The organism is Nocardia sp. NPDC051832 (genome assembly GCF_040681285.1).
GTDB lineage: Bacteria > Actinomycetota > Actinomycetes > Mycobacteriales > Mycobacteriaceae > Nocardia.
The window spans coordinates 1,366,010-1,423,418 of the sequence record NZ_JBFAYL010000003.1; the positions used below are offsets into that span (position 1 = coordinate 1,366,010).

Annotated in this window: 54 protein-coding genes (1 of these 54 only partly in view); 28 read left to right on the forward strand and 26 right to left on the reverse strand. The window is 67.9% G+C overall.

Annotated elements, in window-relative coordinates; all coding sequences use genetic code 11:
- From AB0M14_RS24025 to AB0M14_RS24060, 8 genes are all read right to left on the reverse strand, one after another.
- On the reverse strand, positions 1–639 hold the 5' portion of the coding sequence (locus tag AB0M14_RS24025; protein WP_364998491.1) for a cation diffusion facilitator family transporter. 282 nt of this gene lie to the left of the window's left edge; the window shows 639 of its 921 coding nt (coding positions 1–639); its start codon is at positions 637–639; its stop codon lies beyond the left edge, outside the window.
- Positions 640–691: 52 nt separating this feature from the next.
- Complete coding sequence (locus AB0M14_RS24030; protein WP_364998494.1) at positions 692–1,612, reverse strand: cation diffusion facilitator family transporter; 921 nt, start codon at positions 1,610–1,612, stop codon at positions 692–694.
- A gap of 74 nt (positions 1,613–1,686) precedes the next feature.
- Positions 1,687–2,913 carry a mannose-6-phosphate isomerase, class I gene (gene manA, locus AB0M14_RS24035; RefSeq protein WP_364998496.1) on the reverse strand — a complete coding sequence of 409 codons (1,227 nt, stop codon included), beginning with the start codon at positions 2,911–2,913 and terminating at the stop codon, positions 1,687–1,689.
- Positions 2,913–4,130 carry a tobH protein gene (locus AB0M14_RS24040; RefSeq protein WP_364998498.1) on the reverse strand — a complete coding sequence of 406 codons (1,218 nt, stop codon included), beginning with the start codon at positions 4,128–4,130 and terminating at the stop codon, positions 2,913–2,915. The genes manA and AB0M14_RS24040 overlap by 1 nt, the downstream gene beginning before the upstream one ends.
- A gap of 49 nt (positions 4,131–4,179) precedes the next feature.
- On the reverse strand, positions 4,180–5,556 hold the full coding sequence (locus tag AB0M14_RS24045) for a phosphomannomutase/phosphoglucomutase (RefSeq protein WP_364998500.1): 1,377 nt from the start codon (positions 5,554–5,556) through the stop codon (positions 4,180–4,182).
- Positions 5,557–5,650: 94 nt separating this feature from the next.
- Positions 5,651–6,049: a DUF3499 domain-containing protein gene (locus AB0M14_RS24050; RefSeq protein WP_364998502.1), complete on the reverse strand. Its 399-nt coding sequence runs from the start codon at positions 6,047–6,049 to the stop codon at positions 5,651–5,653.
- A 66-nt stretch (positions 6,050–6,115) separates the two neighbouring features.
- Positions 6,116–6,589 (reverse strand): metallopeptidase family protein, encoded by a 474-nt coding sequence (locus tag AB0M14_RS24055; RefSeq protein ID WP_356975950.1) that lies wholly within the window; start codon positions 6,587–6,589, stop codon positions 6,116–6,118.
- Positions 6,590–6,688: 99 nt separating this feature from the next.
- The gene (locus AB0M14_RS24060; protein ID WP_194815746.1) at positions 6,689–6,922 is read right to left on the reverse strand and encodes a WhiB family transcriptional regulator; all 234 of its coding nucleotides are present in this window, start codon (positions 6,920–6,922) and stop codon (positions 6,689–6,691) included.
- A gap of 537 nt (positions 6,923–7,459) precedes the next feature.
- On the opposite strand from AB0M14_RS24060, the gene cofD reads away from it, so the two are divergent.
- The 5 genes from cofD (at position 7,460) to ahcY (ending at position 13,770) form a co-directional block, all read left to right on the forward strand.
- Positions 7,460–8,428, forward strand: coding sequence for a 2-phospho-L-lactate transferase (cofD, locus tag AB0M14_RS24065; RefSeq protein ID WP_364999045.1), 969 nt, complete (start codon positions 7,460–7,462; stop codon positions 8,426–8,428).
- On the forward strand, positions 8,425–9,771 hold the full coding sequence (locus AB0M14_RS24070; protein ID WP_364998504.1) for a coenzyme F420-0:L-glutamate ligase: 1,347 nt from the start codon (positions 8,425–8,427) through the stop codon (positions 9,769–9,771). Before cofD ends, AB0M14_RS24070 begins: the two co-directional genes overlap by 4 nt.
- 31 nt (positions 9,772–9,802) lie before the next feature.
- Positions 9,803–10,321 carry an NUDIX domain-containing protein gene (locus AB0M14_RS24075; protein ID WP_364998506.1) on the forward strand — a complete coding sequence of 173 codons (519 nt, stop codon included), beginning with the start codon at positions 9,803–9,805 and terminating at the stop codon, positions 10,319–10,321.
- 325 nt (positions 10,322–10,646) lie between these two features.
- Complete coding sequence (locus tag AB0M14_RS24080; RefSeq protein ID WP_364998508.1) at positions 10,647–11,774, forward strand: alkane 1-monooxygenase; 1,128 nt, start codon at positions 10,647–10,649, stop codon at positions 11,772–11,774.
- 529 nt (positions 11,775–12,303) lie between these two features.
- The gene (gene ahcY / locus AB0M14_RS24085) at positions 12,304–13,770 is read left to right on the forward strand and encodes an adenosylhomocysteinase (protein ID WP_364998510.1); all 1,467 of its coding nucleotides are present in this window, start codon (positions 12,304–12,306) and stop codon (positions 13,768–13,770) included.
- Positions 13,771–14,151: 381 nt separating this feature from the next.
- Here ahcY and AB0M14_RS24090 read toward each other — a convergent pair whose 3' ends face one another.
- Positions 14,152–15,228, reverse strand: a complete 1,077-nt coding sequence (locus AB0M14_RS24090) for a glycerophosphodiester phosphodiesterase (protein WP_364998512.1) — start codon at positions 15,226–15,228, stop codon at positions 14,152–14,154.
- A 116-nt stretch (positions 15,229–15,344) separates the two neighbouring features.
- Here AB0M14_RS24090 and AB0M14_RS24095 point away from each other — a divergent pair, with 116 nt between their 5' ends.
- From AB0M14_RS24095 to raiA, 6 genes are all read left to right on the forward strand, one after another.
- A complete protein-coding gene (locus AB0M14_RS24095; RefSeq protein WP_364998513.1) occupies positions 15,345–15,992 on the forward strand; it encodes a dTMP kinase in 648 nt (215 codons plus the stop codon).
- 69 nt (positions 15,993–16,061) lie between these two features.
- Complete coding sequence (mtrA, locus tag AB0M14_RS24100; RefSeq protein WP_364999047.1) at positions 16,062–16,748, forward strand: MtrAB system response regulator MtrA; 687 nt, start codon at positions 16,062–16,064, stop codon at positions 16,746–16,748.
- 101 nt (positions 16,749–16,849) lie between these two features.
- Entirely contained in the window at positions 16,850–18,583 is a 1,734-nt protein-coding gene (gene mtrB, locus AB0M14_RS24105; RefSeq protein WP_364999048.1) for an MtrAB system histidine kinase MtrB, read from the forward strand.
- A complete protein-coding gene (gene lpqB, locus AB0M14_RS24110; RefSeq protein WP_364998514.1) occupies positions 18,580–20,394 on the forward strand; it encodes an MtrAB system accessory lipoprotein LpqB in 1,815 nt (604 codons plus the stop codon). Before mtrB ends, lpqB begins: the two co-directional genes overlap by 4 nt.
- A gap of 31 nt (positions 20,395–20,425) precedes the next feature.
- Positions 20,426–21,067 carry a ComF family protein gene (locus AB0M14_RS24115; RefSeq protein ID WP_364998515.1) on the forward strand — a complete coding sequence of 214 codons (642 nt, stop codon included), beginning with the start codon at positions 20,426–20,428 and terminating at the stop codon, positions 21,065–21,067.
- Between the two features lie 282 nt (positions 21,068–21,349).
- Entirely contained in the window at positions 21,350–22,030 is a 681-nt protein-coding gene (gene raiA, locus AB0M14_RS24120; RefSeq protein WP_364999050.1) for a ribosome-associated translation inhibitor RaiA, read from the forward strand.
- A 61-nt stretch (positions 22,031–22,091) separates the two neighbouring features.
- On the opposite strand, the gene AB0M14_RS24125 is transcribed toward raiA, so the two are convergent.
- The 3 genes from AB0M14_RS24125 to AB0M14_RS24135 form a co-directional block, all read right to left on the reverse strand.
- Positions 22,092–22,532, reverse strand: a complete 441-nt coding sequence (locus AB0M14_RS24125; protein ID WP_364998516.1) for a hypothetical protein — start codon at positions 22,530–22,532, stop codon at positions 22,092–22,094.
- A gap of 153 nt (positions 22,533–22,685) precedes the next feature.
- Positions 22,686–23,114, reverse strand: coding sequence for a hypothetical protein (locus tag AB0M14_RS24130; RefSeq protein WP_364998517.1), 429 nt, complete (start codon positions 23,112–23,114; stop codon positions 22,686–22,688).
- A gap of 7 nt (positions 23,115–23,121) precedes the next feature.
- Positions 23,122–23,805, reverse strand: coding sequence for a helix-turn-helix transcriptional regulator (locus tag AB0M14_RS24135; RefSeq protein ID WP_364998518.1), 684 nt, complete (start codon positions 23,803–23,805; stop codon positions 23,122–23,124).
- Positions 23,806–24,173: 368 nt separating this feature from the next.
- Between AB0M14_RS24135 and AB0M14_RS24140 the strand changes: the two genes are divergently transcribed.
- On the forward strand, positions 24,174–25,466 hold the full coding sequence (locus tag AB0M14_RS24140) for an acetyl-CoA C-acyltransferase (RefSeq protein ID WP_364998519.1): 1,293 nt from the start codon (positions 24,174–24,176) through the stop codon (positions 25,464–25,466).
- Between the two features lie 73 nt (positions 25,467–25,539).
- On the opposite strand, the gene secA is transcribed toward AB0M14_RS24140, so the two are convergent.
- The gene (gene secA, locus AB0M14_RS24145) at positions 25,540–28,377 is read right to left on the reverse strand and encodes a preprotein translocase subunit SecA (protein ID WP_364998520.1); all 2,838 of its coding nucleotides are present in this window, start codon (positions 28,375–28,377) and stop codon (positions 25,540–25,542) included.
- 322 nt (positions 28,378–28,699) lie between these two features.
- Here secA and AB0M14_RS24150 point away from each other — a divergent pair, with 322 nt between their 5' ends.
- The 9 genes from AB0M14_RS24150 (at position 28,700) to bluB (ending at position 41,387) form a co-directional block, all read left to right on the forward strand.
- Positions 28,700–30,100 carry a wax ester/triacylglycerol synthase family O-acyltransferase gene (locus tag AB0M14_RS24150; RefSeq protein WP_364998521.1) on the forward strand — a complete coding sequence of 467 codons (1,401 nt, stop codon included), beginning with the start codon at positions 28,700–28,702 and terminating at the stop codon, positions 30,098–30,100.
- A gap of 7 nt (positions 30,101–30,107) precedes the next feature.
- On the forward strand, positions 30,108–30,644 hold the full coding sequence (locus AB0M14_RS24155) for a hypothetical protein (RefSeq protein WP_364999052.1): 537 nt from the start codon (positions 30,108–30,110) through the stop codon (positions 30,642–30,644).
- Positions 30,645–30,750: 106 nt separating this feature from the next.
- Complete coding sequence (locus tag AB0M14_RS24160) at positions 30,751–31,887, forward strand: ferredoxin reductase (RefSeq protein WP_364998522.1); 1,137 nt, start codon at positions 30,751–30,753, stop codon at positions 31,885–31,887.
- A gap of 128 nt (positions 31,888–32,015) precedes the next feature.
- Positions 32,016–33,416: a fatty acid desaturase gene (locus tag AB0M14_RS24165; protein WP_364998523.1), complete on the forward strand. Its 1,401-nt coding sequence runs from the start codon at positions 32,016–32,018 to the stop codon at positions 33,414–33,416.
- 84 nt (positions 33,417–33,500) lie between these two features.
- The gene (locus AB0M14_RS24170; protein ID WP_364998524.1) at positions 33,501–34,748 is read left to right on the forward strand and encodes a fatty acid desaturase; all 1,248 of its coding nucleotides are present in this window, start codon (positions 33,501–33,503) and stop codon (positions 34,746–34,748) included.
- Between the two features lie 112 nt (positions 34,749–34,860).
- Positions 34,861–39,009 carry an AAA family ATPase gene (locus tag AB0M14_RS24175; protein WP_364998525.1) on the forward strand — a complete coding sequence of 1,383 codons (4,149 nt, stop codon included), beginning with the start codon at positions 34,861–34,863 and terminating at the stop codon, positions 39,007–39,009.
- A complete protein-coding gene (locus AB0M14_RS24180; protein ID WP_364998526.1) occupies positions 39,006–39,734 on the forward strand; it encodes a hypothetical protein in 729 nt (242 codons plus the stop codon). Before AB0M14_RS24175 ends, AB0M14_RS24180 begins: the two co-directional genes overlap by 4 nt.
- A 301-nt stretch (positions 39,735–40,035) precedes the next feature.
- Positions 40,036–40,749: a hypothetical protein gene (locus AB0M14_RS24185; RefSeq protein WP_364998527.1), complete on the forward strand. Its 714-nt coding sequence runs from the start codon at positions 40,036–40,038 to the stop codon at positions 40,747–40,749.
- An 8-nt stretch (positions 40,750–40,757) separates the two neighbouring features.
- Positions 40,758–41,387 carry a 5,6-dimethylbenzimidazole synthase gene (gene bluB, locus AB0M14_RS24190; RefSeq protein WP_364998528.1) on the forward strand — a complete coding sequence of 210 codons (630 nt, stop codon included), beginning with the start codon at positions 40,758–40,760 and terminating at the stop codon, positions 41,385–41,387.
- Between the two features lie 12 nt (positions 41,388–41,399).
- On the opposite strand, the gene AB0M14_RS24195 is transcribed toward bluB, so the two are convergent.
- Complete coding sequence (locus tag AB0M14_RS24195) at positions 41,400–41,846, reverse strand: PIN domain-containing protein (RefSeq protein ID WP_364998529.1); 447 nt, start codon at positions 41,844–41,846, stop codon at positions 41,400–41,402.
- Between the two features lie 23 nt (positions 41,847–41,869).
- A complete protein-coding gene (locus AB0M14_RS24200) occupies positions 41,870–42,106 on the reverse strand; it encodes a CopG family transcriptional regulator (protein ID WP_364998530.1) in 237 nt (78 codons plus the stop codon).
- An 88-nt stretch (positions 42,107–42,194) separates the two neighbouring features.
- Here AB0M14_RS24200 and AB0M14_RS24205 point away from each other — a divergent pair, with 88 nt between their 5' ends.
- Positions 42,195–42,572, forward strand: coding sequence for a nuclear transport factor 2 family protein (locus tag AB0M14_RS24205; RefSeq protein ID WP_364998531.1), 378 nt, complete (start codon positions 42,195–42,197; stop codon positions 42,570–42,572).
- Here AB0M14_RS24205 and rsgA read toward each other — a convergent pair.
- From rsgA to AB0M14_RS24220, 3 genes are all read right to left on the reverse strand, one after another.
- On the reverse strand, positions 42,569–43,621 hold the full coding sequence (gene rsgA / locus AB0M14_RS24210) for a ribosome small subunit-dependent GTPase A (RefSeq protein ID WP_364998532.1): 1,053 nt from the start codon (positions 43,619–43,621) through the stop codon (positions 42,569–42,571). The two genes, AB0M14_RS24205 and rsgA, sit on opposite strands and share 4 nt — an antisense overlap.
- Positions 43,582–44,880, reverse strand: a complete 1,299-nt coding sequence (gene aroA / locus AB0M14_RS24215; RefSeq protein WP_364998533.1) for a 3-phosphoshikimate 1-carboxyvinyltransferase — start codon at positions 44,878–44,880, stop codon at positions 43,582–43,584. Before aroA ends, rsgA begins: the two co-directional genes overlap by 40 nt.
- 85 nt (positions 44,881–44,965) lie before the next feature.
- On the reverse strand, positions 44,966–46,465 hold the full coding sequence (locus tag AB0M14_RS24220) for an aldehyde dehydrogenase family protein (protein ID WP_364998534.1): 1,500 nt from the start codon (positions 46,463–46,465) through the stop codon (positions 44,966–44,968).
- A 128-nt stretch (positions 46,466–46,593) separates the two neighbouring features.
- On the opposite strand from AB0M14_RS24220, the gene AB0M14_RS24225 reads away from it, so the two are divergent.
- Positions 46,594–47,355, forward strand: a complete 762-nt coding sequence (locus tag AB0M14_RS24225; protein WP_364998535.1) for an SOS response-associated peptidase — start codon at positions 46,594–46,596, stop codon at positions 47,353–47,355.
- A 62-nt stretch (positions 47,356–47,417) separates the two neighbouring features.
- On the opposite strand, the gene AB0M14_RS24230 is transcribed toward AB0M14_RS24225, so the two are convergent.
- Together AB0M14_RS24230 and ybaK are read right to left on the reverse strand one after the other, a co-directional pair.
- Positions 47,418–47,711 (reverse strand): hypothetical protein, encoded by a 294-nt coding sequence (locus tag AB0M14_RS24230; RefSeq protein ID WP_364998536.1) that lies wholly within the window; start codon positions 47,709–47,711, stop codon positions 47,418–47,420.
- 106 nt (positions 47,712–47,817) lie between these two features.
- Positions 47,818–48,309: a Cys-tRNA(Pro) deacylase gene (gene ybaK, locus AB0M14_RS24235; RefSeq protein WP_364998537.1), complete on the reverse strand. Its 492-nt coding sequence runs from the start codon at positions 48,307–48,309 to the stop codon at positions 47,818–47,820.
- Positions 48,310–48,522: 213 nt separating this feature from the next.
- Between ybaK and AB0M14_RS24240 the strand changes: the two genes are divergently transcribed.
- The 4 genes from AB0M14_RS24240 (at position 48,523) to AB0M14_RS24255 (ending at position 51,423) form a co-directional block, all read left to right on the forward strand.
- Positions 48,523–49,158, forward strand: coding sequence for a sigma-70 family RNA polymerase sigma factor (locus AB0M14_RS24240; RefSeq protein ID WP_364998538.1), 636 nt, complete (start codon positions 48,523–48,525; stop codon positions 49,156–49,158).
- A gap of 8 nt (positions 49,159–49,166) precedes the next feature.
- Positions 49,167–49,430, forward strand: a complete 264-nt coding sequence (gene rsrA, locus AB0M14_RS24245) for a mycothiol system anti-sigma-R factor (protein WP_364999053.1) — start codon at positions 49,167–49,169, stop codon at positions 49,428–49,430.
- Between the two features lie 245 nt (positions 49,431–49,675).
- Positions 49,676–49,891 (forward strand): biotin/lipoyl-binding carrier protein, encoded by a 216-nt coding sequence (locus AB0M14_RS24250; protein ID WP_364998539.1) that lies wholly within the window; start codon positions 49,676–49,678, stop codon positions 49,889–49,891.
- Positions 49,892–49,908: 17 nt separating this feature from the next.
- Positions 49,909–51,423, forward strand: a complete 1,515-nt coding sequence (locus AB0M14_RS24255) for a histidine kinase N-terminal domain-containing protein (protein ID WP_364998540.1) — start codon at positions 49,909–49,911, stop codon at positions 51,421–51,423.
- Between the two features lie 145 nt (positions 51,424–51,568).
- Here AB0M14_RS24255 and AB0M14_RS24260 read toward each other — a convergent pair whose 3' ends face one another.
- Both AB0M14_RS24260 and AB0M14_RS24265 read right to left on the reverse strand, forming a co-directional pair.
- Positions 51,569–51,823, reverse strand: coding sequence for a WhiB family transcriptional regulator (locus AB0M14_RS24260; protein ID WP_011211115.1), 255 nt, complete (start codon positions 51,821–51,823; stop codon positions 51,569–51,571).
- A 253-nt stretch (positions 51,824–52,076) separates the two neighbouring features.
- On the reverse strand, positions 52,077–53,021 hold the full coding sequence (locus AB0M14_RS24265; protein WP_364998541.1) for a diacylglycerol kinase family protein: 945 nt from the start codon (positions 53,019–53,021) through the stop codon (positions 52,077–52,079).
- A gap of 88 nt (positions 53,022–53,109) precedes the next feature.
- Here AB0M14_RS24265 and AB0M14_RS24270 point away from each other — a divergent pair, with 88 nt between their 5' ends.
- The gene (locus AB0M14_RS24270; RefSeq protein ID WP_364999055.1) at positions 53,110–53,550 is read left to right on the forward strand and encodes a hypothetical protein; all 441 of its coding nucleotides are present in this window, start codon (positions 53,110–53,112) and stop codon (positions 53,548–53,550) included.
- A gap of 13 nt (positions 53,551–53,563) precedes the next feature.
- Here the strand turns inward: AB0M14_RS24270 and AB0M14_RS24275 are convergent, their stop codons facing one another.
- From AB0M14_RS24275 to AB0M14_RS24290, 4 genes are all read right to left on the reverse strand, one after another.
- Positions 53,564–54,223, reverse strand: coding sequence for an endonuclease V (locus AB0M14_RS24275; RefSeq protein ID WP_364998542.1), 660 nt, complete (start codon positions 54,221–54,223; stop codon positions 53,564–53,566).
- 47 nt (positions 54,224–54,270) lie between these two features.
- On the reverse strand, positions 54,271–54,816 hold the full coding sequence (locus AB0M14_RS24280; protein ID WP_364998543.1) for a GNAT family N-acetyltransferase: 546 nt from the start codon (positions 54,814–54,816) through the stop codon (positions 54,271–54,273).
- Positions 54,813–55,424 (reverse strand): acid phosphatase, encoded by a 612-nt coding sequence (locus AB0M14_RS24285; RefSeq protein WP_364998544.1) that lies wholly within the window; start codon positions 55,422–55,424, stop codon positions 54,813–54,815. Before AB0M14_RS24285 ends, AB0M14_RS24280 begins: the two co-directional genes overlap by 4 nt.
- 99 nt (positions 55,425–55,523) lie before the next feature.
- Positions 55,524–56,765 (reverse strand): PQQ-binding-like beta-propeller repeat protein, encoded by a 1,242-nt coding sequence (locus AB0M14_RS24290; RefSeq protein WP_364998545.1) that lies wholly within the window; start codon positions 56,763–56,765, stop codon positions 55,524–55,526.
- Between the last annotated feature and the right edge of the window lie 644 nt (positions 56,766–57,409).

The following is a 57,409-nucleotide window of genomic DNA, read 5'->3' on the forward strand; positions in this document are numbered from 1 at the left end:
CTTCATTTCCACGATCAGGATGACGGCGATACCGCCGAGCAGCACGCCGATGGCCAGGGTGCCGATGCCGTCCCAGACCGGGTTGCCGGTCAGCATGGTCAAGCCGACGCCGGCGAAGGCGAAGGTCAGGCCGATCAGGGCGCCGCTGTCCTCCAGCAGCACCACGGGGAGTTCGGGATTGCGGGAGTCGCGGATGAACTGCCACCAGCTGCCGCGGCCCTTGAGCGTGCGGGATTCCCGCATGCCGGTGCGCAGGCTGAAGCTTTCCAGGCCCAGCGCGACCACCAGGATCACGATCGCGACGAGCGGCTTCTCCAGGTGCTCCGGATCGCGAATCTTGTTGATTCCGTCGTGGATCGCCGTGAGCGAGCCGAGGGTGAACAGCACCAGCGCCACTACGAACGCGTAGAAGTAGCGGTTGCGCCCATACCCGAAGGGGTGCTTCGCGTCGGGCTCGTGTTCGGAGCGTTTCTGCCCGACCAGCAGCAGCGCCTGGTTGCCGGTGTCGGCGACCGAGTGGATCGCCTCGGCCATCATCGACGACGAGCCGGTGATCAGGGCGCCGGCGAACTTGGCCACGGTGATCCCGGCGTTCGCGCCGAGCGCCGCGAAGATCGCTGTCTTGCTGCCGCCTGACATGCCGCCAAACTACCGGCGGCCGGGGTGCACCGGCCGCCGACACACCTGCGGGCTAGACGTGATCGGTGCGGTACAGATCCGGTTCCAGGTAGATCATCCGCGCGGCCGGGACCGCGCCGCGCACGCGGGCTTCGGCCGCGTCGATGGCCGTGGCGATATCGGCGATCTCCAGACCCGGCGCGATGGCGACCTTGGCGGCGACCAGAATTTCCTCCGGGCCGATGTACTGCGTCTTGACGTGGATCAGCTTGGTGATCTTGTCGCCGTCGACCAGGTTCTCCTTGATCAGCTTGTCCTCGGCGGCGGTCGCGCCCTCACCGATCAGCAGGCTGTGCATCTCGATGATCAGGATGATCGCGATGACACCGAGCAGCAGACCGATCCCGAGGGTGCCGATGCCGTCCCAGATCGGATCGCCGGTCAGCATGGTCAGGCCGACGCCGCCGAGCGCCAGCAGCAGGCCGACCAGCGCGCCCAGGTCTTCCAGCAGCACGACCGGCAGCTCGGGGCTGCGTGAGGTGCGGATGAACCGCCACCAGCTCGCGTTGCCCTTGAACGGGCGGGATTCCGTGATCGCGGTCCGGAAGCTGTAGGTCTCCAGGCCGATGGCGATCACCAGGATCACGATCGCGACGATCGCCGTGGACAGGGGCTCCGGATGCTGAATCTTGTGGATGCCCTCGTAGATCGCGTAGATCGAGCCGATGGTGAACAGCACCAGGGCGACCACGAAGGAGTAGAAGTACCGGCTGCGGCCGTAGCCGAACTGGTGCAGCTCGTCGGCTTCCTTTTCGGCTTTGCGCTGTCCGAGCAGCAGCAGACCCTGGTTGGAGGTGTCGGCCACCGAGTGCACCGCCTCGGCCAGCATCGAGGCCGAACCGGTGATCGCCGCACCGATGAACTTCGCGATCGCGATACCCGCGTTGGCTGTCAACGCGGCGAGAATCGCCTTCTTGCCACCACCAGCAGACATATCTGGATTGCCCCTCTCGTCTCACCCGATCCCGGATAACTTAGCTTGTCCGCGGGAAAAACGACCGAGGTGCGTCAGTACGACGTCGAGTCGCCGCCGACGCACGCGCAGAAGACCTGGGCCTCGCCGTCGACCGCGCAGGCGCGAATCTCCTTGTCGGAGGCCGATATCCAGGCCGCGGATCCCCGTTCGAGCAGCAGTTCCGCGCCGTCCTGGCGCAGCAGAACCGTGCCGGCCGTGCACAGCACGATGCCGGGTCCGGCGGCCGTCAACGGCACCTCGGCTCCGGTACGCAGGTCGACGCGGCGCAGCGCGAATTCCGGTGCGGGCGTGCGGTAGCGCAGCGACCCGTCGGGCGCGTACTCCGGCAGCACCACCGGCAGGTCGATCGGCTCGAAATCCAAGACCCGCAACAGTTCCGGCACGTCGACGTGCTTCGGGGTCAGGCCGCCGCGCAGCACGTTGTCGGAGTTGGCCATGATCTCCACGCCGACCCCGCGCAGGTAGGCGTGCAGGTTTCCGGCCGCCAGGAACAGGCCCTGCCCGGGTTCCAAGGTGAGCCGGTTCAGCAGCAGCGCGGCGAGCACCCCGGCGTCACCGGGGTAGGCCTCGGCGAGTTCCAGCGCGGTCTGCACCTCGGGGAGGAAGGCGCGTTCGCCCCGGCCGTGCAGGTAGCGCACGCAGCCGTCGAGCACCGCCGGCAGCAGCGATTCGAGCACGTTCTGCGGCAGGGTGATCCAGGTCGTGAACAGCGTCCGCAAGCCGGCCGAATCCGGTTGCGCGGCCAGCAGATCCGCGTACGGCATGAGGCCGGGCACGTCGAGCGCGCGCAGCAGCGCGACGGTGCGGCGCGGATCGCGGAACCCGGCGAGGGCCTCGAACCGGTCCAGCGCTACCACCAGTTCCGGCTTGTGGTTGTCGTCGCGGTAGTTGCGCATCGGCGAATCCAGCGGCACCCGCGCGCGGTTTTCCCGCTCCCAGCCCGCCTTGGCCTGCTCCATGCTCGGATGCGCCTGGAGCGACAGCGGTTCCTCGGCCGCCAGGATCTTCAGCAGAAACGGCAGCTTGCCGCCGAATTCCGGTGCGGCCGAACCGAGTTCCCGGCCCGGGTCGGCGGCCAGGAAGTCCAGCAGCGAGCGGGTGCCGTGCCCGAGCCGCACCTGGGCCGGATCGGCCGGATGCGCGCCGAACCACAGCTCGGCCTCCGGATGCGCCGACGGGACCGGTCGGCCGCACAGTTGCGCCAGCGCGGTGCGCGAACCCCAGGCGTAGGAACGCAGTGCACCAACGAGTTCGTGCACTAGTAGCGTCCCCCGTCGAAGTGCTCGTCGTCACCGCCGGCCGAGGCGCCGCCGACCAGCCGCAGATAGGCCGCGGCCATCTCCAAGCGCAGTGCGAGCACGGCGAGTTGTTCGAGTTCGGTGCCGTGGCCCGAGCTGCCGGGCTGTGCCGCGGCCGGGTCGTCGATCTTGGCCGCGGTCGGGACGCTCGGATCGGCCAGCGTGGCCTGTAGCAGGTCGACGTCGGCGCTGACCAGGTCGGCGTCCACCAGACCGGAACCGCCGCCGAAGACCGCGATCCGGCGCCGCGCGGCGGACTGATCCGGGTCGGCGCTGAGCACGAACACCCGGACCCGCTCCACCGGCGCGGGACCGTCGAGCTCCTCGTCGTGGAACAGCGGATCGAAATCGGGGGTGCTGCTGCCGGCGGCCGCGGCGATCCGCGGCTGCGCGGCGACGGCTTCGGCCAGATCCACCCCGGAAGCCACCCGGCCCGCGGCCTGTAACAGCACCTCGGCGCCGTGCTCGGCCAGTTCGGCCGCGGCGGGGGAATCACCGGCCAGCACGATCCCGCGCTGCTGCATCCGCGCGGCGAGGGTCTTGGCCGGATTGTGGAAGACATCGCTGTGCGGGCCGTCGCGCAACGCCTCGGCGTCCAGCACGTCGGCGAGCGCGGTGAGGTCGGGCACGGCGTTGGCGGTGCGGGTCGGATCGACCAGGCGCAGCACGGCGATGCCGGCGGCCAGGAAGCGCAGCATGCGGTTGTGCGCGAGCACCTGGACCCGCGGCTCCAGGATCGCGGCCCGGCCGGCCGCGGCGGCGCGCAGCGGGCCCTCCAACGGCGCGGCGACGATCACCTCGGCGCCGCGGTGCACGGCCCGGTCCACCGAATCGATCAGGCGCGGATCGCCCGCGTCGTCACCGGCGACCAGCACCACGTCGAGGGGGCCGACCCAGGGCGGCAGCGTGGCCGCGGACACGATGGGCAGACTGGCGCGATCGCCGAGCGCGGCGATCAACAGGTTCGCGGCGCGCGCGGCCCGGCCGGCGCCGCAGACCAGCACCACGCTGCGGGGTCGCAAGCCGGTGAGGCGAGCGAGCACATCCTCACCGACGGCTGCCGCGGTCGCCCGTACCTGTGCGCCGCCGGAAGCGGCCGAGCGCAGGGCCCCGCCGGTATCGGCGGCCTCGAGCGAAGCGGCATCGTCGAGGTCGAGCACCGGTGTTCCAGCGATCATCGGGCGTCCCACCTCCCCTCATCGCGCTGCTGTGATTCCACTATTCCAGTCAGGAGCGGACGATGCTCAGAATCTCCGTCACAAGTGCGTCTACTTCTTCCGGCGAACGGGCTTCCACGTTGAGCCTGAGCAACGGTTCGGTATTCGACGCGCGCAAGTTGAACCAGGCGTCCTCGGGGAGCTGGACCGTCACGCCGTCGAGCCGGTCCACCGATTTCGCACGATCTCCGAAAGCTTCCAGCACAGCCAACGTCCGCTCCTTCGCGTCCGCCACTGTGGAGTTGATCTCCCCGGAAGCCGCATACGTTTCATAGGAGGCCATGAGCTCGGAGATCGGCCGATCCGATTCCCCGAGCGCGGCCAGCACGTGCAGCGCCGCGAGCATCCCGGAGTCGGCGCCCCAGAAGTCGCGGAAGTAGTAGTGCGCGGAGTGCTCGCCACCGAAAACCGCACCGGTGGCGGCCATTTCCTGCTTGATGAACGAGTGCCCGACGCGGGTGCGCACCGGGGTGCCGCCCAGGCTGGTGACCAGCTCGGGCACCGCGTGCGAGGTGATCAGGTTGTGGATGATCACCGCACCGGGTTCCTTGGTCAGCTCCCGCTCGGCGACCAGGGCCGTGATCGCCGAGGGCGACACCGGGTCGCCCTTCTCGTCGACGACGAAGCAGCGGTCGGCGTCGCCGTCGAACGCCAGTCCGATGTCGGCGCCGGACTGGCGCACCAGATCCTGCAGATCGACCAGATTCTTGGGATCGAGCGGGTTGGCCTCGTGATTGGGGAACGAGCCGTCCAGCTCGAAGTACAGCGGCACGACCTTCAGCTGCGCCAGCGTGCCGAGCACCTCGGGGACGGTGTGCCCGCCCATGCCGTTGCCGGCGTCCACCGCGATGGTGAGCGGACGGATGCCGTCCAGCTCGACCAGGCTGCGCAGGTAGGTCGCGTAGGCGGCAAGCAGGTCGACCTCGGTGGCGGTGCCGCGGGCGCCGTCGTAGCCGGGCACACCTTCGGTGACCTCGGCCGCGATGGTGGCCAGGCCGGTGTCCTGGCCGACCGGCAGCGCGTTGGCCCGGCACAGCTTGATGCCGTTGTATTTGGCCGGATTGTGGCTGGCGGTGAACATCGCGCCGGGGCAGCCCAGGTCGCCGGAGGCGAAATAGAGCTGATCGGTCGAGGCCAGGCCGATGTGCACCACGTCGAGGCCCTGATCGAGGACGCCGTCGGCGAAGGCCGCGGCCAGGCCGGGGGAGGATTCGCGCATATCGTGGCCGATGACCACGCGGGTAGCGCCCTCGGCGCGCATCAGGCGCGCGAAAGCGGCGCCGACATCGCCGACGAATTGCGCGTCGATCTGTTCTCCGACAACACCGCGGACGTCGTAGGCCTTGATGACCGCGTTCACGGACTCGGCAGAGCGGGCGACTGTCATGCGCACCACCCTAGTGTGCACAGGCACACCGGAACTCAGCTGGGCGGCATTGGGCACAGCGACACGGAGTTGGCTGGGGCGCAGCGGCGTGGATCTAACCGGGCGGGTCCGGCAGGACACGTAGGTGACCGCGGCGGCCCGTACGGGCGGCCCGCGGGGGCGGGGGACTGGCGTAGTCGCGGTAGCCGCGAGCGTCCACCTCGGCCTCGGGCGGGCGGCGGCGCAGACCGGCCTCGCGCACCGCCTCGGCCAGCGCGGTCAGATCGTCGTCATCCGGTGTGCTGGAAGAGAATCCGCCTTCGTGGCGGACCAGCTCCCACCCCTTGGGGGCGGTGATCCGGGACCCGTGGGTTTCACACAGATCCCAAGAGTGCGGTTCGGCGACGGTGGCCAAGGGGCCGACGACGGCCGTGGAGTCGGAGTACACATAGGTGAGCGTCGCGACGGCCGGGTTCTTGCAGCCTGGTCGGCAACAACGACGCATGGGGATCACGCCGAGAAGAGTAACCCCCCTGGCGCTTTCGCGGGCTCAGACACGCTCTAGATCACTCGATCGGTGCTATTCCGGATCGATGATCTCGGGGTCGACGCCGAGATAGGTGGCGATCTGCTGCACCAGCACCTCGCGCAGCAGATCGACCAGGTCGTCGGGGTCGCCGGCGCGTAATTCCAGCGGCTTACGGAACAGCACGACCCGGGCCCGGGTGGCGGCGCCGTGCCGATCGACCCCGGCCGGGATCAGCCGGGACAGCGGCACCGGTCCGTCGGCTACCACCTCGTCCGGCCAGGTGACCGAATCCGGATGTAGCGGACGGATTTTCGGCACGTCGTCGACGGCGATATCGAGTTTGGTGAGCCGGTCGTGCCAGCGACTGTCCAGGGGCGCGAACGCCTCCAGGACGAGCCGGTCGAACTGCTGGCCGCGGGTACGCCAGGCCGGCACGGTCGGGGGGAGCATGGGCCCGCGCACCCCACGGCCGCGGCGGATCACCGACCGGGCGGTCGGGGGTCGTCGGTTGCGGGAGCGTGCCATGCAGAGAAACTTACTGGGGTACCCGGGCAAACTCGCGCCGACCTCACTGGGTGAGGTCGGCGCGGGTTGTCGCTCTCGGCGAAACGGGTATCGCGGGGACTATCCGATGCCGCGTTTGAGGCGGCGGCGCTCCCGTTCGGAGAGACCGCCCCAGATACCGAAGCGTTCGTCGTGGGCGAGTGCGTACTCCAGGCACTCGTCACGAACCTCGCAGCCCATGCAGATCCGTTTCGCCTCGCGGGTCGAGCCGCCCTTCTCGGGGAAGAACGCCTCCGGATCGGTCTGCGCGCACAGGGCACGCTCTTGCCACTGTTCTTCGATGGTTTCGAACATCTCGTCGAAGCCCGTGACGATCAGGCTCAACCGGGGTGCCGGGGCGACCTCGGGGTGTTGCGAGACATCGTCACCTGCCTCGATCTCCGACCCGATGTCTGCGCAGACGCCACGTGCTGCGCCTGCTGTGGAATCGGTTGGCGAGACCATATCGTCGGCCATCGCTCCGCCTCCTCACTGTGTGTTAGCGCAGAATGATTCTTTCCGTCGGACCAACACGCACACCGACGGCACTACCCCGCGACGTTGTCCCGCGGACATCCCCGAGCTCGTCACCCCAGTACGAACATGCGTTCGAAAAGCCGTCCGCGCCTTGAGGTCTCGCGCGAACCCGGAATGACATGACTGTGATTAGACACGCCGGACGTGTCGATGGTCAAGCCGCCGACGCTATTCCGTTACTATCCGTCGCCGTTTTCCGTCCTGATCTTGGTGTACGCCATAGCAAATGGCGAGCAAATACGTTGTTGCGGTCGGGCGCGTCGGTTACGCCTAGGCTGTGTCGATGTGACTGCACAACTAGCGGACGGCGCCGCGGTGCGCGCGCCCAAGATCGCCGTCCTGGTCGGCGGGGTAGGTGGCGCGCGCTTCCTGCAGGGCGTCCGGGAACTGCTGCCCGAAGCCGATGTTTCGGCGATCGTCAACGTCGGCGACGACGTCTGGATGCACGGTCTCCGCATCTGCCCCGACCTCGATACCTGCATGTACACCCTGGGTGCGGGCATTGATACGGAGCGCGGCTGGGGCCGGGTGGGTGAAACCTGGCATGCCAAGGAGGAGCTGGCGAAATACAACGCGCAGCCGGATTGGTTCGGTCTGGGCGATCGCGATATCGCCACGCACTTGATTCGCACGGAAATGCTGCGTGCCGGATACCCGCTTTCGGCGGTCACCGAAGCGCTCTGCAATCGCTGGCAGCCCGGTGTCAAACTCATCCCGGCAACCGACGATCGATGTGAAACACATGTGGTTGTGAGCGATCCGGAGAACCCTGGCGAACGCCGCGCGATCCATTTCCAGGAGTGGTGGGTGCGCTATCGCGCCAACCTGGAAACGCACGGATTTGCCACAATCGGGGCAGACGAAGCAAAACCGGCCCCGAATGTGACGGAGATCATAGCCGGGGCGGATGCGGTCCTTTTGGCACCTTCCAACCCGGTCGTCAGCATCGGTTCCATCCTCGCCGTGCCCGGGATCCGGGGCGCGTTGCGCACCACCGAGGCCAAGGTGATCGGGGTGTCCGGGGTGATCGACGGCAAGCCGCTGCGCGGCATGGCCGACGAGTGCCTGTCGGTGATCGGCGTGGACACCACCGCCGAGGCGATCGGCCGCCACTACGGCGCCCGCTCGGCCACCGGCATCCTGGACGGCTGGCTGATCCACACCACCGACACCGCCGACGTACCCGGCGTCGAGGTGCGCAGCGTACCGCTGCTCATGACCGATCCGCCGACAACCGCTGAAATCGTCCGGGAGGCACTGGATTTGGCCGAGGTGAAGTGGTGACCCCGATCGTCGATCACGCCGCGACCGAACTGACGATTCTGCCGATCACCGGGCTGCCCGAGTTCCGGCCCGGCGACGACCTGGCCGCGCACATCGCCGCCTGCGCGCCGTGGCTGGCCGACGGCGACATCCTCGTGGTCACCAGCAAGATCGTGGCCAAGGCCGAGGGCCGCATTGTCGCCGCGCCGCTGGATCCCGAGGAACGCGACACCGCGCGCCGGGCGCTGGTCGATCAGGAAGCGGTGCGGGTGCTCGCGCGCAAGGGCCGCACCCTGATCACCGAGAACAAGCTCGGCATCGTGCAGGCGGCCTCCGGCGTCGACGGCTCCAATGTGGAGCAGGGCGAATTGGTGCTGCTGCCCGCCGATCCCGATGCCAGCGCCAAGGCGTTGCGCACCGCGCTGGCCGAAAAGCTCGGTGTGACCGTCGCCGTCGTCATTACCGACACCATGGGCCGGGCCTGGCGCAACGGCCAGACCGACGCCGCCATCGGCGCGGCCGGCCTGCGGGTGCTGCACGACTACGCGGGCGCGGTCGACGCCCAGGGCAACGAGTTACAGGTCACCCAGATCGCGCTGGCCGACGAGCTCGCCGCGGCCGCGGATCTGGTCAAGGGCAAACTCGGCGGGCTGCCGGTCGCGGTGGTGCGCGGGCTGCCGGTCACCGACGACGGGTCCAGCGCGCGGGATCTGCAGCGCGGGGGCACCGACGATCTGTTCTGGCTCGGCACCGCCGAGGCGATCGAGCAGGGCCGGCGCGAGGCGATCCTGCTGCGTCGCTCGGTCCGGCAGTTCGCCGCGACCCCGGTCGACCCGGAACGCATCCGGGCCGCGGTCGGTGTGGCGCTGACCGCGCCCGCGCCGCATCACACCCGGCCGGTGCGCTTCGTCTGGCTGCGCGATCCGGCTCGCCGGGCCGCGCTGCTCGAGGCAATGGCCGATAAGTGGCGCGCCGATCTCAGCGGCGACGGACGCTCGCCGGAAAGCGTGGAGCGCCGGGTTGCCCGGGGTCGCATTCTTTTCGACGCCCCCGAGGTGATCATCCCGTTCTGCGTCCCCGACGGCGCGCACGACTATCCCGACGAAACCCGCCGCGCCGCCGAGCAGACCATGTTCACCGTCGCGGTCGGCGCCGCGGTGCAGGGGCTGCTGGTGGCGCTGGCGACCGAGGGCATCGGCAGCTGCTGGATCGGGTCGACCATCTTCGCGCCGGAGGTCACCCGCGAGGTGCTCGGCCTGGCAGCCGACTGGATGCCCTTGGGCTCCATCGCCATCGGCTACCCGCTCGACGAGCAGGCCCCGCGCCCGGCCCGGGCGCCGGGTGATGGTCTGATCGAGTTGTGACGTTGACCCGACTGCCGAGAAGTGGACGCCGTTGACCGCCGAATCCCTGCATGCCTCCGCCACGAAGCTCCTCGAAACCTGGAGCCCCGCACCAGGTCCGGAGCAGTCGTTGCGCGAGGCGATGCTCGCGTTCCTGGGCTCCGCGCCGCGGGGTTGCCTGCGCGAGCACGCGGCCGGGCACATCACCGCCTCGGCGGTGGTCTTCTCCCATGACGGCCGCGAGACCCTGCTGACGCTGCACCCGCGCGTCGGCCTCTGGATCCAGCTCGGCGGGCATTGCGAGGAGTCCGACGAGACCGTCGCCGATGCCGCGCTGCGCGAGGCGACCGAGGAGTCCGGCATCGACGGCCTGGTGCTGGACCCGGAACTATATGGCGTGCAGGCGCATCCGATCACCTGCTCGCTCGGCGTGCCGACCCGGCACCTGGATCTGCTGTTCCGGGTCACCGCGCCGCCGGGCGCGGTGCCGGTGCGCAGCCACGAGTCCACGGATCTGCGCTGGTGGCCGATCGACGCGCTGCCGCCGAACGCCGAGGTGCTGCTGCGCTGAATTCGCGCTCCGTCTCGCCTTTGTGAGCGATACCAAATCGTTGCAGTCCCGGGCATTTTGATGCTCGGGAGTTGCCGCGGCCTGCCCTGAGCCGACCGCCGCCGACATCGAGTCAGGTCACCCTTCGTTAGCCAGCCGTGTGCGGTGAGCCGCGTCACATGTGAGCCGACTGAAATACCAACCGCCATGGTTGTAATGACTGCCACGTTTCCCCGTTCAGGGTCCTTGTAACAGACGTAAAGTCTGCAAGTATTCTCATGCGTCGGAGTTAGGGTTCTTATTTAGCGGGGCAAACGTGCAATCGGCTGGCAAACCGACGGGGTCTGTGGACCCCAAACGCCACTTGTGGGTTCTCGGCCTGATCGCCCCCTCCTGTGCCCTCCTGCCCTCTCAGCTGGTACTTCACACGGGGCAGGCCGTGTTCTGGTGGATCGGTCCGATCATCGTGCTGGTCGTCATCCCGATCTTGGATTGGCTGGTGGGCGAGGACGGCAGCAACCCGCGTGACGAGGACTACGAGCTGCTGTCCAACGATCGCTACTACCGTTGGTGCACTTACCTTTTCCTGCCCATTCAGCTGGTCGGCCTCGGCATCGCCTGTTTCATGTGGGCCGGCAATGAGCTGAGCGTGCTCGACAAGCTCGGTCTGGCAGCGACTCTCGGCTTCGTCAGCGGCATCGGCATCAATGCCGCGCACGAACTGGGGCACCGGGTCGAGCATTTGGAGCGCTGGCTGGCGAAAATCGCGCTCGCGCAGTCCTGCTACGGCCACTTCTTCGTCGAGCACAATCGCGGCCACCACGTCCGGGTCGCCACCCCGGAGGACCCCGCCAGCGGGCGACTAGGCGAATCCCTGTGGGAGTTCCTGCCGCGCAGCGTGACCGGCGGTTTCCGCTCGGCCCTCGGACTGGAACGCGAGCGCCTGGCGCGCAAGGGCAAACGCTGGTGGAGCCCGCACAACCACATCCTGCAGGCCTGGGCGATGTCGCTGGTGCTCTTCGGCGGGCTGCTCGCCGGTTTCGGCCTCGGCGCGCTGCCATACCTGTTGCTACAGGCGGTGATCGGCGTCGGCCTGCTGGAAACGGTGAATTACGTCGAGCATTACGGGCTGCTACGCGAGCGGCGGCCCAACGGGAACTACGCGCGCTGCTCCGCGCGGGACAGCTGGAACAGCGACCGCCTCGTCACCAACATCTTCCTGTTCCACCTGCAGCGGCACAGCGACCACCACGCCAACCCGGGCCGCCGCTACCAAACTCTGCGCAGCTCCATGCAAGCCCCGCAACTGCCCGCCGGATACGCCTCGATGATCGTGTTCGCGGCCATCCCTCCACTCTGGCGCGCGGTCATGGACCACCGCGTCATCGCGCACTACGACGGCGACATCAGCCGCGCGAACATCCAGCCACGCAAGCGCCGCCGCATGCTCGCGGCGAAGGAGGCCACGGCCTAGTCGCGGCATCCGCGGGCTGACGCGAGAGTGCTTGCGGTAAGCGGGATTTGGACGCTTTCCCAGTGATCTTTCGGTGGTACCGTCGGGGTAGCGGCCGCTATGCGCCGCATATCTCTGGGAGGGATCATGAAGTCAATTTTGCGTACCGCTATCGCGCTGTCCATCGGGTTGGCCGGAGTCGCCGGAATAGGTACCGCGGCTGCCGCTGCGGCCGTGCAGCCGGCTCAGGCAGTGGCCGGTCCGATGCTCACCGCGGGACCCAAGGTGGGGGACTGGCACCGGGACGAGTACTACTGCAAGAACACGCTTCAGGCGTGGGGTATGGACAGGAATTTCAAATGTGTTCCGGAACGGGGCGGTTACGTAATCCGTAGGAAGTAGTCCGGGTGCGGGCGGCGGCCGAGTCGCCGCCCGACTCCGATGGCTGAAGTGCTGGTCGCGAGCGTCTAGGAGGGGCGGAGTCTGGGGCCGAGTGGCCGGGGAGCCACGCTGTAGCCTTGGTCGCGGAACTGTCGACCAGGAGAGGCTGATGACGACCTCAGAACTTATCGCCGATGTGCGCAACGGCATCGATTACAAAGTGGCCGATCTGTCCTTGGCCGAGTTCGGCCGCAAGGAGATCCGGCTCGCCGAGCACGAGATGCCCGGCCTGATGGCGCTGCGCCGCGAGTACCACGACGTGCAGCCGCTCAAGGGCGCGCGGATCTCCGGCTCGCTGCACATGACGGTGCAGACCGCGGTGCTCATCGAGACCTTGGTCGCGCTCGGCGCGCAGGTCCGCTGGGCCTCGTGCAACATCTTCTCCACCCAGGACCATGCCGCCGCGGCCATCGTCGTCGGCCCGCACGGCACCGTCGAGGAGCCCAAGGGCACCCCGGTCTTCGCCTGGAAGGGCGAGACTCTGGAGGAGTACTGGTGGGCCGCCGAGCAGATGCTCACCTGGCCGGAGGAGCCGGCCAACATGATCCTCGACGACGGTGGCGATGCCACCATGCTGGTGCTGCGCGGCGCGCAGTTCGAGCAGGCCGGCGTGGTGCCGCCCGAGAACGAGGACCACTCGGCCGAGTACAAGGTCTTCCTGAATCTGTTGCGCGCCAGCCTCGAAGCGGACAAGTCCAAGTGGACCAAGATCGCCGAGAGCGTCAAGGGCGTCACCGAGGAGACCACCACCGGCGTGCTGCGGCTGTACCAGTTCGCCGCCGCGGGTGAGCTGGTGTTCCCGGCCATCAACGTCAACGACTCGGTCACCAAGTCGAAGTTCGACAACAAGTACGGCACCCGGCACTCGCTGATCGACGGCATCAACCGCGGCACCGACGTGCTGATCGGCGGCAAGAAGGTGCTGATCGCCGGTTACGGCGACGTCGGCAAGGGCTGTGCGGAATCGCTTGCCGGACAGGGCGCCCGGGTGCAGGTCACCGAGATCGACCCGATCAACGCGCTGCAGGCGCTGATGGATGGCTACGACGTCGTCACCATCGAGCAGGCGATCGCCGACGCCGACATCGTCATCACCTCGACCGGTAACAAGGACATCATCACCCTCGAGCACATGAAGGCGATGAAGGATCACGCGATCCTCGGCAATATCGGTCACTTCGACAACGAGATCGATATGGCGGCGCTGGAGCGCTCCGGCGCGACCCGGATCAACATCAAGCCCCAGGTCGACGAGTGGACCTTCAAAGAGTCCGGCAAGGCGATCATCGTCCTGTCCGAGGGCCGCCTGCTGAACCTCGGCAACGCCACCGGCCACCCGTCCTTCGTGATGTCGAACAGCTTCTCCAACCAGGTCATCGCACAGATCGAACTGTGGACCAAGCCGGAGGAGTACGACAACGAGGTCTACCGCCTGCCCAAGGCGCTGGACGAGAAGGTCGCCAAGATCCACGTCGAGGCACTCGGCGGCACCCTGACCAAGCTCACCAAGGATCAGGCGGAGTACATCGGCGTCGACGTCGAAGGGCCGTACAAGCCCGAGCACTACCGGTACTGACGCTATCGCCGATCGCTATCGAGGTCGGGGCAACGTCAAGTATTATCGAGGACGTCACGTGAGTGATGTCGAGCGGTAGGGACCGCCCTCCTAAGACGATCCCTACCTGATGGGCTAGCCCATCACTCGACGGACCACTATGAGCGCCCCGGCGATTACGGCAGCAGCAACCAAGATGGTGCCGTAATCGACCGGGGCATCGCTCCTCCGGCGACGATGTTTCGCCAAACCCATCACCTCCTTCCTCGGCGCGATGCGGCTCAGACCAACTTCCGCACCGCCCCTTGCGGGGAGGTGTCATCACCTTACGCAGCCTTCCGACGGAAAAATAGCGATTCGGCATGAATCCCCTTGTGGCCGAGTAGGATCGAGCTTGCTTTCTTACCCGTGGTAGGCCGCAGGCAGCGGATAACCCTTCTCCCGCATGACTTCCCGGGCTCGGTTCGGGTAGTCGGTGATGATGCCGTCCACGCCCTGGTCGAGCACCAGCGCAATGGTGGCCTTGTCGTTGACCGTCCAGGGTTTCACCTTCAGGCCCAGTTCATGGGCCCTCCGCACGTAGGCGGCGTCGGTGGTCAACTCGAAATCCTTGTCGCCGACCTTGCTGTCGCTGTCCCACGGATTCACATAGCTGGGTGAGGCGATGTCCGCGCCGAGCGCCTTGATCGCGGCGAGCGGATCGTTCTGGTAGTCCTCGTACTTGATCGGGCCGAGCCAGCGGGAGTCCGGCTTGAAGGTGGAGTCGTCGTACAGGGCCGATGTCGGAATGGCTGGGTTCTTCGCCTTCACCAGCGGAAAACTGCGCCAATCGAAGCTCTGGATCTCCACCTTGTCCGTGGCGCCGGCCTTGCCGACCTCGTCGAGGATGACGTCGACGAACTCCTGTGGCGTCGCCGAGTCCGCCGGGTCCTCGGCCTCGAGCTTCGTCTCGATGTTGTAGCGCAAGCCGTCGAAGGCGCCCGGATAGGACTTCACCAGGGTGAACAGATCGGGCAGTGTCGCGATCTTATTGCCGGGCAGCTCCTGCGCCTCGGGAAAGTCGTCCAGCTTCTTGCCGCAGTCCAGGGTGCGAACCTGCTCGAAGGTGAGCTCGTGCACAAGCTTGCCGACGTAGGGATACATCGGGTCATCGGGGAACGCCGCGCCCGTATCGGCGCACTTCTCGGATTTGATCTTCGGGTCGTGCCAGATGAGCGGCACCAGCTCCTTGGTGAGCACGATGTCGAGTTCCAGGGTGGTCACGCCGAGTTCGATCGCCTTGGCGTACCCGGGCAGCGACTCCTCCACGGTCATGCCGCGGCCGCCGCGGTGTGCCTGCAGATCGAACTCCCGGTTCGGATCGGCGGTGCTCGACGGGGTTGTCGAGGTCGAACTCGAATCGCTGTCGCCGGAGTTGCCGCAGGCGACTATTCCACTGGTGGCAATCGCTATTCCGGCGGCCGCAATAACCCATCTCACCTGCATAGATTTTGCATCGAATGGCGTCATTGGCAGAGGCTAGCAATCCGTCTGCAAATAGCAGGCCGATCGGGTGCCGACCGGCGTTGTCCCGCGCGCCTGTAACCTCCCGAAGCATGGGCGTTCTGGTCGCGGTGGAGGGTCTCGACGGTGCGGGCAAACGCACCCTGATCGAGGCGACGTCCACCCAGCTGCGCGCGAACGGGCTTCGGGTGACCACGCTCGCGTTCCCGCGCTACGGTCGGTCGGTGCACGCCGACCTGGCCGCCGAAGCCCTGCGCGGCTCGCACGGTGACCTGTCGCACTCCGTGAATGCGATGGCGTTGCTGTTCGCGCTGGACCGGGCCGACGCGGGCCTCGAGCTGGCGAAGCTCTTGCTGGACAACGACATCGTGATCCTGGATCGCTACGTAGCCTCCAACGCCGCCTATAACGCGGCTCGCCTGGAGCGGTCCGCCGACAGCGAAATCGTGCGCTGGGTGGCCGACATCGAGTTCGTCCGGTTCGGGTTGCCGGTGCCGGATCTGCAATTGTTGCTGGACGTCGATACCGAGCTCGCGGCCGAACGGGCGCGCCACCGTGGCGAACTCGACGCGACGCGCGCATTGGATGCTTACGAACGGGATGGCGGACTCCAGCGGCGCACCCTGGAGGTCTATCGTGAGCTGGCCGAAGGCAGTTGGCACAGTCCTTGGTGGAGAATACGATCCGATGACGATCCGGCATCGCTGGCCGTGCGATTGGCCGAATTGGTTGCCGGATAAGGTTGGATGTGCGGCGGGTTCGCACCAGTGTTGGCGTGGCGGCCCGTTCCTGGCCTGGGAGATGACAACATAGTAATTATGAAGCCCAAGATTCTTGTCGTCGACGACGATATGGCGCTCGCTGAGATGCTCACGATCGTCTTGCGCGGGGAAGGGTTCGACCCGCATGTGGTCGGCGACGGCACGCAGGCCCTGGCGGCGGTTCGTGAGATCCGCCCCGATCTTGTGTTGCTGGACCTGATGCTGCCCGGCATGAACGGCATCGATGTATGCCGTGTGCTGCGGGCCGATTCCGGCGTTCCGATCGTGATGCTCACCGCCAAGACCGACACGGTCGACGTGGTGCTCGGCCTGGAGTCCGGCGCCGACGACTACATCGTCAAGCCGTTCAAGCCGAAGGAGCTCGTCGCCCGCGTGCGGGCGCGGTTGCGGCGCACCGAGGACGAGCCGGCCGAGCTGCTCTCCATCGCCGACATCGTCATCGACGTGCCCGCGCACAAGGTGACGCGCAGTGGTGCGCAGATCTCGCTGACTCCACTGGAATTCGATCTCCTCGTCGCCCTGGCCCGCAAGCCGCGGCAGGTGTTCACCCGTGAAGTCCTGCTGGAGCAGGTCTGGGGTTACCGGCATGCCGCCGACACCCGTCTGGTGAACGTGCACGTGCAGCGGTTGCGCGCCAAGGTCGAGAAGGATCCCGAGAATCCGGAGATCGTGCTTACCGTGCGCGGGGTCGGGTACAAGGCCGGACCCCCGTGACCGATGACCCGGAGCGCCCGGGCGACGCGCAGGGGGGAGGAGAGCGGTCGCCCGAGGCGCCGGGACTTGCCGCGCGCTGGGAAGAATCGCTCGCGCCGGTGGTGGCCTCGCTCAAGGAGGTCGGCACCGGCCTCGGTCATGTCTGGCGCCGGTCGCTGCAGCTGCGCGTCATCGTCTCCACGCTGACGCTGTCGCTGATCGTCATCACCATCCTCGGCGTGGTGCTGACCTCGCAGATCACCGACCGCCTGCTGGACGCGAAAATCAACGCGGCGGTCGAGGAAATGGACCGGGCCCGCAATACGGTCGAAAGCCAGCTGGTGGGCGCGCACGACGCGGGCTCCCAGGAACAGCGCCTGACCGACGCGCGCGCCGCCCTGTCCAACCGGGCCGGCGGCGGTGGATCGTCCGGCGCGGCAGGAAGTTTCGAGTCGGCGCTGGCCATGGTCGGCGGTACGCCGCAGCAGCAGATCTTCACCGGGCCGATCCAGGAGGTCCCGGAGGAACTGCGCCGGTTCGTCCAGCGCAATCAGGTCAGCTACCAGTTCGCGATGGTCTCCGACCTCAACGGCTATCACGGGCGCGCCCTCATCATCGGCAGTCCGAGCGCCGAGGTGCCGACGCTGGAGATCTATCTGATCTTCATGCTGTCCAACGAGGAACGCAGCCTGTCGCTGATGCGCGGCACCATGATGATCGGCGGCTTGGTGCTGCTGGTCCTGCTGGCCGCGATCACCGCGCTGGTCACCCGCCAGGTGGTGCTGCCGATCCGCTCGGCGGCGCGCATCGCCAGCCGCTTCGCCGACGGCCGCCTCAAAGAACGCATGCTGGTGCGCGGCGAGGACGATATGGCCCGGCTCGCACAGGCGTTCAACGAGATGGCCGAGAGCCTGTCCAACCAGATCACTCAGCTCGAGGAGTTCGGCAATCTGCAGCGCCGCTTCACCTCCGACGTCAGCCACGAACTGCGGACCCCGCTGACCACCGTGCGCATGGCCGCGGACCTGATCCACGGCAGCAGCGACGATCTCGATCCCGCGCTGGCGCGCAGCTCCGAACTGCTGGTCACCGAACTGGATCGGTTCGAGGGCCTGCTCAACGACCTGCTCGAGATCAGCCGGCACGACGCCGGCGTGGCCGAGTTGCAGGTGGAATCGCTGGACCTGCGGATGTGCGCGCGGGCCGCCATCTCCACCGTCCGGCACCTGGCCAAGGACACCGGGGTCGAGGTCGTCATCGATATGCCCGAGGAACCCTTGGTCGCCGAGGTGGATCCGCGCCGCGTGGAACGCGTGCTGCGGAACCTGCTCGCCAACGCCCTCGACCACAGCGAAGGCAAGCCGGTGCTGATCCGGATGCGCGGCGATGTCGACACGAACTCGGTCGCGGTGGTGGTGCGCGATCAGGGCGTCGGCCTGCGGCCCGGCGAGGAGAAGCTGGTCTTCAACCGGTTCTGGCGCTCGGATCCGTCGCGAATGCGGCGGTCCGGCGGCACCGGTCTGGGTCTGTCGATCAGTGTGGAGGACGCGAATCTGCACGAGGGCCGACTCGAAGCCTGGGGCGAGGCCGGCGTCGGCGCGAGCTTCCGGCTGACGCTGCCGCTGGTGCGCGGGCGCAAGATGGGCCCGAGCCCGTTGCCGCTGGAACCCTTGCTGCGCAAGCCGTCCATGCCGGTCGAGCTGGACGCCGACGACAACGCCGACGTGCAAAGCCAGCCGTTCCACCTGGTGGAGCCCTCCGAGAACGGAAACTCCACGGCGACGCCCCTGCCCCCGAACGGCGCGGAACCGCCCGGCCCCGGCGTGCTCACCGAACCCGGAGACAATCAGAAATGACTGTGGAACCGAGGAAGATCTCCAGGCTGACCGCGTTCGCGGCCTGCGCCCTGGCGGCCCTGACGGCACTGTCCGGCTGCGCCAGCCTGCCGGAGAATTCCTCGCCGCAGGCCCTGGGCACGATCAACCGCGAACCGACCCCGGACGGGCCGCCGCCGCCCATCGAGAATCGCGACCCCGACCTGCTGCTGCGCGATTTCCTGGCGGCCACCGCGGACCCGTCGAACGGGCACCTGGCCGCCCGCCAGTTCATGACCCCCGCGGCCTCCACGGCGTGGGACGACGCGATCAGCACGACCATCGTGGAACGACCGGACACCCTGCGCGAATCCCGCAGTGGCGACCGGGCCACCTACGTGATCCGGGCCCGGAAGGTCGCCGAGCTGGCGGCCGACGGTTCCTACCGGGCGGTCGAGGGTCCGCCGCTGGAAAACAAGATCGAGATGAGCAAGGTCGACGGCCAGTGGCGCATCGACGAACTGCCCGACGGCGTGGTGATGGACAAGGCGGCCTTCGCCAAGTCCTACCGGCGCTACGTGCTGTACTTCGTCGATCCGACCGGCACTACGCTGGTCCCGGACCTGCGCTGGATCGCCGCGCCCAAGAACCAATTGGCGGCGCGCCTGCTCACGCTGATCAGCGCGGGCACCCAGCCCGCGCTGACGCCGGTGGTCCGCAACCAGCTCACCGCGCCGGTGACGGTGCGCGGTCAGATCACCAAGGCCAACGGCGACCCGGACGAGGTGGGCGTCGGATTGGGCGGCGTGCGCATCGATTTCGCGGGCGCCTCCGGGCTGAGCCCGCGCGACCGGGAATTGCTGGCCGGGCAGGTGGTGCTCACCCTGGCCAGTGCCGAGGTGCTCGGACCGTACATGCTGCTGGCCGACGGCAAGCCGCTCGACGAGCGGTTCGCCGCCACCGGCTGGTCGGTGGCCGACGTGCAGCAGCTCAGCCCGGCGGTGCAGAGCCAGAACCGGATCGGCCTGCACGCGCTGCGCGGCGGGGCGCTGGCCCAGGTCACCGAGACCGGCGTGCTCAACGCGCCCGGCTACTTCGGCACCGTGAACAACCTGCAGGCGGCGGCGATTTCGCCGGATGGCCAGTTCGTCGCGGCGGTCGCCGAATCCGGGCGGCCCGCGCCGGAACCACAGCGCACCCTGATGGTCGGGAGCTACGGCGGCACCGCCTTCCCGATCGCCGAGGGCGGCAGCATCAGCCAGCCGTCCTGGAACTCCGACGGGAGCGCCGCCTGGGCGGTGATCGACGGAGAGAAGGTCATCCGGGCGGTCAACGACCGCGCTACCGGCACCGTCTCGCCGCAAGAGGTCGACATCTCGGCGTTGAAGGCGGCCCAGCCGGATGATTCGATGCTGCGCCTGCCGATCACCGAGCTGCGCATCTCCCGGACCGGGGTGCGGGCCGCGCTGATCGCCGACGGCAAGGTCTATGTCACGGTGGTCGAGCGCCGGCCGAACGGAACCTATGCGCTCACTTCGCCGTTGGCGATCGCGGTCGGGCTCAGCACCCGCGCGGTCTCGCTGAGCTGGCTGACCGCCGACACGATCATGATCGCCCGCGAGGGCAATATCGACCCGGTGAGCACGGTGTCGATCGACGGGTCCCAGCTGACCTCGCAGATCAGCCAGAACCTCACGCCCCCGGTTCGTCTGGTGAGCGCGTCACCGCAGCACCAGTACGTCGCCGATTCGCGCGCGGTACTGGAGTTGACGAGCAATCCCGATGGCGGCGAGCCGTATTGGCGCGAGGTGCCGGGTCTGGGCTCGAGCGCGGTACCGGTGCTGCCCGGCTAGAGCTGTCGGTGCCCGGGCGCAGACTCGGGCAATGGGGACACTGCTGGATCTGATCCTGCCCGATTCGTGCGCCGGATGTGACCGGCCGGGGACCGGGTGGTGCCCGGCCTGCGCCGGCACCCTCGGCCCGCCGGTGCGGGTGCACCCGCGTACCGATCCCGGGGTCCCGTGCTGGGCGCTGAGCCCCTACGCGGGCCCGCCCCGGCGCGCGGTGCTCGCGGCCAAGGAGCGCGGCAGGCGCGATCTGTCGGACCCGCTCGGGCAGGCCCTCGCGAGCGGGCTGGCGCGGCTGCGCGCCGGCCGCCACACCCTGGTGCTGGTGCCCGCTCCGAGCCGTGCCACGGCGGCCCGGCAACGTGGTGGCGACCCCGTGGTTCGCGCCGCCCGGGCCGCGACGCGGTGGCTGCCCGATTGCCGGGTGGCCCCGGTGCTGCAGGTGTGGCGCGGCGTGCGGGATTCGGTGGGGTTGACACCCTATGAGCGAGAACACAATCTGCGCGGCCGGATCACGGTGCCGTCCGGGCTCGCGGCCGTCGCCGATTTTTCCGGAAAAGCCGAGGTAGTGCTGGTCGACGATGTACTGACAACCGGAGCGACGGCCCGGGAGTCGGTGCGCGCGCTGGCCGCCGCGGGCATCCGGACCCGGGCTGTTTTGGTGACATGTACTGCTTGACTCCGGGAAATTTGCGTGAATAGTGGCGCACTCGCAAATGTCGTACTAGCGTCGCGGACACACACCCAACCGGGAGTTTGGAGGTGGCGCGTCGGACAATCCTCGTGCTGCGCGATTCCCGCGCGATCCCCCCGCGAACCACGGAATCAGACACTGCTCGGCACGGCTCAAACCCGCCGCACGTGAGTCAACAGGTGCGGCCAGATCCGGGAGGTACGCGTGACGACTTCTTCACGACCTTCAGTGAGAGATGCAGATCCTTCGGTGCAGAACGGCGCCGCTCTGGACACCACCGAATCCGCCGCGGAGCGACCACCGGCTCCCCATGCGGACGTCGTGGTCAAGGGCCGCAATGTCGAGGTGCCGGATCATTACCGAATCTATGTCGCGGAAAAACTCTCCCGACTCGAACGCTTCGATCCCTCGATCTTCATCTTCGACGTCGAGCTGTTCCACGAACGAAACCGGCGGCAGCGCAAGGCCTGCCAGCGCGTCGAGATCACCGCGCGCGGAAAGGGCCCGATCGTCCGCGCCGAGGCGTGCGCGGACAGCTTCTACGCCGCGCTGGAGTCGGTGACCGACAAGCTGGAAAGCCGCTTGCGCCGCACCAAGGACCGGCGCAAGGTGCACTACGGCGAGAAGACCCCGGTCTCCGTCGCGGAGGCCACGGCCGACCTGATCGACGAGTCGCTGTTCGCGCGCTCGAATGGTTCCGCCGCGCACGCGCATCCGGTCGAACGCACCGAGAAGGCGCCGGAGTGGCCGGATTACGAGCCCACCGGGCCGGGCCAGGTGGTCCGTACCAAGGTGCACAGCGCCACCCCGATGACCGTCGACGACGCCCTCTACCAGATGGAACTCGTCGGCCACGATTTCTTCCTGTTCCAGGATCGGGAGACCGACCGACCGTCGGTTGTCTATCGTCGGCACGCTTTCGACTACGGCCTCATCCGGCTCGCATAGAAGTGCCGCACCCGGCCGGAGTCGAATCCGGCCGGGTGCTTCAGGATTTCCGGTTTCTCCGTCAGCGACCGCGGAAGAACGTGCGGTGCAGCAGTGATTCGCGTCGCGGCGGCCGCATCGCCTCCAGCATCACCAGGTCCGCGAACGATTCGGCATCGCGTTCGCGGGCTGTTCCGTAGTCGGTGCGGCCCAGCACATGGGTGATGGATTCCGCCGAGATCGAGGGCAGCAGTTCGCTGATCGCCGCGATCGAGTGCGGCTCCGGCTCGGTGCTCTCCGGGCCGTGGCCGAGCAACATATGCCCGAGTTCGTGGGCGATGATGTGCTCGGCATGCCATTGCGTGGTATCCGCGCCGTAGACGATGACGTCGCTGTCCCGCTTGGCGATCCACAGTCCGCTGCCCGTGCCGCAACCGCTGCCGGCCAGCACCGCGGTATCCACCGGATGCAGTGTGATCTCGCGGCCGCGGTACTCGGCCACGGCATCGAGATAGATATGCAAATTCCAAGGGTGCGGTATCGGTACGTCCCGGGAAACCTCCCGGAACCGGTCGTCCAAACCCGGCATGCTGACCCTTTCGAGCGACCTGGCGAGAGCCGCGAGCGACGCGTCCTCCCACCAGTTCTGCGATCCCGCCCCGTGCGAGAACAGATGCTACCGAGTTTTTGACCCAGACACTGCCTCGGTGCTCTGGATGACCGCGCTGAGCCGGGCCGGATCGACATCCGAACCGCGCAGCGCGATGCTGGCGACGTTGGCGTCGCGCATGGTCGCGAGCAGTTCGAGCTCCCGGTCGATGGCGGCGGCGGCCGCGCCCGAACTGGTCAGATAGTCCGGTTTCACGCCGAAGCAGTGCGCGAGCGCGGTCAGCACATCGGCGCCGACGGCCACGGTGTCGTACTCGTCGAACATGCCGCCGCGCATCCGATCCAGATGTTCGGCGGGGATCGCGCGCAGCAGCGCCTTGCTGACCTGTTCGGCGATCGATTCGGTGCTGCGTTCCGGCGCCGAGCGCGGATGCATCGTCGCGAACAGGCGATTGATCTTGCGGCTCAGCGGTAGTCGCGCGGCGTCCTCGGTCATCGCTTGACTACCTTTCCATCCCACGGGCATTGGCCGCTACCCATCGGGCGTGGAAACGTGCTTCGGTGGCGGAGTCCACATCCGCGGAGCGGCCCGCCAGCCAGCGCCGGTAGCGCCGTTCGCGCACCTCGTCCGGGTCGCTGACCTCGGCGGGGATCTCCAGTAAATGGGAGAACGCCATGGCGACCAGCGGGTGCAGGTCCCGGCCCGGCCCGCCGTTGCGTTCCAGCATGGCGGTCGCGTAGCGGGCCGACAGCCGGGAGACGACGCCGTTGAGCTCGGCCACCGCGGCCAGCACCGCGGGTTCGGTGACGCCGGTGTGCTCGACCGAGTCGTTGAGCCGGCCGGCGGAGGCCAGTAACCCGGTCAGATCGGCGATGTCGAAGCGAATCGAATCCGGCCCCGACACGATGGACTCGTCGCTCGCGTCCGGGGCGGTCTCCCGGGCCGCGGGGGTGCCGCCGGCGTAGGTGCGGGCGGCGCTGCCCGGCAGCCAGCGCAGCGGCACATCCAGTTTGTTGAGGGTGTGCGTGCTGATCGCGGCGGCGCCGTCCTCGATCTTGCGGATGGTCGGCGCGGAAGGGCCGCCCAGGTCGCCGATCTGCATCTGGGTCAGGCCGAGCTCGTCTCGGCGTTCCTTCATGATCCGGCCGAAGCGCTTCTGTCGCGACAGCTCCGAAGTGCTTTGCATAGTGGGCTTCATCGTAGGGTCCCCCATCATTTCAAGACAAGTTTATACAAAGCGTTTGAAAAGATCATAGAAAACTTGCTACTGTTCTTTCGCGCCGAGCGAGCGACGCCGGCCTAAGTGGTTCTCCAGGAGTCGATTCCGGGACGAGCAGGGGCGTTGCCGGGATCGGTGTCCAAGGTCTGCCTTCGCAACGGCGCGCGGGCAGACTCAGGGCTCAGCGGCTTCTGGAGGGGATCGCTGAGCCCTTTGCGTCCGCGCGATGGCCTCCCTGCCCGGTGGGGTGCGGGGAGGCCCGCTTCGGGGTGCCCGTAGACCGTCAACTTACTTCGGAGTAAGTTTGTGAGACAGGTCTCTCGAAGGGAATTCCCATGGCTTCCAAAGCTGCTCGCCGTGCGGTCATCGTCTCCGGCGCGCGCACCCCGTTCCTGCGCGCTTTCACCGATTACACGCGCATGGACTCCATCGCCCTCGCCGACGCCGCCGTGCGCGGGCTGCTGGAGCGCACCGGCCTGCCGGGCGCGCAGGTGCAGGCCATCGTCTGGGGCGGGGTCATCCTGCCCAGCGCCGCACCGAACATCGCGCGCGAGATCGCCCTGGACCTCAAGCTCGACGCGGGCTGTGAGGGCTACACCGTCACCCGCGCTTGCGCCTCCGGGCTCCAGGCGGTGACCTCCGCGGCCGCGGCCATCGAACGCGGCGAGTACGACATCATGATCGCCGGCGGCAGCGACTCCACCAGCAACGCCGAGGTCAAACTCCCGCAGAAGCTGGTGCACGCGGGCGCGCCGCTGGCGCTGGGCAAGCCGAAGGTCAAGGACTACCTCTCCGCGGCCGCGCAGCTCGCGCCGTTCACCGACATCCTCCCGACCCGCCCGAAGATCGCCGAGCGCACCACCGGCGAGGTGATGGGGGAGTCGGCCGAGAAGATGGCCCGCATCCACGGCGTCACCCGCGCCGAACAAGACGAATTCGCCGCCCGCTCGCACCAACGGGCCGCCGCCGCCATCGATTCCGGCCGCTTCGCCGACGAAGTCCTGCGCGTGCGCACGCCGGAGGGTCTCGACATCGAGCGCGACGGCTTGGTCCGCGCGGACACCGGCGCGGCGAAGCTGGCCAAGCTGAAGCCGGTCTTCGCCAAGGACGGCACCGTCACCGCCGGCAATGCCAGCCCGCTCACCGACGGCGCCTCGGCGGTCCTGCTGATGAGCGAGGAGAAGGCCCGCGAACTCGGCTATCACCCGCTGGCCGCGTTCCGCTCCTGGAGTTACGTCAGCGTCGACCCGGCCGATCAGGTCCTGATCGGCCCGGCCATCTCGATGCCCCGCGCCCTCGACAAGGCCGGAATGTCGTTGTCCGACATCGATTTCGTCGATATCCACGAGGCCTTCGCCGCCCAGACGCTCTCGGTGGTGCGCGCGCTCGGCAGCACCGACTGGGCGAAAACCCGCCTGGACCGCGACACCGCCGTCGGCGACATCGACATCGACACCTTGAACGTGCACGGCGGCTCGGTCTCGCTGGGCCACCCGTTCGGCGCCACCGGCGCCCGCATGGTCACCACGATGGCCAACGAACTCGCCCGCACCGGCAAGAACACCGCCCTGCTCGGCATCTGCGCCGCGGGCGGCATCGGTGCGTCTGCGGTGCTGGAACGCGTGTAGTTCCCGACCCCGGGAAGGAACCGACGAAGGCGCCCGACGGCCGTAGCCATCGGGCGCCTTCGCTGTTCAGTGCCTAGTGCTTGCGGCGGCCCTTCGGCGCGCGCTTGCCCTTGCTCTGGGTGCGGGCCGCTTCCCGGCGTTCCCGGCGGGTGGTGCTGTCGCCGTCGCTGCCGTACTCCTCGGCATCGCTGTGGACGGTGGCATTGCCGTCCTCGGCGGGGCCGTAGTAGCTCAGGCCGCGCGCGGAGCGCTCGTCGATGCCCTTGGCGCGCAACGCGGCCGGCGCCGCGGTGCCGGCCGGCGGGGCCTCGTCGGTGGGCAGCGGGCGCGGTGCGTTCGCGCCCAGCGGGGACCGCAGGCCCGGATCGACGGAGACGCCCTCGGGCTGCGGCTGCTGCACCTCGACCTGCAGGTTGAACAGGAAGCCGACCGACTCCTCCTTCAGGCCGTCGAGCATCGCCGCGAACATGTCGAAGCCCTCGCGCTGGTACTCGACCAGCGGGTCGCGCTGCGCCATGGCGCGCAGGCCGATGCCCTCCTTGAGGTAGTCCATCTCGTAGAGGTGCTCGCGCCACTTGCGGTCCAGCACCGAAAGCAGCACCTGGCGTTCGAGATTGCGCATGGAGCCCTCGCCGGCCAGGCCGTCGATCTCCTGCTCGCGCTTCTCGTAGGCGGTGTGCGCGTCGTCGAGCAGCGCGTCCAGGAGTTCCTCGCGGGTCAGGTCGCCGGCCTCGCCGATGCCGGTCTCACCGGTCAGATCCTTGTAGTCCACGCTCACCGGGTACAGCGTCTTGAGCGCCGTCCACAGCTTCTCCAGGTCCCAGTCCTCGACGTAGCCCTCGGCGGTGGCGCCGTTGACGTAGGCGGTGATCACGTCGGTGATCATCTCCTGGACCTGGCCCTCCATGTCCTCGCCGCGCAGGATCCGGTTGCGCTCGCCGTAGATGACGGTGCGCTGCTGGTTCATCACCTCGTCGTACTTGAGGACGTTCTTACGGATCTCGAAGTTCTGCTGCTCGACCTGGGTCTGCGCGCTCTTGATGGCCTTGGAGACCATCTTCGCCTCGATCGGCACGTCGTCGGGCAGGTTCAGGCGGGTCATGATCGACTCGAGCGCCGCGCCGTTGAAGCGCCGCATCAGCTCGTCACCCAGCGACAGGTAGAACCGGGACTCGCCCGGGTCGCCCTGCCGGCCGGAACGACCGCGCAACTGGTTGTCGATACGCCGGGATTCGTGCCGTTCGGTGCCGAGTACGTAGAGGCCGCCGGCCTCGCGCACCGCGTGGGCGTCCTCCTCGACCTGCTGCTTGACCTGCTCGAGCGCGGAATGCCAGGCGGCTTCGTACTCGTCCGGGGTTTCCACCGGATCCAGGCCCTGCTTGCGCAGCAGGATGTCGGCGATGATGTCCGGGTTGCCGCCGAGCACGACGTCGGTACCACGACCGGCCATATTGGTGGCGACGGTGACCGCGCCGGGCCGCCCGGCCTCGGCGATGATCTCGGCTTCCTTCTCGTGGAACTTCGCGTTCAGCACGTTGTGCGGGATGCCGCGCTTGGTGAACTGCTTGGACAGGTACTCCGAGCGCTCGACGCTGGTGGTACCGATCAGCACGGGCTGGCCGTTCTCGTGCCGTTCGGTGCAGTCGTCGACCACGGCGGCGAACTTGGCCTCTTCGGTCTTGTAGATCAGGTCGGACTGGTCCTGGCGGATCATCGGCTTGTTGGTCGGGATCGGGACCACGCCGAGGCCGTAGATCGAATGCAGTTCCGCCGCTTCGGTTTCGGCGGTACCGGTCATGCCGGACAGCTTGTTGTAGAGGCGGAAGTAGTTCTGCAGGGTGATGGTGGCCAGCGTCTGGTTCTCCGGCTGGATCTCGACCTTCTCCTTGGCCTCGATCGCCTGGTGCATGCCCTCGTTGTAGCGGCGGCCGACCAGGATGCGCCCGGTGAACTCGTCGACGATGATGACCTCACCGTCGCGGACGATGTAGTCCTTGTCCTTCTGATACAGCTCCTTGGCCTTGATGGAGTTGTTCAGGTAGCTGACCAGCGGCGAGTTCGCGGCCTCGTAGAGGTTGTCGATGCCGAGCTGATCCTCGACGAACTCCACGCCCGCCTCGTGCACGCCGATGGTGCGCTTCTTGATGTCGACCTCGTAGTGCAGGTCCTTCTTCAGCAGCGGCGCGATGCGCGCGAACTCGGCGTACCACTTCGAGGAGGCATCGGCCGGACCCGAGATGATCAGCGGGGTGCGGGCCTCGTCGATCAGGATCGAGTCGACCTCGTCGACCACGGCGAAGTTGTGCCCGCGCTGCACCAGGTCGTCCAGCGAGTGCGTCATGTTGTCGCGCAGGTAGTCGAAGCCGAACTCGTTGTTCGTGCCGTAGGTGATGTCGGCGGCGTAGGCGGCGCGGCGCTGGGCCGGGTTCATGCCGCCGAGGATGACGTCGACCTCGAGCCCGAGGAAGCGGTGCACGCGGCCCATCCACTCGGCGTCGCGCTTGGCCAGGTAGTCGTTGACCGTGACGACGTGCACGCCGTCGCCGGACAGCGCGTTCAGGTAGGCCGGCAGCACACAGGTCAGGGTCTTGCCCTCACCGGTCTTCATCTCGGAGATATTGCCGAGATGCAGTGCGGCGCCACCCATGAGCTGGACCTTGTAGTGCTTCTGGTTCAGCACGCGCCAGGACGCCTCGCGGGCCACCGCGAACGCTTCCAGCAGCAGCTCGTCGAGGGATTCCCCGTCGGCGTAGCGCTCCTTGAACTCGTCGGTCTTGGCGCGCAGCTCGGCGTCGGTCAGCGTTTCGAAGTCGGACTCGAGCGCGATCACCTCGTCTGCGAGATGGGCCAGGCGCTTGACCGTGCGACCCTCACCAATCCGTAGCAACCTCGTCAGTGTCAGCGCAGGCACGAGTCTCGTCAGTCCTCTGGTCGGTGTGTCAATGTCGGCCCCCACAGCTCCCGCCAAGTACATGGTGGGTCCGCAGCACGCTCCATGGTAATTGCCGGACCCATGGTAGGCGTCGGTGACCAGCGGCGAATCGCTCGCCCCGAATCTGTCGCGTATGCGGCGGCTTTCTCCTCTCACCGTAGCCGAGCAGGACGACGCGCGTCGCTTACGATGGGATGCGTCCGCCGTGTCGAGGGCGGCAGGGCAGCGCAGCTCGCAGACACTTCTCCGGGGTGGGGAGGCAGTCGTTCGACCAAGCAAGACGCAAGGAGCAGCGGGCAGCGTGATCACAAGGTTGACGCCGCAGGACGCGTCTTTTTTCCGGCTGGAGTCCAGCAGCAATCCGATCCACATCGGCGCGCTCGCCATCGTCCGGAACGCCGATCAGCAGCCAGGGATGGATTACGACCGGCTGGTGGATCTGGTCGAGAGCCGGTTGGCGCTGGTGCCGCGCTATCGCCGCAAGGTGCGCGAGATCCCGTTCGCGCTGGGCCGCCCAGTGTGGGTGGAGGACAGCCGATTCGACATCACCTATCACATTCGACGGTCGGCGCTGCCGCATCCGGGCACCGACGAACAGCTGCACGAACTGGTGGCGCGGCTGGCCTCGCGGCCGCTGGATCAGACGCGCCCGCTGTGGGAGATGTACCTGATCGAAGGCCTGACCGGCGGTCGGTCCGCGATCTTCACCAAGACCCATTCGGCGCTGGTCGACGGGGACAGCGCGCTCGAGATCGGGCACGTCATCCTGGACGCGAGCGAAGCGCCGCGCGGTCTGGCCGACGACGCCTGGGTCGCGCCGCGCGAACCCCGCGACACCGAACTCCTGATCGGGGCGCTGACCCACCTGGTCGCGCAGCCGCGCGAGGCGCTCGAAGTCGCCCGCGACGCCAGCGCGGACGCGTTCGCGATGGTCGCCGCCGCGGGCAAGGCGGTGGATTCGGTGATCTCGGCGGTGCGCGCGGTCACCACCGGCGCACCGGACAGCCCGCTCAACACCAAGACCTCCCGCAATCGCCGCTTCGATGTGGTGCGCAGCGACCTGGAGGACTACCGCACCATCCGCAAACGGTTCGACTGCTCGATCAACGACGCCATCCTCGCGGTTGTCACGGGGGCCTTACGTAACTGGCTGCTCTCGCGCGGCGAAGCGCTCACCGAGTCCTCGACGGTGCGCGCGGTGGTTCCGATGTCGGTCTACCTCGAGGGCGGCGACGAGCTGAAACCGGCGAGCGAGGTTTCGTCGTTCCTCATCGATCTGCCGGTCGGCGAACCCAATCCGGTGATGCGCCTGTCGCATATCGCGCACGCCACGGAGGCCAACGGCAAGCACCGGCGCGGAGTCCGGGCGCGCACCCTGGTGCACATGGCCGGATTCGCACCGGCGAGCCTTCACGCCATGAGTGTCCGCGCGGCGAGTACTTTCGCAGAGCACACGTTCAATTTGGTGATCACCAACGCGCCGGGTCCGCAAACGCCGATGTTCATCGGCGGTGCGCGGATGCTGGAGATGTATCCGGTGTCGCCGCTGCTGCGCAATCAGGCCTCGAGTATCGGGATCACGTCCTACGACGGACATGTGTTCTACGGGCTCAACGCCGATCGCGACGCGATGGCCGACATCGGCGTGCTGGCCGCCGCGGTACACGAATCCATGGAGGAGATGCTCGGTGCCTGTGTCTGACGAGAAGATGCGCGTCTACATTCCGGCCACGGTGCCGATGCTGCGCAGGCTGGTCGCCGACCGTGAGATCTTCCCGCTCGGCGCGACCGCGTTCGCGGTCACTCCGGCGTTGCGCGAGGCCTATGCCTCCGGCGACGACGACGAGCTGGCCGAGGTCGCGATGATGGAGGCGGCCCGCGCCTCGCTGCGCCTGCTGGCCGGCGAACGCGACGACGCCGGCGATGCCGGGGAGCCCGCGGCGAGCGAACCGAGCGGCCCGATCTACCGGCGGGCGGTGATCGCCGCCGACGTGACCGGCGCGAAGCATCGGCCGGATCTGGACGACGCGGTGGTGAAGCTCGCGGGCCCGGTGACCTACAACCAGATCGCGTCGGCGCACGTCGACCTGGCCGACGCCGAACCGCAGGTGGCCAAGGCCGTGGAGGTCATCGATGCCGCCGACCTGGGCGATACCGACGCCGAGTTCGTGCTCGGTGATGCCGAGGACCACCAGCTCGCCTGGTACGCGGCACAGGAACTGCCGTTCCTGCTCGACCTGCTGTGAGCCCGGGCAGGACACGCTAACCTACGATGCCGTAACCTTGCTGGGAAGCAGTTCGCGGAGTGCGTTTTGCGAGCTGCACATCAGACACAGGAGATATACGGCACCGATGGTCTTCAAGAATGTGCGCGAGTGGCTGGAGGCTCCGGCCGCGAGCGTCGCCGAGCGTGGCGGCCGGCTGAACGTGTTGCGCGGGGCTGTCGCCCGGGTCACCACGCCGTTGCTGCCCGACGACTACCTGCATCTGGCCAACCCGCTGTGGTCGGCGCGGGAGCTGCGCGGCCGAATCGTCGAGGTACGCAAGGAGACCGCGGATTCGGCGACCTTGGTGATCAAACCGGGCTGGGGTTTCGACTTCAAATACCAGCCGGGCCAGTACATCGGCATCGGCATTCTGGTCGAGGGCCGCTGGCATTGGCGCTCCTACTCGCTGACCTGCCCGCCGAACTGGTCCGAGCCCGGCCACGGCGGCAAGCGCGTCATCTCCATCGCGGTGAAGGCGATGCCAGAGGGTTTCCTGTCCAGCCACCTTGTCAACGGCGTCAAGCCGGGGGCGATCATCCGGCTACAGGCGCCGCAGGGCGGGTTCGTGATGCCGTTCCCGCCGCCGGACAAGGTGTTGTTCCTTACCGCGGGCAGCGGCATCACCCCGGTGATGTCGATGCTGCGCGGCATGGACCGCCGCGAGCGGGTCACCGATGTGGTGCATCTGCATTCCGCGCGGACCGCCGCGGACGTCATGTTCGGCACCGAGCTGCGGGCACTGCATGACCGGCATCCGAGCTTCAGCACGCATCTGCATCTGACCGGCGAGAACGGCAAGTTCAAGCTCACCGATCTGGACGAGCGTTTCCCGGATTGGCGGGACCGCGAGACCTGGGCCTGCGGTCCGGCGGCGATGCTCGACGAGATCGAGCAGCACTGGCGTGAGGCGGGTCTCTCGGACAAGCTGCACGTGGAGCGCTTCGAGGTGGAACGGTCCGCGATCGGCGAGGGCGGTTCGGTCACCTTCGCCAAGTCGGACCGCACCATCGAAGTAGACGGGGCGACCAGTCTGCTCGAGGCGGGAGAGTCGGCCGGGGTTCAGATGCCGTTCGGCTGCCGGATGGGCATCTGCCAAACCTGTGTGCTGACATTGAGTTCCGGGCACGCCCGCGACTTGCGCAACGGCGACGAGAAGCGCGAAGGCGACAAGGTGCAAACCTGCATCTCCGCCGCAGCCGGTGACTGCACGCTCGAAATCTGAGCGAACAGCGCAGGTAGGAATGGCACGGCCGGGGTATCCACCCTTGGCAAGGGGGAGTGGCAGCGACGCCGCAGCGGGGTGGGTGACAGGTACGCTCGAACTGAATTCGAGCCGACGAAGGGACCCGGGTGGCAATCACCGACATCAAGGCTTTCGCGCATCTCACCGAAGCCGATATCGAGATGCTGGGCCAGGAGCTCGATGCCATCCGGCGTTCGGTCGAGCTGTCGCGCGGTGAACGCGACGCGAAGTACATCCGCCGCACCATCGCCGCCCAGCGTGGCCTGGAAGTGGCCGGGCGCGCGCTCCTTTTCGGTAGCCGCAAGCGGTGGGCCTGGCTCGCCGGCACCACCTTGCTGTCGGTCGCCAAGATCGTCGAGAACATGGAGCTCGGGCACAACATCAGCCACGGGCAGTGGGACTGGATGAACGATCCGGAGATCCATTCCACCAGTTGGGAATGGGATCAGACGGGTCCGTCGTCGCAGTGGCGGCGCGCACACAACTACTCCCACCACACCTATACCAACGTGCTCGGCAAGGACGAGGACCTCGGCTTCGGGATTCTGCGGATGACCCGCGACGAGGAGTGGCGTCCGATCCATCTGGTGCAGCCGTTCGCGAATGTGCTGCTCGCCGCGACGTTCGAATGGGGCATCGCCCTGCACGATTGGGACGCCGAGAAGCAGCTCTCCGGCGCACCGCGGAAGTGGAACTCCGAGCCCAACAAGGAGTTCGCCCGCAAGGCGGCCCGCCAGGTCGCCAAGGACTTCGTCATCTATCCGGCGCTCACCGGACCGGCCTGGAAGTCGACGCTCAAGGCCAACGCGACCGCCAATCTGGTGCGCAACCTGTGGGCCTACGCGGTGATCTTCTGCGGTCACTTCCCCGATGGCGCGGAGAAATTCACCGTCGAGCAACTCGACGGGGAGACCAGCGGCGAGTGGTACCTGCGGCAGATGCTGGGCAGCGCCAACTTCAAGGCCGGGCCCGCGATGGCGTTCATGAGCGGCAATCTCTGCTACCAGATCGAGCACCACCTGTTCCCGGATCTGCCGAGCAACCGGTACGCCGAGGTGGCGGTCAAGGTTCGCGAACTGTGCGACAAGTACGACCTGCCCTACACCACCGGCTCGCTGGGCAAGCAGTACCTGCTCGCGTTCCGCACCATCCACAAGCTCGCGCTGCCGGACAAGTTCCTCAAGCGCACCGCCGACGACGCCCCCGAGACCTCCTCGGAGCGCAAGTTCGCCGGAATCAGCCTGCCGTCGCTGCCGACCGCGGCGCAGATGCAGGAAACCTGGCACGAAACCCACATCATCCCTGTCGATCCCGCCACCGGGCAGCGCTACGGCTTGCGCTCGGCGATGCAGGAGGCGAAGGTAGTGCTCAAGGCAAAGGCCAAGCACGAGAAGGAAGTTCTGCGCGAGGCCAAGCGCGCGTTGAAGGCGAAGGCGCGGCAGGAGAAGCAAGCGCTGCGCGAAGCCGGTGTGGCACTTCAGGAGCGGGCTCGGCATAGCATCTCCTGATAACGTTTTCAATGCGGGATTTGCCACACTTCAACGGCGAATCTGACAACCTACGGTCTCGTAACTTACGGTACTGTAACCAGTATGGCGATCTCGGATGTCAAGGAATACGCGCACCTCACCCCGGAGGATGTTGAAGCGATCGGGGCGGAGCTCGATGCCATCCGCCGCGAGGTCGAATCCGCACGTGGTGAGAGCGATGCCCGCTACATCCGCAACGTGATCCGGCTGCAGCGCGCGTTGGAAATCAGCGGCCGCGGCGTGCTGTTCTTCAGTCTCTTTCCGCCGGCCTGGCTCGCGGGCACCGCGCTGCTCGGCACGGCCAAGATCATCGAGAACATGGAGATCGGCCACAACGTCATGCACGGCCAGTGGGACTGGATGAACGATCCGGAAATCCACTCCACCAACTGGGAATGGGACAACGCCGGCCCGTCCGAGCACTGGAAGATCACCCACAACTTCCTGCACCACAAGTACACCAACGTGCTCGGCATGGACGACGACATCGGCTACGGCCTGCTGCGCGTCACCCGCGACCAGCGCTGGTCCCCGTTCTACCTGGGCCAGCCGGTGTACAACCTGCTGCTGCAGATGTTCTTCGAATACGGCGTCGCCATCCAGCATTTGGAGCTCGGCAAGGTCGCCAAGAAGAAGTGGGCGCCCGGCAGTCCGGAGCGCGTCCAGTTCGAAGAAGACCGCAAGCTGGTGCTGAAGAAGATCGGCAAGCAGGCCGCCAAGGACTACCTGATCTTCCCGCTGCTCACCGGTCCCGCGTTATTCGGCACCATGAGCGCCAACTTCGCGGCCAATGTCATCCGCAACGTGTGGACCAATGCCGTCATCTTCTGCGGTCATTTCCCCGACGGCGCCGAGAAATTCACCAAGGGCGACGTGCTCACCGAGACCCAGGGCGAGTGGTACCTGCGTCAGATGCTGGGCAGCGCCAATATTTCCGGCGGCAAGGTGATGCACTTCATGACCGGCAACCTCAGCCACCAGATCGAGCACCACCTGTTCCCCGACCTGCCGTCCAACCATCTGGCCGGCATCGCGGTGCGGGTGCGGGCGATGTGCGAGAAGTACGACCTGCCCTACACCACCGGTTCGCTACCGGTGCAGTACTTCAAGTCCTGGCGCACCATCATGAAGCTGTCGCTACCCAACAAGTACCTGCGCCGTAGCACCGATGACGCCCCGGAAACCAAGTCGGAGAAGGCTTTCGGCGGCGCCGCGCAGATCGATCCCGCCACCGGCAAGCGCACCGGTCTGCGCACCGCGCTCGAGGCGGGCCGCAGGCGGATCACCCGCCGCCAGCCGGTTTCGGTCTAGCGCACAGGCATCGGCAGTGTGGCCCGGGCTTACCGCCCGGGCCACACTGCTGTCCGTACCGAAACTCTGAATCGGTTGGCGGAAAACGCCTTTCGGGGCGATCATGGGAACTGTGGCGAGCGGAACTGAGACGCCCTCCCGCCCGGCGGACGGTTCCCCACGGCGCACCTTCGCGCTGCGGCTGACCGCTCTGTTCGAGGCGGCGGGCAAACCGACCTTGCGCTCGGTGGCAACCGCCGCCTCGCAGCGCGTCAAAGCCGCGGGCGGCAGTCCGGTCACCATCCAGCGCATCAGCGACTGGCGTTCGGGCAGAACCATTCCCGCGGAATTCGACACCCTCCGCCCGGTCCTGCTCACCCTGTTCGACAGAGCTCGCGATTCCGGCGCGGCGCCGGAACTGCTGAATCTGCAGGCTTGGCAGCGTCTCTGGCGCCGGGCGCAGTCCGTGGACACACCCGTCCCCTGCCCCTACCCGGGCCTTACCGCCTTCGGCCCCGCCGACACCGACCGCTTCTTCGGCCGCCGCCGAGCCACCACGGACCTGGCAGAGCTGGTGCGCCGCACCATAACCAGCCCGGACCACGGCCCGATCATCGTGCTTGGCGCCTCGGGCGCAGGCAAATCCTCCCTGCTGCATGCGGGCTTGATCCCAGACCTGACCGCCGCGGGCGGCTGGACTGTGGCCACCATGACACCCGGGGTGCGCCCGGCGAAAGCGCTGGCGGAAGCATGCGATCCGGATGGGGTCGTGGCGCGGCGGGCGAAAGCATCGGCCGAAGTATCGGATCCGGACGATGCTGCGGCGCGGTCGGCGGAAGCGCTGGCCGAAGAAGCCTGTGATCCGGATGAGGTGGCGGTGCGGCGGGCGAAAGCATCGGCCGACCGAACTGACGCGGGGCAGGCGGCGCGATCGGCCGGAAAGTCGACTGGCGGAACCAGCGCGGGGCGTCCGGCGAAAGCACCGACTGGCGCTGTGGATCCGGGTCGGGTGGAGCGGCGGCTGTTGGTGGTGGATCAGTTCGAGGAGCTGTTTACCGTCTGTGCGGATGAGGCGGAGCGGGCGGAATTTCTGGCTGGGCTGATCGAGTTGTCCGCTGGTTCTGAGAATGCTTCTACCGCAGTCGTTCTCGCGGTGCGGGCGGATTTCTATCCGCAATGCCTGGCGTATCCGGTGCTCGAGGACGCGATCAACGCGCGGTGCTTTGCGCTCGGGCCGATGCGGTTGCCGGAGCTCACCGAGGCCGTCACCGAACCCGCGCGGGTGGCCGGGCTGAATCTCGAGGCCGGGCTGGTGGAGTTGGTCGTCACCGAGTTGTGCGGGCTGGGTGACGGTCACGATCGGCGGAGTTACGATCCCGGTGCGCTGCCGCTGTTTTCGCATGTCATGGCGGCTACGTGGCAGCACAGGGCGGGTGCGCGGCTCACTGTCGCCGGGTATCGCAAGGCCGGTGGTGTGGCTGGATCGGTGGCGGCCACGGCTGAGCAGGCGTGGCAAGGACTTTCGCCCGCCGAGCAGTCCGAGGCGAAGGGGTTGCTGCTGCGGCTGGTCACCGTAGGTTCTGATAGCCGTGACACCCGGCGCCGGGTGGTGCGGCAGGAATTGCTCGCGCGGGCAGTCGATTCCGTGGCGGCGGAGGGGGTGCTGAGTCGGCTGATCGAAGCTCGGTTGATCACCGCTGACGCCGAAACCGGGCGTGAGGTCGTGTCGTTCACGCATGAGATCGTGCTGGATGCCTGGCCGCGGCTGCGGGCCTGGATCGATGCCGGGCGGGTGGGGCATCTGGTGCGGCAGCGGCTGGAAGTCGACGCGGGTGAATGGGTTGCCGCGCACCGTGATCCGGCGCTGCTCTATTCCGGCACGCGGTTGGCGGCGGCGGAGGAGGCCGACCCGCGGTCCGGTGGTGTCGCTGGGGATTTCCTGCTCGCGGCGCGGGCGGCGCGTACCCGGTCGAAGCGAGTGGCCGCTGCCACCAAAACAGTGCTGGCGTTACTGGGTGTGGCGGTCCTGGTATTAGCTCTGGCTGCGTATCGGCAAGCCGGAGTGGCGGCCGAGGAACGGGACAACGCCTTGTTCGCAGCGGTTCTGGCGGAGGCGGACCGGTTGCGCGAGGGCGATCCGTCGCTGTCGGCGCAGCTCGAACTGGTCGCGGACCGGCTGGCGCCCGATGATCCCGGGGTACGGTCCCGGTTGCTGCGGACCCAGAACCTCCCACTGGGTCGCGTATTACCTGGCTACACGGGCGCGGTCGGGCAGGTGGCGTATGCGCCCGACGGCCGGGTGCTGGCCGCAGCGGGCGAGGACGGAACGGTACGACTGTGGTCGGTCGCAGAGATTGCGGAGCCCGAGTTGCTGGGCAAACCGCTGCCGTGCGGGGATTCGGCGCGCTCGGTGGCGTTCGTCCCGGACGGGAAAGTGCTGGCCGCTGCGTGTGGCACCCAGATCCGGATGTGGGAGGTGTCCGATCCGGCTCGTCCGGTTGCCTTGCCGCCCTTCGGGTCCGGTGCGCTCTCCCATCTCGTGGTGGCGCCGGGCGGCCGGATCCTGGCCGCCGTCGGTGCCGGGACGGTGACGCTGTGGAATATCGAGAACCGTTCCCGCCCAACCCCGATCGGTACGCCGATACCGGCGCCGGACGCTGTGCGCGCCCTGGCATTCGGGCCGGACGGCGGCTGGCTCGCGATCGCCGACAGCGCCGCGGTCCAGCTCTGGTCGGTGGCTACGGCCACCGCGCTGGGTGCGCCGATCGGCGCGCCGGGGCCGTCGCTGCGCGCGCTGGCGGTCAGTCCGGACGGCCGGACGCTGGCAGTGGGCGGCGGGGTCGATCCGGGCGTGACGCTGGCAGCCATCGGGGACGCCACGGTCGCGCTGTGGGACGTCGGCGCGCCCGCGCGCCCGGCCGCACTGGGTAGCCCGCTCGTCGTCACCCCCAGATCGCAATTGCATTCGCTGGCTTTCGATTCCACCGGCAACGCGCTCGCGGTCGGCGATCTCGACAGCGTGACGGTCTGGACGGTCACCGACCGGCAGCATCCGCTGCGTTCGGGAGCGGCGCTGGCCGCGCCGACCCCGCCCTGTGTGGAAGACCGGTTCGCGTGGCAGTGCAAGGCGATACCCGTTTCGCTGGCCTTCGGACCCGGTGACCGCACTATCGCGGTCGGCGGCGCCTCCGGTGGTGTCCGGCTGTGGTCGCTCGCGCCCGCCGTCATCGGCGGCCGGGTGGGCTCGGTCGGGTGGGGCGTGCTCAGCGACGTCGGCACCATGGTGTCCAACGCGGTCGAGGGCAGAACTGAGCTCTGGGATATTCGCGATCGCGGGAATGTGCGGGTGCTTGCCGATCTCGGGGCCGGGCCGAGTCGTGATCTCGCGGGCATCCCGGCGATCAGCGCGGACGGCCGGCTCGCCCTGGCAGCCTCCGGTATACCGGCGGTGCTGCGGCTGTTCGACATCTCCGATCCCGCGCGGGTGCGGACCGTGTGGGAGTTTCCGGGGATCGGATTCGGCGGGTTCACGCACGGCGGGCGATCGATGGTGACGATCCCGAATCTGTGGTCGTACCAACGGTGGGATCTCGCCGACCCGGAGCGACCGGTTCGCATTGGAGTTCCGGTCCCCTTCGGTTCGGCCCCGACCGGAGGCGCGGGTGTGGTGTCCATCCCGGGCGTCCCGGAGATGGTGACCCTGGCTCCGGACCAGACTCGGGACGGGATCCTCGACCAGATCAAGCTCTGGGACCTGTCCGATCCCGACCACCCGAGAGAGACCGCGCGGATCGCCGGTGACGGCCGGCGGCCGTTCGTGGGCTTCACGCTGACACCGGACGGGCAGACCATGGTCGCGCTGAGCGTGAACACGCTGCAAGTATGGGATATCCGCGATATCGACCACATTCGGCCGCTCGGTACCGCCGTCGCCCATGCGGCGTCCGTGCAATCGGCCGCATTCAGCGCGGACGGCGCGACGCTGGCCACCTCCGCCGCCGACGGCACGGTCCGGATCTGGGATTTCAGCGACCCGGCCCGGCCGCGACCGCTCGGCGACAGCATCACGCTGCCCGGCGCGGCCCCGTGGGACCTGACCTTCGACCCCGCCGGCGGAGTCCTCGTCGGCTTGGCCAAAGGCTCGATGAGTATCTGGGACCTGGACGTGGCGGACGCGAAGCGCCGGATCTGCGAGGTCACCCGGACCGCGCTCACCCAAGAGGTCTGGGAGCGTCATCTGCCGCGCCTGACCTATCGGCCACCTTGCGAGGCGACGTCATGAAACACCCGCTGCTCCGCCGCGCTCTCCCGCTGGTGCTGTGCGCCGCGGCGATTTTCGTGGCGCCCGCGAATTCCAGTGCCGCCCCGCCCCGCCCGTTTCCGCTCGGCGGCGGCATGGGCATCGCGCTGCTGCGCGGCGTCCCGCTGCAGGAGGCGAGCTGGTTCCATTTCTGCACGCTCACCGCGATCGGGCACGACAAGGCGGGCAACCTGATCGGCATCACCAGCGGCCACTGCGCCTACGACGATCAAGGTCACCAGTGGCCCGGTGACGAAGTGCTGGTGCAGTCCCTGGTCTCCGCAGGTCTCGCGGAGTACGTCGAGGTGGTCGGCACGGTCGCGCACATCAGCGGCGGCAACCCGGTCGTCCCGGGCCCCAACGGCGTCGGCCTCGACTACGCCGTCATCCTTTTCGACCCGGCCAAGGTCACCGCGGCGCCCACCACGGCCCGCCGCATCACCGCCCCGCCGCCCGCCGGCACCCCGCTCTGCAAGGAGGGCATCAGCACGGGCCGCACCTGCGGTGTCATGACCGGCACCATCGATCCCTATCTCGTGCACACCGTCTCCGCCATTCGCGGCGACTCCGGCGCCCCGATCCTCGCGGGCGACGCCTTGATCGGCAGCCAATGGATCGGGTTCGGCGGCACCGCGATGACCGCCATCCTCGCCGACCTGGACCAGCGCGGCGGCCTCGGAGCCGGATTCCAGCTCGCCACCGATTGAGCCGAATCCGTACCGATTGCCGCTCGAGGCTGGGTCGGTGCCGATCGCTGCTGAGGGTTGGTCTGCGGCGTGACCGCTGGGGTTGGTTCGCGCCGATTGTCGCTGGGCTGCGTCCGCACTGGTAAACGCCCGGGAACACCGCGCTCTCCAGAATGAACTGGATGGTGCGCCGGTTGGTGGGCCCAGGTCCCCCGGGGTGATCGCTGGGCGAGGCTGCGACTCGCCGCCCGACGCTCACCTGCCGTCGTCAGCGCCGGTTTGATACTTAAAGTGCCTGGCTATGCCCGGTTTCCGGAGATGCGTGCTGGTGTTCGCAATGGGTGTCGCCGCTGTCTGTGGAGACCCGGGGGTGTCGGTGGCCGCGGAACAGCAGCTGATACCGCTCGCCGGTGGCATGGGTGTCGCGCTGCCGCATGGCGTGCCGATGGCAGAGGCGCGGTTGTTCCATCTGTGCACGCTGACCGCTGTCGGTTACGACGCGCGGGACAATCTCATCGGAATCACCAACGCGCACTGTGTCTATGACGACGACGGTCACCAGTGGCTCGGGGACGAGGTGCTGGCGCACTCGGCGGTTGCGGTGGCGTCCGGCCCGCGAGAACCGATCGGGCGGGTGGCGCATATCAGCGGCGGCAATCCGATCATCCCGGGGCCCAACGGCATCGGGCTCGATTACGCCGTCATCGTCTTCGACCGGACCAAGGTGGTCGCGTCGGCGACGGTCGCGGGTGTTCCGATCCGGCGGATCGCGCCGCCGCCACCGCCGGGCACGCACGTGTGCAAGCAGGGCATCACCACCGGTCTCACCTGCGGGGTCGTGCTCGGGACCAACGGGCCCTACGTGGCGAACACCATCGCCGAAGGCGCGGGCGACTCGGGCGCGCCCGTGGTCGCGGGCGATGCCCTGATCGCCACCCAGTGGGTGACCGGTGCGGGCACCGCGATGGTCGACATCCTGTCCGACCTGGATCGACGTGGCGGCCCGGGCGCCGGTTTCCGGCTCGCCACTGCTTGACTGGACCGGTGAGTGCTGAGCAGTTGTACGAGGTCATCCGGCGGCGGCGCGATGTGCGGGCCGAGTTCACCGGTCAACTGGTGGACGATGGCACCCTGTTGCGCATTCTCGACGCCGCTCACCGCGCGCCCAGCGTCGGGAATTCGCAGCCGTGGGATTTCATCGTGGTGCAGGACCCGGCGACGCTACGCAAGTTCGCCGACCATGTCGCCGAGAAGCGCGTCGAATTCCACGACTCACTCCCCGCGGACCGCGCCGCCACCTTCGACCCCATCAAGATCGAAGGCATCACCGAATCGGGCACCGGCATCGTCGTCACCTACCAGCACGATCGCGGCGGCCCCCAGGTCCTCGGCCGCGCGACGATCCCCGAAACCGGCGTCTACTCAGCCGTTCTCGCGATCCAGAACCTCTGGCTCGCCGCCACCGCCGAAGGCATCGGCGTCGGCTGGGTCTCCTTCTACGACCCGGAGTTCCTCACCGACCTCGTCGACCTGCCCGACACCGCCCAGCTCGTCGCCTGGCTCTGCATCGGCCCGGTCCATCAGTTCCAGGAGGTCCCCGATCTGGAACGCTTCGGCTGGCGCACCGGCCGACCCCTCGCCGAAGCCATCCACCGCGAAACCTTCGGCGGTTGATCGGTGCGCCGCCTAGAGATCGTCGGGCAGAACCCGAAAGGCTTTGTGGTCGGTCAGGGGCGTCACCGCTCGGAAGTCTCGACGGTCGAGGGTGAGGATCGCGGCTGTGTCGTATTCGGCGGCGAGCGCCACACTGATCGCATCGGCGAGGTCGAGCCGCAGATCCGGGTAGAGCGTCCTGGTGGCGTTGGCTTGATCGAGCACATCTGTTGACACGCGTGCGATTTCGAAGTCACCGGATCGAGCCTGAGCGGCGATGTCCTCGATCATCGATATGGCGACCGAGGGCCCGAGCTCGCGTCGACCGACATGATCAACTTCGGCGAGGACCAGCGGGGAGATCACAACCAGCCCAGCGTTTTCCAGGACAGCGAAGGCGCCGTCGCTATCTGGCGAGGAAGTATCGAACGCCGCGATCAGGCCGGAGGTGTCGGCGATGACGATGCCGGTTCCGGACACCCCGGCGCACCTGCGAGTCTTGGTCAATCCTTGTCGCCGTCTTCAGCCAAGATGTCATCGACACGCTCGGCGAGCGTGGGATCGCCGCTGGCGAAACGCCGTAGGCGCAACGGTTCCGACCGGCGTCGAACCCGCATCGCGGCCAAGTGGATGGCTTCTCGAATGATCTCGGCTTCCGTGACCTGACAGCGCGCGGCGGCCTCCTTGATGGTGGCAAGGTCCTCCGCCTCGGCGTAAACCATCGTGCGCTTCAGGGACATATGTGCACCGTAGCATACGTTGTCCCGATTTGGCTGGTCACAGCGCCAATTGCGCTTGCCGGGCCACCGGATCCGGTACCTTGTGCCCGTGGACCGCGCAGCCGTGCAGGCCTGGGTCGAAGAATACGAGCGCGCCTGGCGTACGCCGGGCACGGAATCGCTCGACGGCCTATTCGCGCCTGCCATCGGATATCTGGTGTCGCCGTGGGCGGAGCCGATCGACGGGCTCGACGCCTTGGCCAAGTTCTGGGAGCAGGGCCGCGACGGTCCTGACGAACCTTTCACCATGGAAGCCGAAGTCGTTGCGGTAGAAGGCGATACGGCCGTCGTCCGGGTCGAGGTGGACTACGCGCGCGACGACCCCGGCCGCTGGCGCGATCTGTGGATCCTGTGCTTCGACACCGTCGGCCGCTGCACCTGGTTCGAGGAATGGCCGTTCGCGCCCAAGCAGGCCGACGGCCACTAGTCGGCGGGTGCCGGGCGCTGCCAGGATTCGTTGGAGATCAGGGCGGTCAGGAGCATGCGGATGGCGGCGACCCGGCGTTCCTTGCCGGGGAGCAGGTCCAGGGCGCACTCCGGGTCGGCGGGCGGGCCGAGGTGGGTGCAGCCGCGGGGACAGTCCTCGATGGCGGCGGCGAGGTCGGTGAAGGCGGCGATCACGTCGTCGGGGGTGATGTGGGCCAGGCCGAAGGAGCGGACGCCCGGGGTGTCGATGACCCAGCCGCCCGCCGGTAGCGGAAGGGCGACGGATTGGGTGGAGGTGTGCCGGCCCTTGCCGACGCCGGAGACGATGCCGACGGCCCGATCCGCGTCGGGGACAAGACGATTCACCAACGTGGACTTGCCGACGCCGGAGTGCCCGATCAGCGCGGTGAGCTTGTTGTCGAGCAACGCGTTGACCGGTTCCAGCGGATCGTCGACCCCGCCGTAGACGATGACGAGATCGAGATCGTCGAAGGCGGCGGCGAAATCGGACTCGGCGGCCAGATCGTGTTTGGTGAGGCACAGAATCGGTTGCAGCCCACCGGCATACGCGGCGACCATGGCGCGCTCCACGAAACCGGTGCGCGGCGGCGGGTCGGCCAGCGCGACCACGATGAACAGCTGCTCGGCATTGCCGACCACGATGCGCTCGAACGGATCGGTGTCATCGGCGGTACGGCGCAACACCGTTCGGCGATCGCCGACCCGCACGATGCGGGCCAGGGTGTCTGGCTTCCCGGACAGGTCGCCGACCACGTCCACCTGATCGCCGACCACGATCGGGGTGCGGCCCAGTTCGCGGGCCCGCATCGCCACGATCGGCCGCTGTGGATCCCCGTCGAGCACGCAACCCCAGCGGCCGCGATCCACCGAGACCACCATGGCGGCCTCGGCGTCGTTGTGCTGCGGACGGGTTTTGGTGCGGGGACGACTGCTCTTGCCGGGACGAACCCGGACATCGGATTCGTCGTAGCTGGACGAGCTGCGCCTGCTCAGTTCGACACTCCGCTCGGCACCAGCATCTGCTCCCACAGGTCCACGAAGCCGGGCAGCGTCTTCGCGGTGGTGCCGATGTCCTCGATCTCGATGCCGGGGACCTTCAGGCCGAGGATCGCGCCCGCGGTCGCCATCCGGTGGTCGGCGTAGGAATGCCAACGGCCGCCGTGCAATTCGGCCGGGACGATCTCGAGCCCGTCCTCGGTCTCGGTGACCTTGCCGCCGAGCCGGTTGATCTCGGTGGACAGCGCCGCCAGCCGGTCGGTCTCGTGCCCGCGCAGGTGCGCGATGCCGCGCAGCCAGGACGGGGAATCGGCGAGCGCGGCGAGCGCGGCGACGGTGGGGGTGAGTTCGCCGACGTCGTGCAGATCGATATCGATGCCCGCGAGGCGGTCCGGTCCGCGCACGGTGAGGATGTTGTCGACGATGCCGACCTCCGCGCCCATGCGCACCAGGATCTCCCGGATGACATCACCGGGCTGCGTGGTGATCCGCGGCCAGTGCGGAATGCTGACCGCGCCGCCGGTGATCGCCGCGGCCGCCAGGAACGGCGTCGCGTTCGACAGATCCGGTTCGACTTCCCAGTCGACCGCGCGGATCGGGCCCGGATGCACGGTCCAAGTTTGCGCCTTACGGCTGTCGGAGGGGGCCTCCACCGACACGTCGGCGCGCCGCAGCATCTCCACGGTCATCTCGATATGCGGCATGGACGGCAGCGCCTTGCCGTTGTGGTGCACGGTGAGACCCTCGTCGAACCGCGCGCCCGAGAGCAGCAGCCCGGAGACGAACTGCGACGAACCCGACGCGTCGATGGTGACGGCGCCGCCGCGCAGCGCGCCCTTGCCGTGCACGGTGAAGGGCAGGGCGTCGCCGTCGACCTCGGCGCCCAGTCCGCGCAGCGCGTCCAGGATGGTGCGCAGCGGGCGCACCCGGGCCTGGGCGTCACCGTCGAAGGCCACGTCCCCGGCGGCCAGCGTCGCGGCCGGCGGCAGGAAGCGCATGACCGTGCCGGCCAGCCCGCAGTCGACCGCGCCGCTGCCCAGCGTCGCGGGAGTGACGGTCAGGGTGTCATCGTCGCCTTCGATGCTGGTGCCCATGGCGCGCAGCGCCTCGATCATCAGATTGGTATCGCGACTGCGCAGCGCTCCGGTGATCGTCGAGGGACCGTCCGCCAAGGCCGCCAGGATCAATGCCCGATTGGTGATCGATTTCGATCCGGGCAGGGTAACGGTGGCGTGGACGGGAACATCGACATGGGGCGCTTGCCAATAAGTCACAGGTCCATCTTCGCCCATCCCCCCGGCGGACACGCGGGCGGTCGCGGAATAAGACCAGCCGCACCAGGTAGGGGTTCCGGTGCGGCTGGATCGAAGGTACTGCCTACTTGTGGCGCCCGTGCAGGAACGGCACCATCTTGCGGAGCAGATTCATGGTCGACTCGGTCCGCGAGTAGGACAACAGCGCCATACCGGGGATCGTGAAGCGCTGCACCGCGATCGAGTGCGGGCGGGCGAATTCGCGCAGGCCGGGCTCACCATGGATGCGGCCGATACCGGACTCGCCGACGCCGCCGAAGGGCAGGCCGGGGATGGCGGCGAAGGCCAGCACCGAGTTCACCGAGGTGGCGCCCACGCGCAGGCGGCGCGCGATCTCCAGGCCGCTCTTCTTGGAGTACACCGCCGAGGACAGGCCGTACTTGGACTTGTTGGCCAGCTCCACCGCCTCGTCCACGCCGTCGACGGTCTTGATGGTGACGGTCGGGCCGAAGGTCTCCTCGGCGACGGCCTCGGAGTCCTCGTCCACGTCGACCAGCACGACCGGCTCGATGAAAGGACCCTTGACCGATTCCGGGCCGCCCAGCACTGCGGTGCCGCCCTTCTTCAGCGCGTCCTCGATGTGGCGGCGCACGATGTCGATCTGGCTCGGCATGGTCATCGGGCCGTAGTGCGCGCCGGCGCCCGAGCCCGGCTTGACCTCGGACAGGATGCGCTTGACCTCGGCGACGAACTCCTCGCGCACCGACCGGTCGACGTACACCCGCTCCACGCCGGCGCAGGTCTGGCCGCTGTTGGCGGTGGCGCCCCAGGCGACCGCGTCGGCGGCGGCCTTCACATCGGCGTCACCCGCGACGATCACCGCGTCCTTGCCGCCGCATTCCAGCAGCACCGGAGTGAGCGTGTCGGCCGCGGCCGCCATGATCCGCTTGCCGGTGGCGGTGGACCCGGTGAAGGCGATCTTGTCCACGCCGGAGCGGACCAGCGCGGCGCCGGTCTCGCCGTAGCCGTTGATGGTCTCGAAGATGCCCTCGGGCAGTTCCGGGTTCGCCTTCTTGAAGGACTCCGAGAGGAAATTGCCGATGCCCGTGGAGAATTCGCTCGGCTTGAACACGACGGTGTTGCCCGCGGCGAGCGCGTATCCGATGGAGCCGTTGGGGGTGTAGACCGGGTAGTTCCAGGGTCCGATCACGCCGACCACGCCGAGCGGGCGGTGCTCGAGGCGGGCGGAGAAGTTCGACATCAGCGCGCCGGGGGAGACCTTCTTCGAGCCGAGGATCTTCTTGGCGTTCTTGGCGGCCCAGGCGATGTGCTCGAGCGCCAGCATCAGTTCCAGGAAGGCGTCGTCGAGCGGCTTGCCATTCTCCCGGTGGATCAGGGTGCAGAACGCCTCGGAGTCGGTGACGAGCTGGGATTCCCAGCGCTGCAAGTACTTCCGGCGTTCACCGTAGGTCAGGGCGCCCCAGGTGCCGGCGGCGGTGCGGGCCTTGGCGACGGCCGCGCGCACCGCGTCCTCGTCGTCGATGGTGTAGGTGGCGATGACCTCCCCGGTGGCCGGGTCGACCGACGTCAGCAATGTTTCGGGGGTGGTCTCGGTGGTGGTCACGGTGGAACTCTCCTCTGCCTCTGCGGTGGCCCGCGGATGAGAGAATGCTAAGCGAAAACTCTCACCAGGTCACCCGCTGTAATTCAATTGTCCCGGAAGTTGTCGGAGTGAAGTGGCACGATCGAGATATGTGCGGACGATATGCGACCACGACGAACCCCGGCAAGCTCGCGGTGGAACTGGACGCCATCGACGAGACCGGCAGCGAAAACGACTCGGCCGGAAACGGTTTCACCAATTACAACGTCGCGCCGACCACCCAGGTGCTCACCGTGGTGGAACGCCACGAGCACGGCCACCCCGACGACGATCCGAAGCTGCGGATCCGCCGGATGCGCTGGGGCCTGATCCCGCTGTGGACCAAGGTCGCCGAGCCCGGTGTCCCCGCCAAGGGCAAACCCCTGTTCAACGCCCGCGCCGACAAGGCCGCGACCACGCCCTCGTTCCGGGACGCGGTCAAGTACCGGCGTTGCCTGGTCCCGATGGACGGCTGGTACGAGTGGCTCGTCGAGCCGGACGCCACCAAGAAGGGCAAGGTGGCGAAGCAGCCCTATTTCATGGCCAACGCCGACGGATCCCGGCTCTACATGGCCGGTCTGTGGTCGGTGTGGCGGGACAAATCCCTGCCGGAGAGCGATCCGCTGCTCTCCTGCACCATTCTCACCACCGACGCGATCGGCGACCTGACCAAGATCCACGACCGCATGCCGCTGCCGATGCCGCGCGAGCACTGGGACGCCTGGCTGGATCCGGATCATCCGGCCCCCGCCGAATTGCTGGCGACACCTGCCCTCGACGTGATCTCCGGCATCGTCACCCGCCCGGTCTCGCAGCTGGTGAACAGTGTGCGCAACAACGGCCCGGAACTGCTGGATCAGCTGGAGAGCTGACAAGTACGGCCGAGCAGATCAGATCGCTCTGATTCGCTCGGCCGGCGCTCGGGGGATGTTGTTCAGAGTTTGCAGGGCACGGATTCGGTGGTGAGGCTGAAGCCGCACTTGATGACGCCCGCGCCCAGGTCGATCATCTTGTTGACCAGCCCGCCGCCCAGCTTCTCGGCCTTCTCCGCCTTCTCGTCTTCCTTGGGGGCGGACTTGGCGCCGGGGTCGGGCTGTTGATTCGGGTGGACCTGGATGATCACCGGGTCGGCGCCGGCGGGGGTCACGGCCACCGGGCCCAGAGCCAGCGCTGCGGCTCCGAGCGTCGCGATCAGGGTGCGGGAGACGAGACGGTGCTGAGACAGCATGTGAGCATCACATCCTCGGGTCGGACGAATCGGACCTTGCTGGAGCTCTGATCATTACCGCACAGATCGGCGGCGAGCTGTTGGATGCCACACGGTCTGTTTTCAGTCAGGCGGTAATCGGGGCGGTGACCGCCGCCGCCAGCCGGATCAGGTCGGCCGGTGCGAGGTCGATCTCCAGCCCGCGCCGCCCGGCGCTGCACAGCATCCGGTCCCAGCTCAGCGCCGACTCGTCCACCACGGTCGGCAGCTGCTTGCGCTGACCGAGCGGGGAGATGCCCCCGAGCACGTAGCCGGTGGTCTTCTCGGCCTTCGACTTGTCCGCCATGACCGCCTTCGGCGCACCCAGCGCCGCGGCGGCGGCCTTGAGCGACAACGTATTCGGCACCGGCAGCACCGCCACCGCCAGCGTCCCGGTGGACAGCTCGAGCACCAGCGTCTTGAAGATCTGCCCGGGCGCGACCCCGAGTTCGGCGCCGAGCGCGTCGACCGCCTCGGTGCCGTAGGAGTCCGCGCGCGGATCGTGGGTGTAGGCGTGCACGCGATGCGCCACCCCCGACTTGGTCAGGGTGCGGATCGCCGGTGTCGAAGCTCCAGCCATGGCTGTGACTGTAATTCGGGGTGCGGGAACACCGGGACGCCCGGGCCTGTTGCATGCCATAGCAGCCAGTTGTTGACGTGTAAGGAGAATCCGGTGCCCGTACTGCTCGACGAACGTCCGGTATGGACCGGTGCCCCGCCCGTGGACACGCAGTTCCCGATCGATATGCCCGTGCCGGTAGATTTGGCTGGCAAGGCTATCGAAGGGACAGGTGTGACGAGCGACGAAGACGTGGTGAACGACGGGACCCCCGTCGCCGCGGTCGACGATGCCGAACTGGCACAGCGGTTCGAGCGCGACGCGCTCCCCATGCTGGACCAGCTCTACGGCGCCGCGCTGCGTATGACCAGGAACCCCGCCGACGCCGAGGACCTGGTGCAGGAGACCTACGTCAAGGCGTTCCAGGGTTTCAAGAGTTTCCGGGAGGGCACCAACCTGCGGGCTTGGCTGTACCGGATCCTCACCAACACCTACATCAACTCCTACCGCAAGAAGCAGCGGCAGCCCGCGCAGTACCCGACCGACGAGATCACCGACTGGCAGCTCGCGGCGACCGCCGAGCACACCTCGACCGGTCTGCGTTCGGCCGAGGTGGAGGCGCTGGACGCGCTGCCCGACGACGACATCAAGGCCGCCCTGCAGGAGCTTCCCGAGGAGTTCCGGATGGCGGTGTACTACGCCGACGTCGAAGGTTTCCCGTACAAGGAGATCGCCGACATCATGGGCACCCCGATCGGTACCGTGATGTCCCGGCTGCACCGCGGCCGCAAGCAACTGAAGGGTTTGCTCGCCGATGTGGCGCGCGAGCGCGGGTTCAACCGCGGTGAACGGCAGGAGGTCAAGCAGTGAGTGACGACATGGAGCTCGACTGCCGGGCTGTTCTGGCCGATGTCTGGCTGATGCTCGACGGTGAATGCGACGACGCCACCCGGGCCCGGCTGCAGCACCACATGGACCACTGCTCGCCCTGCATCGAGGCGTACGGCATCGAGGAGAAGATCAAGGGCCTGCTCAGCCGCAAGTGCGGCGGCGACCGGGCCCCGGATTCGCTGCGCGACCGGCTCACCATCGAGCTGCGCCGGACGATCACGATCACGCAGATCGAAACCAAGGAGTCCTGAGGACCGAAAAGCATTGAGCGGCCCGCGCTTCCGTGAGGAAGTGCGGGCCGCTCTGTTACGCCTCAGCTGTTGGGACGCTTGCCGTGATTGGCTGCGTTCCCCTTGCGGCTGCGCTTCTTACGTCCACGCTTACCCATGAGTAGGCTCCCTTCTGATTGAAGGCCATTCTTTCACGTGTGGTTGGCTGTACTTTCAGCGGCAGGGCCTACGACGACGATGCCGCCCGAACCGAAGAATGAGGTGTCATGGCCGAGGAAGTGCGCGCGGAGATGGTCTCGACCGTCCTGAGCGTCGACGTGCAGGTCGGCGACAAGGTGCACGTCGATCAGGCGCTCATCCTGCTCGAGTCCATGAAGATGGAGATCCCCGTGCTCACCGAGGTCGAGGGCGAGGTCACCGAGATCGCGGTGCAGCCCGGCCAGGTCCTGCAGGCGGGCGATCTGATCGCCGTGATCTCCTGATCGAAGCGTAGATTCTCGTGTCGACCCTCAGTGAGCTACTCGCCGAACACACCGATCTGCCCGGTCAAGCGGTGGACCATCTGCAACGCGTGGTGGGCGATTGGCAGTTGCTCGCCGATCTGTCCTTCGCCGACCTGCTGCTCTGGGTCGGGGCCGGCCCGGTCACCGACGGCGCCGATGTGGTGTGCGTCGCCCAGTGCCGCCCGACCACGGCCGCGACCGTGCACCTCGAGGACAAGGTCGGCACCACCGCCACTCCCGACGATCATCCCCAGGTCTTCGACGCCCTGATCAGCGGCAAGATCGTGCGCGCGGACAGCGATGTCGAGGCGGCGGGCGTCTACCACCCGCATCCGGTGCACGCGATCCGCGAGGCCATCCCGGTGCGCTGCGGCGAGGACGTGATCGCGGTGCTGTCGCGGGACACCGACATGCAGCGTTCCCGGGTCCGCAGCACCCTGGAGATGGCCTACGTGGCCTGCGCCGACGATCTATGCCAGATGATTGCCGACGGCTCCTTCCCGACCACCGAGGACCGCGCGGCGACCCATTCCAGCCCGCGCGCCGGCGACGGTTTCATCCGCCTCGACACCGAGGGCACCGTGGTCTACGCCAGCCCGAACGCGCTGTCGGCCTATCACCGGATGGGCCTGCAGAGCGATCTGGCCGGCCAGGACCTCGCGGTCACCACGCGCTCGCTGATCACCGACCCGTTCGACGCCCAGGAGGTCGTCGGCGATATCCAGGCCGCGCTGGCCGGGCGCACCGGCCGCCGCATGGAGGTCGAGGCGCGCGGGGCCACCGTGCTGCTGCGCACCCTGGTGCTGCGCCCGCACGGCGAATTGGCCGGTGCCGCAGTGCTTGTCCGCGATGTGACCGAGGTCAAACGCCGGGACCGCGCGCTGCTGTCCAAGGACGCGACCATCCGTGAGATCCATCACCGGGTGAAGAACAACCTGCAGACGGTGGCCGCCCTGTTGCGCTTACAGGCCCGCCGCACCGAGAACGAGGAGGCGCAGGTCGCGCTCACCGAGTCGGTGCGCCGCGTGACTTCCATTGCCTCCGTCCACGAAATGCTGTCCATGTCGGTGGACGAGGAAGTCGATCTCGACGAGGTCGTGGACCGCTTGCTGCCGATCATGGCCGATGTCGCCACCGTGCACACCACCCGGATCAAGGTGCGCCGCGCGGGCTCACTGGGTGTCTTCTCCGCCGAACGCGCGACGCCGCTGGTGATGGTGCTGACCGAGCTGGTGCAGAACGCGATCGAGCACGCCTTCGATTCGGGCGAAAACGGCACGGTGACAATTCGTTCCGAGCGTTCGGCGCGCTGGCTGGATGTGATCATCAGCGATGACGGGCGCGGTCTGCCGGCCGGTTTCAGCCTGGAATCCTCCGACCGCCTCGGCCTGCAGATCGTGCGCACGCTGGTGACCGCGGAATTGGGTGGTTCGATCGGCCTGCACCCGGGCGCCGACGTCGGCACCGATGCCGTGCTGCGCGTTCCGCTGGGCCGTCGCTCCGGCCGCTGACAATTCCACGGGCGCAGCCGAATTCGGACATTCGGTACGCCGCAATGAATTCGGGGCGCAAATAAGCCCGGCACCTTAATCGGGTGCCGGGCCGAATCGCGTTGCCGGGCCTGGGGCTGTGGCCCGGTAACGCCAGGTCGTCTGGCTAGACGACGGTGCGGGTCCGGGTGCGCGCGTTACGACGCTTGAGCGCCCGGCGCTCGTCCTCACTCATACCACCCCACACGCCGGCATCCTGACCGGACTTCAGGGCCCAGGACAGGCAATCGGCAGTGACGGGGCAGCGAGCGCAGACCAGCTTGGCATCGGCAATCTGCGCGAGCGCAGGACCACTGTTACCCACCGGGAAGAACAGCTCAGGGTCCTCGTCACGACAGATGGCCTTGTGGCGCCAGTCCATTCCTCTGCTCCTTTGCTGGGCGCTCCAAAAAAGCGCCTTATGGTTTGTGGATCGTTCACTTGTGCGACTGGAAAGTTTCCGCACGGTTGCTTGTGAATGCTTTCACGAACACCGTAGATGTCAATAGGTATCCGGTGCACCGTGGGGAAGCTCACGCTCTCAAGATCCCCGCTTAGGGAACCTGCGGGCTCCTTTGTACTCGCTCTACCCAGTTTTCGCAGCGCAACGTGATGTTTCACATCGCGTTTCGTGTTCAACGAGGCTGTGGGGCCACTACTTCGAGCACACCCGGCACCGAGGTGAAATCCACCACGTTGCGCTTCCCGATAAAGTCGCCATCGATTTGCAGGCCGATCGGCACCGGCGACTCGATCCGCACCGAAGGTACGTCGTCTTCGCGAAACAAATTGCGGGACTTGGGATTTCCGTCCGCGGCCAGCAACTGCCGGGCCAGCAGCAGCGTCGGAACGACATCCATCGAACGCACGGCAAACACGCCGAGACCGGCCTCGAAGGTGGTGCCCGGGTTGGTGTGCACCGGTGTGGCGTTCAGGTAGGTCCACGGACTGGTGTTCGTTACGAACGCGTAATGAACCTCGTCTACCGGCGCGTGTCCGGGCACCTGCACGCGGACGCTCGGCTCCTTGCCCTTGGCCTTGAAGAATTGCCGAACGGTTGTGCGAAGGTATCGGGCCGGGGTGGCGGGATGGCCGTTGGCGCGGCTGGCGTCGATCGCCTCGCACACGTCGGCGTCCAGGCCGACACCGGCGCTGAAGGTGAACCAGCGGTCGTCGGCCAGGCCCAGGCCGATCTTGCGGTCCCGATTCACGGTCAGCAGGTCGATCAGCTGATTGGTCGCGGTCACCGGGTCGGGCGAGATGCCGAGCGCCCGGGCGAAGACATTCGCGGACCCGCCCGGAATGACACCCAACCGGGGCCGCCACACCTGGCCGTCGTCGACCTGCGGCAACGGCAGGAACCCGTTGATCGTCTCGTTCACCGTCCCATCGCCGCCGTGCACGACGATCAGGTCCATCTCGTTGGTGGAGGCCCACTGCGCCAGCTCGGCCGCGTGGCCGCGGTGCTGGGTGTGCGCAACGGTCAGCTGTGTGCGGCTCTCCAGGGCGTGTGCCAGCAGATCCCTGGTCTCCGGAGTGGTGGAAGTGGCATTCGGATTCACGATCAGCAGGGTCCGCACCTTCGGAAGCCTAATTGCCCGCCGTTCCCGGTCTGAAATGCCATCCATGCCGACCGGCTCGTAGGCTGGCCGCGTGGTTGACAGCGACATGGATCCGGATGATTCGGCGACCGAGCAGGCCGCGCTGCCGCCGGCCCGCCCGCCGGTGCCCGCTACGGTGCGCGGAGCGGGCGGGCTGGTGGCATTGGAGGGCGCTATCGCGGTGACGACCGCCATCGTGCTGGTGGTCCGCGGGCTGCTCGGGCACGAGCAGTCGGCCGTCAGCGGTTACGGGACCGCCGCGTGGTTCGGCATTCTCGGCGGTGCGGTGCTGGCGGCGGGTATCGGATTGCTCACCGGCCGGCGCTGGGGGCGCGCTATCGCCGTCATCACTCAGATTCTGATGCTGCCGGTGGCCTGGTCGCTGCTCACCGACTCGCATCAGCCGGTGTACGGCGCGCTCCTCGGCGTCGTCGCGATCGCGACGCTGGGCCTGCTGTTCGCCCCCGCCTCGAATCGCTGGATGACCGAGGGATACGGCGTCGAGTAGGACCCCGGTCGGCTCAGGTTGTCCGGCAGGTCGGCAACGGTGCTTGCAGGGCGGCTCGGAGGGCTTGCCGGCAGAGTTGATCTGCCTGCCTTGTTGTTTCGGGTTGCCGGTATTTCGGGGTGAGGGCCAGTACCTGGGCGCAAGCGGTATCCAGATCGATGCGGTGCCCGACCGAGACGAAGACCGGCTTCACGCCGGTTCTGGTGCGGAGTGCGCGTCCGACTAGCTCGCCATCGATGCGCACATCGGTCGAGCTGCCGCGTTCGGGATCCGGTTCGATGTAGTTGCCCCACACCGTTTTCGCGACGCCGATGGTGGGTACGCCGGTGAGGATGCCGAGATGGCAGGCGAAACCGAAGCGCCGGGGATGGGCCAGGCCCTGGCTGTCGCAGATCAGCAGATCCGGTGTGGTGGTGAGCTTTTCGAGGACGGCCAGGGAGGTGGGCAGCTCGCGGAAGGCGAGCAGGCCGGGGACATACGGGAACGTGTTGGTGCCGTGGGTGATCGCGGTTTCCAGCGGCTCGAGGGTGGCCGAGTCGAGGATCACCGCGGCTGCCGCCACCACGCCGGACTCGTCGTCGTAAGCCGAGTCGAGTCCGGCGATGGTGCGGAAATCCGGTGGGCGCGGGTTGGTCTGGTCGACGAGCGGGCGCAGTTCGTCCTGCATCGCCATGGCCGCATCCGGCGTAGCGGGCCAGTTAGCCGGCACGGTTACCCGCATCAGGCTTGTTTCGCCAGTTGCAGGAGCTCGCCACCCTCCAGGCGGTAGCCCACCCAGTCGTTCTGCTCGACGGCACCGAGGGAACGGTAGAAATCGATGGACGGTGTGTTCCAAGTGAGCACCGCCCAATCCACCCGGCTGTAACCGTTGTCCGCGGCCTCCTTGGCGAGCGCGGCGAGCAGCGCTTTGCCGTAGCCCTTGCCGCGGGTCTCCGGCTTGACGTAGAGATCCTCCAGGTAGATGCCGTGGGTGCCTTTCCAGGTGGAGAAGTTCAGGAACCAGATGGCGGTGCCGACGATGCCGGTCTCGTCCTCGACGACGTGCGCGAAAAGCGCTGGGGCCGAACCGAACAGCGAATCGTGCAGCTGTTCGCGGGTGAGCGTGCATTCCGCGCGGGCGCGCTCGTATTCGGCGAGGTCGTAGACGAGTTCCACCATGGCGGGCACGTCGGCGGGAGTGGCGCGGCGGACGCGCGGGGGATGGCAGCCGGCGGAGCTCGCGGAGTCGGCGGGGCGGGTGGACTCCGCGTGGCCGGGCTGGGTCATCGGGTGGCTCCATTCAAGGTGGGAACGAGGTTGTGCGCGTGGATGGTCCGGTCGTCATGGTCGTAACCGAGCACGGTCGTCGCGGCGGTCGACATGGCGAAGCGGCGGCCTTCGATCAAATCCAGCTCGGCCCAGCGAGTGATCAGCGCCCGGGAGAAGTGCCCGTGGCCGACCAGCACCACGTCCCGCTCCGCCAGCGCCGGTTCCGCGGTGCCGAGCACCCGATCGGCGCGGGCCCGCACCTGCGCCGCCGACTCGCCGCCGGGCACCGCGCCGGTCCAGATGGTCCAGCCGGGGGCGGTCTCACGGATTTGCGGCGTGGTCAGACCTTCGTAGTCGCCGTAATCCCATTCGACCAGATCGTCGTCGAGCGTGAAGTCGCCGAGTGCCGCGAGCTCCGCGGTGCGCACCGCCCGCTGCAACGGACTGACGAGCACCAGCGGATCGCGCAGTTTCAATTCGGCCAGCAGCGGGCCCGCCGCCCTGGCCTGTTCCTCGCCCAGCTCGGTCAAGGGCAGATCGGTGCGGCCGGTGTGCTGGCGCTGCCTGGACCAGGCGGTCTCGCCGTGCCGGAGCAGGACTAGTCGGGCATCGTGGCGTGCTGACATCTCTCCATCATGCTCGACGCCCAGAGCGGGCCGAGCATCCCCCGGCCGCCGCGGAAAACTACCAGCACGATCCGGCCGGGACGGCCGGTCCGGCGGGAATCAGCTGCCGAGGGCGTAGAGGCTGTCGCCGCGCTTCTCCAGCACGACGCCGCCGGCCACAGCCAGTGAGATCGGCGCGGTGCCGTCGTAGCCCGCCCGCTCGACCGGAATGCGTTGCAGCTCAGCGCCATTGGCGGGATCCAGCGCCACGATACCGCCCGAGACCGGCAGCAGCAGCTTGCCCGCCATCAGGGTGGGGGTGCCGAACGCGCCGGGTGCGGTCCAGATCGGGTCGAAAGTGCTGGCGTTCAAGGCGATCAGGCTGTTGCCGGTGAACACCAGGTAGGCCGAGCCGACCCGTACGGTGCTGGTGTTCGCGGCCAGTGCTGCCGAAAGCTGATGCACCACAACCGGATTGCCGGTCGAGTCGTAGATCGCCAGGCGCGGCGGCGTGGTCTCGCCGCCGGGCTGGGCGGCGCCGGGCAGGTACAGCGCGATCCGGCTGTCGGACACCGCGATCACCCGGGCGTCAGGGGAATCGGCGCCGGGGCCGGACAGCAGGTGCGAGCCGTGCTCCTCGGGCACCGTGTTGTCCTTGGGCGCGGGATTGAGCACGCTCAGCCGGTTGACGCCGGCGTCCTCCGGGCAGCGCTCCAGCACCGCCAGCCGGGACGGGCTGGAGCCCGCCGACAGCAGTGTGCAGTCTTTGCGCGGCTGGGTTTTGACGTTCACCGGCGCGTCCACGTAGCCGTACTCGAGGGTGCGCACCAGATCCGAGCGCCACATCTCCAGCCGCTTGTCACCGTAGGCCAGCACGTAGGTGCCGTCGACGGACAGCCGCACCTCCGGATCCATGTAGCTGCTGCGGGCGGTGCGCCGATCGCCGTTGTCGCCGGCGATCAGCGTGGCCTGGCTGCAGCCGCGCTGATCCTTGTACACCGCCACGACGGTGCCGAACTGCGATTCGATACCGCACAGCGGCATGTCCCGGCGATACCGCCACAGTTCCGCGCCGGTGCGCGGATCACGTCCGGTGACGGTGCCGCTCTCGGCGGTGATCACCGCGCCCCCGGCCAGCATGGCCCGGGGAGCGGCGCCGTCCGGTGCGTGCCAGAGCTCATGCAGGGACGCAGGCAGTTTGTCCGCGGTGGGTGGCGCCGACGCCGGGGTCGCCGCGGTCACCGATTCGGTGCCCGTGGCATCGCCACGAGCCCACACCACCAGCGCCGCGACCACCACGAGCGTGGCGATCGCGACTGCGGAGATGATGTCGGCGCGCGTTCGCCGCTCGGGTGCGAGCACGATTGCGAGACTAGCGGATCCGCCGAATTATGCCGAAGTGGTCACACCCGAGGCCGCGACCGCATCGGTGTCGGCGGTCTCCTCCGCGGGCTTGCGACGACGTCGGGTACGGGCCGGCTTCTCGGCCGAATCCGCTTCCACCGCACCGTTTTCCGCGTCGGCCGCGCCGTTTTCGGCAGTGGCCTCGGCGGCGGGCTTACGGGTGCGCCGGCGCTTGACCGGCGCCGCGGCGGGCTCGCCGTCACCATTGCCGGTGGCCTCGGCGGTGCCGTTGCCGGTGGCACCGGCGGTGCCGTTGCCGGTGGCCTCGGCGGTGCCGTTGCCGGTGGCACCGGCGGTCACACCGTTGCTGGTGGCCTCGGCGTCCGCGGTCTTGCGGGTGCGTCGGCGAACCGGCTTCTCCGCGGGAGCCGCCTCGTCCAAAACCGGCTCGACGCCGTTGGTCTCGACAGTCTGGACAGCCTCGGCGGTACCGACAGCCTCGGTGGTGCCGTTGCTGGTGGCACCGGCGGTCTCACCGTTGCCGGTGGCCTTGGTGTCCGCGGTCTTGCGGGTGCGTCGGCGAACCGGCTTCTCCGCGGGAGCCGCCTCGTCCGAAACCGGCACGGTGCCGTTGGTCTCGACAGTCTGGACAGCCTCGGCAG

Coding starts and splice junctions, on each gene's coding strand:
- AB0M14_RS24030 (WP_364998494.1), bottom strand. CDS start 1,612: ATGTCTGCTGGTGGTGGCAAGAAGGCGATTCTCGCCGCGTTGACAGCC.
- AB0M14_RS24040 (WP_364998498.1), bottom strand. CDS start 4,130: ATGATCGCTGGAACACCGGTGCTCGACCTCGACGATGCCGCTTCGCTC.
- AB0M14_RS24045 (WP_364998500.1), bottom strand. CDS start 5,556: ATGACAGTCGCCCGCTCTGCCGAGTCCGTGAACGCGGTCATCAAGGCC.
- AB0M14_RS24055 (WP_356975950.1), bottom strand. CDS start 6,589: ATGGCACGCTCCCGCAACCGACGACCCCCGACCGCCCGGTCGGTGATC.
- AB0M14_RS24060 (WP_194815746.1), bottom strand. CDS start 6,922: ATGTTCGAAACCATCGAAGAACAGTGGCAAGAGCGTGCCCTGTGCGCG.
- ahcY (WP_364998510.1), top strand. CDS start 12,304: ATGACGACCTCAGAACTTATCGCCGATGTGCGCAACGGCATCGATTAC.
- AB0M14_RS24095 (WP_364998513.1), top strand. CDS start 15,345: ATGGGCGTTCTGGTCGCGGTGGAGGGTCTCGACGGTGCGGGCAAACGC.
- lpqB (WP_364998514.1), top strand. CDS start 18,580: ATGACTGTGGAACCGAGGAAGATCTCCAGGCTGACCGCGTTCGCGGCC.
- AB0M14_RS24115 (WP_364998515.1), top strand. CDS start 20,426: ATGGGGACACTGCTGGATCTGATCCTGCCCGATTCGTGCGCCGGATGT.
- AB0M14_RS24130 (WP_364998517.1), bottom strand. CDS start 23,114: ATGACCGAGGACGCCGCGCGACTACCGCTGAGCCGCAAGATCAATCGC.
- AB0M14_RS24135 (WP_364998518.1), bottom strand. CDS start 23,805: ATGCAAAGCACTTCGGAGCTGTCGCGACAGAAGCGCTTCGGCCGGATC.
- AB0M14_RS24140 (WP_364998519.1), top strand. CDS start 24,174: ATGGCTTCCAAAGCTGCTCGCCGTGCGGTCATCGTCTCCGGCGCGCGC.
- AB0M14_RS24155 (WP_364999052.1), top strand. CDS start 30,108: ATGCGCGTCTACATTCCGGCCACGGTGCCGATGCTGCGCAGGCTGGTC.
- AB0M14_RS24160 (WP_364998522.1), top strand. CDS start 30,751: ATGGTCTTCAAGAATGTGCGCGAGTGGCTGGAGGCTCCGGCCGCGAGC.
- AB0M14_RS24170 (WP_364998524.1), top strand. CDS start 33,501: ATGGCGATCTCGGATGTCAAGGAATACGCGCACCTCACCCCGGAGGAT.
- AB0M14_RS24180 (WP_364998526.1), top strand. CDS start 39,006: ATGAAACACCCGCTGCTCCGCCGCGCTCTCCCGCTGGTGCTGTGCGCC.
- AB0M14_RS24200 (WP_364998530.1), bottom strand. CDS start 42,106: ATGTCCCTGAAGCGCACGATGGTTTACGCCGAGGCGGAGGACCTTGCC.
- aroA (WP_364998533.1), bottom strand. CDS start 44,880: ATGGGCGAAGATGGACCTGTGACTTATTGGCAAGCGCCCCATGTCGAT.
- AB0M14_RS24225 (WP_364998535.1), top strand. CDS start 46,594: ATGTGCGGACGATATGCGACCACGACGAACCCCGGCAAGCTCGCGGTG.
- AB0M14_RS24230 (WP_364998536.1), bottom strand. CDS start 47,711: ATGCTGTCTCAGCACCGTCTCGTCTCCCGCACCCTGATCGCGACGCTC.
- ybaK (WP_364998537.1), bottom strand. CDS start 48,309: ATGGCTGGAGCTTCGACACCGGCGATCCGCACCCTGACCAAGTCGGGG.
- rsrA (WP_364999053.1), top strand. CDS start 49,167: ATGGAGCTCGACTGCCGGGCTGTTCTGGCCGATGTCTGGCTGATGCTC.
- AB0M14_RS24250 (WP_364998539.1), top strand. CDS start 49,676: ATGGCCGAGGAAGTGCGCGCGGAGATGGTCTCGACCGTCCTGAGCGTC.
- AB0M14_RS24260 (WP_011211115.1), bottom strand. CDS start 51,823: ATGGACTGGCGCCACAAGGCCATCTGTCGTGACGAGGACCCTGAGCTG.
- AB0M14_RS24270 (WP_364999055.1), top strand. CDS start 53,110: ATGGATCCGGATGATTCGGCGACCGAGCAGGCCGCGCTGCCGCCGGCC.
- AB0M14_RS24275 (WP_364998542.1), bottom strand. CDS start 54,223: ATGGCGATGCAGGACGAACTGCGCCCGCTCGTCGACCAGACCAACCCG.
- AB0M14_RS24280 (WP_364998543.1), bottom strand. CDS start 54,816: ATGACCCAGCCCGGCCACGCGGAGTCCACCCGCCCCGCCGACTCCGCG.
- AB0M14_RS24285 (WP_364998544.1), bottom strand. CDS start 55,424: ATGTCAGCACGCCACGATGCCCGACTAGTCCTGCTCCGGCACGGCGAG.